Below are 57,671 nucleotides of genomic sequence, written 5' to 3' on the forward strand. Positions count from 1 at the left end.
ACGGGGATCCGCAGCTGGAAATTGATGAAAATGGTAAACCATTTTACATCCGTTCATACGGTGAATTTATTTCTGCCCGTAACGGCTTTGATGTAAAAGGGGTTGTACTTGTCGATGCGGAGACGGGTGCAACAGAAAAAATTGCAATTGCAGATGTACCGGCATTTATCGATGGTGCTGTATCACCGGAAGCGGTAAGTTTGCAAAACAGTTATTACGGTAACTACGTGCATGGTTTCTGGAACAGTCTTGTCGGCAAAAAGGATGTTAAACTGCCAAGTGATGAAGGTACGGAAGCAAATGTAAGCCCGATCTTTATGGAAGACGGAGAAATGTATTATTTCACTGATTTTACAAGTCCAAAAGAGGGCGTTGACTCGATGCTAGGTTATGCATTAACACATGCACGTACTGGTGAAGCAACGTACTATACAGGAAATCTGGAAGAGTCCTATATGGATTCACAAGGGGCTCTTGAAATTATTGAGAAAAAGTTCATCGAAAAAGAATGGGAAGGCGAAATGCCGATCCTTTACAACTTCTACGGTGAAGCAAGCTGGCTGTCAGCTGTACTTGATGCGAACGGATTCCTGCAAAATTATTTCATTGTGTCAGCGGCAAATCCTGAAATATCGGCATTTGGTACCACACCAAATGAAGCGTTAAGACTTTATAAAACAGCGCTAAGCCGTGGCGGAAGTACGGTAGACGGTACTTCGAATGCCGAAGAGGCAAAAGCGACGGTGAAAGTCGTGCGTGTTTATAAAGAACGTGTAGGTGATTTTACAATCGTATCGTTCCTGGCGAACACAGGTGAAAACTTCATCGTTTCTACAGAAGTTGCACCATTTGCAATCTATTTGCAAGAAGGTGACCAGGCAACGATTACGTATGCAAAAACAGGAGAAGATTTCCAACCTGTAAAAGCATTGCAGATTGAAGGGTTGAAATAAATAAAGAAATTTGGGCAGAAGTAGAAGTACCGTTGAAAAAGAAGGAAACCCTTATTAAGAAACGGCTATTTAAAATTGATTGGAATGGAGGGGAGGCGACTCCAGCGGGATTAGCGTGACGCCTGAGACTACAGGCTCAGGCCACGCCCGCGGAAAGCATCCGACCCGGAATGGAAATCAATTTTTAACGCTCAGCAAAAAAATGCTATTTTTCTCTCTCAGAGAGAAAAATAGCATTTTGGTTTTTATTAGCTTACTTCCAAGTAAAGCCTTGTGAAGCGAGGAAGTCTTTAATATGCGGACGGTTTTGTTCAACTAAGTAATCGGCCATTTGTTTCGTCCATGTTGCTGTCTTTTGATTCGAAGATCGGCTACTGTAGTAATCTTCCATAATCCCATCGTACTCATCTAGAAGGGCATCGTATTTAGCAACGTCATAGCCATTTTCATGCAATACTGCAGCTACCGGTAAACGCGGTTTTGTTTCATTGCGTTTTGTCGGTGTACCGATTGTCATCGCAAACAACGGGAAAACGTACTCCGGTAAATTGAACAGTTCACTGATTTCCTTAGGATTTGTACGGGCACCACCGATATAGCAAATGCCGTAACCCATTGATTCAGCTGCAATAACGAAGTTTTGGGCAAATAACGCAACATCTGCTACCCCTACAAGCACGTTTTCAGCCGTGTCAGCAGAAATATCAACCCCGTGCTTTTGACCAGCTACTTGCAAACGCTTAAAATCTACGCAAAACAGGAAAGAAGCACCCGCTGTTTTAAACTGAAATTCATTTTTAGACAGCTCCCCAAGCTTCGTTTTCTTTTCTTCATCCGTTACCCAAATGACACTGTATGCCTGTACGAAATGCGAACTTGCCGCCATTTGCGCTGTTTCGATTAAATCGATGACAGTTTCTTTTGAAATTTCCTCACCTGTATATTTACGAACAGATGTATGACTGCGTAATAATTCTTTTGTATTCACGTGAACATCTCCCTTTTATGTAATAAAACTTGATGGTGTATCCTTCAAGCTTATTTTAGTCAATATTTTACTTGAAGTCGATTATTAGCGTCTGTTCAATTCATAGGGATGGAATTTTTGCATATCGTTAAATACAGATAAGAGCAATCAGAATAGAAATCTGAAAATTTTAATTTTTTTGTGTTGACATATCGGATTAGTGTGTTTTATACTGAGACACAACGATGGAACACAAATCACATAACTCTTATCAAGAGCGGCGGAGGGAATAGGCCCTGAGATGCCCGGCAACCAGTAAGTGATGAACTGACTAAGGTGCTAATTCCTACAAAATGGACAAACATTTTGAAAGATAAGAGGAGGCAAACTTGCTCATGCGCAACCCTCTTCTTAACTGAAGAGGGTTTTTTTCATTTAAAAAATCCTCCTCAAAAACACCGATTTCACCATCGATTAAATTTTTGGGGGTAATAAAATGACAAATTTAAGACCAGAAACTTTATTATTACACGGGGGTCAAAAGCCAGACCCGGAAACAGGGGCGATCGCAGTTCCGGTTTACCGTACAACGGCCTATGCATTTAACGACACAGCTCATGCGCAACGTCTATTTGCATTACAGGAAACAGGCAATATTTATTCACGTATTATGAACCCGACAGTCGGGGCATTTGAAGAACGGGTTGCTTTATTAGAAGGGGGTACAGCTGCAGTAGGGCTTTCATCTGGCGCAGCAGCAGTAGCATTTTCTATTTTAAACGTTGCCGGTGCAGGGGATGAAATTGTTGCGGCAGGTTCACTTTACGGTGGGACTTACAATTTATTTGCAACTACATTGCCTCGCTACGGCATTACAGTGAAATTTGTGGATGAATCAGATCCTGCAAACTTCCAGGCGGCAATCACGGATAAAACGAAGGCAATCTTCGCTGAAATTATCGGAAATCCAAGCTTGAAAGTATTGGATATTGAAGCGGTAGCAAACATCGCCCATGACAACGGCCTTCCTTTATTAATCGACAGTACATTTGCTTCCCCATACGGAAGTAATCCGATTGAATTCGGTGCGGATGTTGTCATCCATTCTGCAACAAAGTGGATTGGCGGTCACGGGACGACGATCGGCGGGATTGTAGTGGATGCAGGCAAGTTCGACTGGACACAAGGAAGACATCCAGGATTTACAGAACCGGATACTTCTTACCATGGTCTACGCTATGGGATTGACACAGCAGGCGCTGCATTTGCGACAAAGCTTCGTGTTCAACTATTGCGTGATTTTGGTCCAACTCTATCTGCTGACGCAGCATTTAACTTCCTGCAAGGACTTGAAACGCTTCATTTGCGTATTGTCCGTCACAATGAAAATACACAGAAAGTTGCCGAGTATTTAAGAAACCACCCATTTGTGGAATACGTAAATTACAACGGCTTCGAAGATTTTGCAACGCATGATTTAGCGAAAAAATATTTGAAAAACGGTTTCGGATCTATCATTACATTCGGTATTAAAGGCGGACGTGAAGCAGGCCGCCAAGTAATCGATAACGTGGAATTGTTCTCTCATGTAGCAAACGTTGGGGATGCCCGTTCATTAATTATCCACCCTGCGAGCACAACGCACCAACAGTTATCTGCGGAAGAATTAAAAACTGCAGGCGTATCGGAAGAGCTCATTCGCTTATCGATCGGATTAGAAGCAGCAGAAGATATTATCGCGGATTTAGATCAGGCATTAGCGAAGGTTGCGGCTGAAGTTGGGATAGAAACAAACGCATAGTACTTTAGGAAAAAGGCTTTGCTTTTCCCATTCGAAAAGCTAAGCAATTTTTAGAAAATTAATTCCCACTATTTATATAAGTTTTATTGACAAAATTAATACCAAGTAATACAATTGGGATAATAAAATTACCGACCGGAAAAATTTAAAGTGATGTTCTAGCATCATTGGAAGAAAAGGAGTTGTTCAACATGGGGAAAGTATACAGTGCGCAAAACGTAGTAGCCTATATTATTTATGAACTTAATGACGTAAAGGAATTTGTGAACGCTTGCGCTATCCAGCGAATTTTGGCGGATGTGAATACGATGTGGCAGCATGTTTTTGGACACAGTGCTTTCTCAGAACAAGCTCATGATCTTGCCACAGTGGGTTATGTTGTAAAAGAAGTTGCCGAGGAATACAAAATTCATGGTACAGCCCATATTTTATCGCCAGCCAGAGAATGGTTTTTAAAATATGGTGAATTTCAGTTAGTAGAGCGCCCATACGCGGTCCCTGACTACTCGGCAAAAGAGGAAATCGTCATGACCAAAATTTTAACTGCCTATCGTTTACGGGCTTATAATGATATAAACGTGGCAGTTTAAAATAATTCCGGAACACTAGCGAGTCCCCTTGCTAGTGTTTTTTTATTTTGTGTACTGTGCAGGGTGTTTATTAGAAGAATGAAGACGGTTATTAGAAGAAGTTTTGGGGATATTAGAAGAAATGGTAATGTTATTGGAAGTTGGGGAATTTGGAGCTTGGGATTGCTATTTTCCGAGCGAAATACGGGTGCAGAAAACTGTGTTTACACTTTTATTAGAACAATGGTAAGGGATATTAGAAGAAATGGGAGCGATATTAGAAAATTGAACGAAGATATTAGCATAATGGTACTTCTGTCAATAAAACGGACAATAAAATAAGAGAGACTTTTTTGCTACCGCCCTTCGGTTGCTCTGCTCTTTCATGGGGGAAGGTTTCTGCGTAACCTTCCCCCATGAAAGACCTTAAGAGGGGGTTTACGAGACAGTTTAAGCAACGATTTGAAGCAGCTGTCTCTCATATTGGTTTGGCGATAGATATCCTAAGCTTGAATGCCTTCTTCGTTCGTTATAAAAGTACATAATATAGTTTTCCACTAATTTCTTTCCTTCTTGAATCGTCTCAATTGTTTGACGGTGAATTAACTCTTTTTTTATTGTTGAGTGAAAAGCTTCAATACACGCATTATCCCCCGGTGTACCTTTGCGACTCATACTAATTTTTGCCGCATGCTTTGTCAGTAGATCAGTATAGTGATCACTTGTATATTGCGCTCCTTGATCCGAATGGTGAATCCAACCTTTTGCTGGTTTACGTACACTTAAGGCGTGCTTCAATGCCTCTTCAATTAATGATGTTTCCATATGATCCGCCATCGCCCAGCCCACAATTCTACGAGAGCCTAAATCCATTAGAGTCGCTAGATATAACCAGCCTTCTTCTGTCCAAATATATGTAATGTCGCCAACCCATGCTTTATTAAGGGTTCCGACTTCAAACTTTCCACCCAGCACATTTTCATATTTCGTGTGGAGGGTAGCCTGTTGTTTCTTCCCGAATTTCGCTTTTGGAGGCGTTGCTTTAAGACCTAAATCACGCATCATATTGGCTATTTTCTTTTGTGAAACACTGTGCTGATCGGTTTTTAATTCTGCGTGAATACGAGGGCTCCCATAAACGCCGAGATTATGAATGAAGACTTGAAAAATTTGCTTGGCTAACGCCTGATCTTGAAGTTGCTTTTCCGTTAATGGCGCAGTCTCCCGCTTCAACCAGGCATAGTAACCACTTTTGGATACCTTTAATACTTTGCACATCTTCGCAATCGGAAATTCTCCTGCGTGTTCTTGAATAAACGCATAAATTACTCTTGGTTTTTCGCGAAGATGTGCATCGCCTTTTTTAGAATTTCATTTTCTTCTTTCAACGCATGCAATTCTTTTTGGAACTGCGCCTGCATTTTCTCATGATCTTTGGTTGTAATAAATTTAGATCCGTTTGAATTTTGCTTCTCTTGATCACGCAATATCTTCAACCATCTATGAATAGTGGATTCGCCGACTTCAAATTTACGTGACATTTCACGAACCTTTACGCCTTCCTCCTGAATCATCTTTATAATGTAATCTTGAGTTTCTTTTGGTAATCTAGTTCTTTTTTGTTTTTCCATTTCGACACGTCCTTTTTCTTAACTTAATCATAAGTCTCTCTTAATTCCGTGTCCATTTTTTATACTAACAGCCTAATGCAGCCCTATTTTAGAACATTAAACGATTATATTAGAATATCTCAGTTATATTAGAACAATTAAAAATATATTAGATGATTTCAGAATATATTAGAAGTTCCCGCAACACTCTTACCACCTGGCCCAAATACACTAAAAGACTGGAAATATTTACACCGTAGCCCCCAAATTAGCTCTTAAAAAATAAAATTTGGATGAATATTGACCGTTTACAGTAAACAAATGTCCTTCCAGGCGAGATTTTCCTTGTTTTCATGTATTATATAGGATAGAATTTTCTTTAAGATAAATTTTTTGAATTATTCGTTAATATATGTGTGTTAAGAATTTGGAGGAGAAAGGCAATGGCAACAATCAAGGCAGCGATCTTAGGATTTGGCACTGTAGGTCAGGGAATTTACCATATTTTAAATGAAAAGAGGCAGGAGCTTCGCGAAAAGCTAGGTGTTGAACTGGAGGTCGCGAAGATTTTAGTAACCGATGCAAGCAGTGAGCGCGTACCGGGCACAATGCATTTAATGACGGAATCAATGGATGACGTATTGGCGGAAAATGATCTGCAAGTAGTATTCGAAGCGATCGTAAATGAAGAGCCGGCATTCACTTACTTAAAGCGCGCTGTTGAGGCAAAATGTCATGTTGTTACAGCGAATAAAGTCATGCTTGCAAAACGGGGCGAAGAGCTTGAAGCATTGGCGAAAGTAAATGGTGTGTTCGTAGGCTACGAGGCAACGGTAGCAGGCGGAGTGCCGATTATTAAAACAATGAAAAATATTCTTCTTGTCAACGAAGTAAGCTGTGTTCAAGGAATTTTAAATGGAACGACAAATTATATTTTAACAAAGATGCGTGCGGAAGGCTGGAGCTTTGAACAGGCATTAAAAGAAGCGCAGCAATTAGGCTATGCAGAAGCCGATCCATTTAACGATGTATCGGGACAGGACGCATTTAAAAAGCTTATGATTTTATCAAGTCTTGCATTTGGGGAACAGCCAAATTGGGCAGATGTTGAAGTAATCGGCATCGATACAATCTCATCAGAGCAAGTAGCGGAAGCAACAGCGCAAGGTCTGCGTTATCGTCATGTGGCGGAAGTAGAAAAACTCGAAGACGGTACAATTCAGGCGAAAGTGGCACCACTACTAGTGAATAAGGAACATCCTCTTTATCCGGTAGATGATGTGTTCAATGCAGTGACGATGGAGACAAACTACATCGGAACATTATCTGTAATTGGGCCAGGAGCGGGGATGTATCCGACAGCAAGTGTAATGGTAGAGGATTATGCTGAAATTATCGGTAAACGTGCGGGGTTTACAGTAACAATATAAATAAGAAAGATTAAAAAAGAAGCGAACTCGATGAACGAATTCGCTTCTTTTCTTTTAATGAATTTAGACAATCTCGCATCGGGGATAACTTTAATGGAAGATGTGGTCTCCGTCCAGGTCAAAGCGCCAACTCCTCGCATCATTGGGCCTCAAGCATAAGTGGTGAAGCGTTTAATTTTGCTTGAGGGCCCTCCAATGACTGACGGAATTAAACGGGCGCTTTAACATTTTTGTTCTTAGTCTTCATCTTTTATATCGACATCTTCGGGAATTGGCGTATTCCTCCAGATCTCGATCTCTTCTTTGATTCGTTCGAGTTGCTGATGGTATGTTTCAAATTGCGCACTATTAATTAAAAAGTGTTCACCATCATGCACTGCTTTAATGCGACCGGCATAAATGTACTGTAAAACCTGATGTTCAGGCATGCCTATATCTGCTGCAGTTTGTTCTACCGTTTTATACATCATGATGCCTCCTTTTTAGTTTTAGTTAACCTTATTATAAAACGATTTTAATAAAACTTCATCTCGAATAGACTTACAACGTATGATAGCATAATTAATATAATTAAATGAGGTGTGGGACGTGAATATTTTACCGTATCTGTTTGTGCTGCTGGCCGCAATGCTATGGGGGACGGTCGGGACAACGCAAACCTTTTTATCGGAAGGGGTTTCTTCCTTTGCGGTAGCGGGTGTAAGGTCTGGTATTGGCGGCGGAGTGTTGCTGCTTGCGGTTTTGGCCATGCGGAGAATTTCTTTTCGTAACTGGTCATGGAAGTGGACCATTTTAGCTGCGATCGCGATTGCTTTATTCCAAAGCCTGTTCTTCACATCTGTCCGATTTACAGGGGTTGCAGTAGGGACGGTTGTGACAATCGGTAGTGCGCCTGTATTTGCGGGGTTCATCGAGTGGATCTTTTGGAAAGTGCGGCCAACCCTTGTATGGGCAATTGCGACAGTACTTGCTATTGTCGGCTGCCTGCTGTTGTTTATGAATCAAGGTGAGACGGCGATCAATCCACTTGGCATTGGGTTAGCACTGGCAGCAGGTTCCATGTTTGCGCTTTATACAAATGTGAGCAAGCAGCTGATGAAACGGGAAGAGACATTGCCTGCTGTTGCAATGACTTTTTCCATTTGTGCCTTATTATTGTTGCCGCTCGCAGCGAAAGACGGTTTTGGCTGGCTGAAAGAAGGCGTGAATATTTGGCCGATTCTTTTTATGGCACTTGCTGCTACAAGTTTGGCATACATACTATTTTTAGGCGGCTTAAAGAAAATCAGTTCTTCAGCTGCAGTCACATTGAGTCTAGCCGAACCTTTGACAGCCGCATTACTCGGAGTGTTTTTAGTAGGGGAACATTTAACATTTGTTGCATGGATCGGTGTTAGTTTATTATTAGGTGGAATAGTTGTGCTAACATTCGGCACAAAGCAAGCTGCTTCATAGGAGGCAGCTTTTTTATTGGCATAATTAAGCGTTGAAAGTAGAACAAATCGCATTTATAGTGAAATCTCTTTTAATTTAGATAAGAAATCTTAAGAATTTCTTCAGATTTACAGTAGTGAGATGTTAAGAAATGGGCTTTATTATAAACTTATAAGAAAAAGTTGGCTCTTCATTAAATAGTGGAAATCAACCGCTTGCTATGATGGAGAACAAGAAAGTTGTGAGGTGAGCAAGTTGAATCAGCTGACGGTGCTTGTAACAGATGACGATCAGGACATCCGGGACGGCATAGAAATTTATTTGAAAAATGAAGGCTACCGGGTATTAAAAGCGGCAGACGGGCTTGAGGCAATCGAACTGCTTGAACAAAATGAAGTACACTGCATTATTTTAGACATTATGATGCCGAATATGGATGGGATTACCGCTACATTCAAAATTCGTGCAGAACGCAATATCCCGATTATTATGCTCAGTGCAAAGGCGGAACAAACCGATAAGATCCACGGGCTTTCGGTAGGGGCGGACGATTATATTACAAAGCCGTTCCACCCGCTTGAACTGATGGCACGCGTGAAGTCGCAGCTAAGACGCTATGTAAATCTCGGCACGGCAGGGGAATCCGTTCCTCTTGTGGAAGGGCTTGAGCTGGATGCTGCGGCGCGGGAAATCCGTGTGGACGGAACTCCTGTAAAGCTGACACCGACCGAATATAAAATAACCGAGCTTCTACTAAAGAATGCGGGGCGTGTCTATTCCATCAGCGATATTTATGAGCTCGTCTGGAATGAACCCGCTTATAATGCCGAAAATATTGTTGCAGTGCATATCCGCAAAATCCGAGAAAAAATTGAAGCCGATCCGAAAAACCCCCGTTATTTAAAAGTAGTGTGGGGATTAGGTTATAAAATTGAAAAGTAAAATTCTCTCTTGGGTTGGAGCACTCGGCGCAGCATTTGGTTTTTACTTTCTCGGGACGTATTTTATCGACTATTTGACTGGGCGTTTTGTGCCTTTAGTAAAGCAATTCCTATATTTTTTATCTTCATTCAGCGGAAAACAACCATTTTTGTAAGTGGGTAAGGAATACTTGTTTTATTTGATGCAGCGGGTACTTCAATAGCCTGCTGGAATGAAGATATGCCCCCGGCGGATGTCACAGATTTTCAAAGGAAAGGATGTCAGCCTAAAAACGTCGCGTCGTGCGACAAAGGCTGACTGACCCACGTCCTGTGGGCCTAACTCAAAAAAATCTGGACAAAATTACGCCGAGGCGTAATTGATCATTAAGTGAGGAGGAAGAAAAATGAAAAACAATAAATTATACCTCCAGCTTTTTCTTATATTTGTAGTAGTAACGGCTGTCAGTTTAATTTTTACTAATGGCGGTCGTTATATAGGTAAAACCTTTTATGAATCGCAAAATTATAACAACGAGGCAGAGAACTTAGTATACGAGTTCTCGCAATATGTGTTTAACACGCCGATGGAAAAGGATTTTGAAGGAGCTTTAACAGTCTCGGGTGAGGAAATTGAGGCTTACCGCACATATTACGGCTCCCTTGCTGAGCAAATTCAAAATATTAAAGAGCAGTACGTAGACGAAATAAATGCAACACAAGATAAGGAAGTGATCGAGGCAATTGAACAAGACCGTGATGCCAAAATTGCCGACATTAAGAAAAACTTTGAAGATGATGAGTATGTAAAAGAAAAAATTCTAGCAATTAAGAAAAAAGCGATTCAGCAGAAGCTTAAAGAAATTGAAAGAGAAAAGAAAGCAGTTTTGAGCAAATACGATCACTTTGCTTATGAATTTAAAGATAAGAAAACCGGTGAAGTTTACCGTAATGGCGATATTAGTGAAAATAGTGTCTTTAAAAAAACGGTCAACAATGTAGGGAAAAACCTCTCAGGTCTCTATCCGCTTAATTATTATGAGTATGATAGCATGGGGGTTCTGCAAGATAGCTACACACTCGAGCAGGATTTATCGGATATTTCGGGTGTTGTAACAGTCCCGGCAAGTTGGATTGAAAACAATCATAGCAATGAAAAAAGTGCATTTATCATTACGAAATATGTTTATTATGGCATTATTCTTGCAGGGATTATCAGTTTTGTTTTATTGATGACGTCTTTAAAACCGACGCTTGAACAATTCAATCGCCAGTTCCAGCTACGTGAACTATTTGAACGTTTACCGATTGATATTCGATTTGTCATATACCTTATTGCAACATACTTCGCGTTTATATGTAGCGGTGCCTTTACAAGATCCATCCAGGGGCTAATCTATTACTTTACGGCTAATCGTTCCGACCTTCTTCTGAATTTCATCGTAACCGGTGTTATCAGTTTTGCGTTTATTGCAGCGGTCGTCTTTATGGTTGTCTCCATATGGGTAAGTTTAAAAGGGCAGCGGGATCTGGAAAAAATCTGGCCGGAAACATTTGCGTCGAAGTTTGTAGATGGTGCGATTTCAATGTTTGAAAATCGTTCGATCGGGTTGCAGTCTTTCATATTGCTTGTTGTTGTTTTCCTTGGCGGTTTTGGATTTGCTGTTGTTGTGGCATCAGCAAGTTTCGGTGTTTTCCTGTTCTATATGTTTTTATTTGTAGTGTTCTTCATTCCGGCGCTCTTCATTTTTATGCGTCGTATGGGCTACCTGAACCGTATTATGCAGCATACTGAAAACATGGCGCATGGCCGACTTACAAAGGATTTGAAAGTGAAAGGGAATTCGCCTTTAGCGAGACATGCCGAAAATTTAAATGGCCTTCGTGAAGGTGTCCGTAACAGTATGAATGAACAGGCAAAAAGTGAGAAGATGAAAACAGAGCTGATTACGAATGTCAGCCATGATTTGCGTACACCGCTCACATCGATTATTACGTATACGGATTTACTGAAAAATCCATCGATCACAGAGGAAGAGCGAAAAAAATATATCGAGATTTTAGATACGAAATCGAATCGTTTAAAAACATTAATTGAAGACTTATTTGAAGTATCGAAAATGGCAAGCGGCAATGTTGAAATTTCGAAACAGCGAATCGACTTAGCACAACTGTTGCAGCAGGCGGTCGGTGAGCATGGAGAAGACTTTGCAGCAGCCAATTTGGAATTACGTATCAATATCGCGGAGCAGCCGATTTATGCACATGTGGATGGGCAAAAGTGGTGGCGTGTAATTGATAACTTAATTATTAACGCAAGAAAATATTCGTTGGAAGGCACACGTGTTTACGTCAATTTGAAGTCGCATGAAGGCAATGCGGAATTGACTGTAAAAAATGTGGCGAAATACGAGCTGAACGAGGAAGCATCCCAATTAATCGAGCGTTTCAAACGCGCCGATACATCGCGTCATACAGAAGGCTCAGGACTAGGGCTGGCGATTGCACAGTCAATAGTTGATTTGCATGACGGACAATTGGACATCGCAGTTGATGGGGATCTGTTTAAAGTGACAGTTAGTATACCAACGGATAAATAATGAATGATGATTGCAGCAAGGATTGTGTGCCTTGCTGCAATTTTTTGTTTTGGTGCTGTGCGCTGCGTAGTTGGCGGGATTTATTAGAAGAAAAATGTTTTTATTAGAAGAAGTGTATCGGATATTTGAAGATTCGGACCGGTTATTTGAAAATTTCGCGCAAATATTAGAAAACTAGGCGAGGATATTAGAAAGTCCCGGTTTTATTAGAATAAGTGACCATCTTATTGGAAGAAAACCGAATTTATTAGAAAACCGACAAACCTCACCGCACACGATAATTTTATTGACTAACGCCATCTGCTCAAAATATAGTAAAATAGCACATTGTAGAGGTCATAATAAGTTAGGAGCAACACGACGATGCGTATACTTTTAGGCATACTGGCATTAGTGATATATAGTGGCTTTACATTTTATCTTGGCTGGAATTTTAGAGCATGGCTGTTGTCGATTCATCAGTTTCGCTGGCCGATTGTTTATTGGACAGTGCTGTTTCTCGTTTCATACGGATATTTTATAGGGAAGCTCCATCCACTGTTAACGCCATTCTCGGTGCTCGGCAGCTATTGGATGTTCTTTTTGCAGTACGGGCTCATCCTATGTATCATTGCAAACGTAATCATCAAGTTTACACCGCTTACAACAAGAATGGTCGGTACAGGGGTTGTCGGTTTACTGATCGTTTTATTGATTGCAGGTACATATTTTGCCTATTCTCCGGTCATTCGAAATGCCACGATTAAAATTGATAAGCCTGGAGACGATATACGTATTGTTATGGCATCGGATTTCCATCTTGGAACACTGTCAGGCAAAAGACATTTGGATAAGTTTGTTGCACTTTCAAACGAACAAAATCCCGATTTAGTGCTTCTCCCGGGTGATATTGTCGATGATAGTCCAAAGCGCTTTGTCGAAAAAGATATGGGCGAAGTGATGAAAAAATTAAAGGCGACATATGGTGTATACGGAGTACTGGGAAACCACGAATATTACGGTAACGAAATTCCGGAATTTAAGAAGGAAATGGCTGAGGCGAATGTTAAAGTTTTAATGGATGAAACAATTCTGGTGGCGAATCGTTTTTATTTAACAGGGCGGGAAGATGCGACAAATGCGAACCGCTTAGCTTTAAAAGAGATGCAGCCTGCAGATGGAAACCTGCCTTGGTTTGTCATGAACCATACACCGCTGGACTTGGATGAGCCAGCCCGTTTAGGTGTGGATTTTCATGTTTCCGGGCATACGCATCGCGGTCAAATGTGGCCAAACCATCTCATAACAGAAAGAGTTTTTGAGTTGGATTACGGTCTTCTTGAAAAAGAGCAGTTACATGCGCTTGTTTCGAGTGGCTTTGGTTTTTGGGGGCCTCCGACACGTATCGGCAGTCGCTCCGAATTATGGGTTATAGATGTAAAATTTAGCGAATAAGATTGCAAAAAGGGGAACGGAAAAATGGAATGGATTGAGCTTTTAAAAGCTTTAATTTTAGGGTTTGTCGAAGGGATGACCGAATTTGCGCCTGTTTCTTCAACAGGACATATGATTATTGTTGATGATATGTGGCTGCAAACAAAGGAATTTTTAGGATCCGGCTCGGCAAATACATTTAAAATCGTAATTCAGCTTGGATCGATATTGGCGGTTGTTTTCGTTATGTGGAAACGATTACTGAGTTTAGTTGGGTTATATAAATTAGAAGGCCAGAAAAAAACGCGTTTTAATCTGGGACATGTAATAGTCGGGATTATTCCTGCTGGTATTTTTGGTGTACTGTTTGAAGATTTTATCGATGAAAATTTATTCAGTATCAAAACCGTAATTATAGGATTGATTATCGGAGCGATCTTTATGATTATTGCCGATAAGTTTGGACCGGAAAAACCGTCAATTACATCGCTTGATGATATTTCGTACGGTAAAGCATTGAAAGTAGGGTTTATCCAATGTCTATCGCTTTGGCCAGGGTTTTCACGCTCAGGCTCAACGATTTCAGGCGGGGTACTGTTAGGGTTGGACCATAAAACAGCTGCGGACTTTACATTCATAATGGCCGTGCCGATTATGGCGGGGGCAAGCGGGTTGTCGCTTGTAAAAAACTGGGATCAAATTAACGCCGATCACTTTTGGTTTTATGTAGTCGGTTTTGTGAGCGCATTCGTATTTGCACTTATTTCGATTAAGTTCTTCCTGAAACTTATTTCTAAAGTAAAATTAACGCCATTCGCGATTTACCGAATTGTGCTGGCACTAATCTTAATTATCGTTTTAGCTGTTTAACAAGGAAAAGGAGCTGTCCGGAATTATCATCCGGGACTGCTCCTTTTTTGTGCTTATTTATTGAACAGATCAAATAATCCGCCGATGCCGCCTTCACCTGCGTCTTTACCGCCACCACCTTGTGAAACTGGTGCTGCAGCAAACACACGGCTTGCCAGACGGCTGAATGGCAATGATTGTACCCAAACCGTACCAGGACCGGAAAGCGTTGCAAAGAATAAACCTTCTCCACCGAATAAAGCCGTTTTAATGCCGCTTACCATTTCGATATCGTAATTTACATCTTGTGTCATCGCGACTAAACAGCCTGTATCAATGCGCAATGTTTCACCCGGCTGAAGTTTGCGTTCATAAATTGTACCGCCTGCATGTACAAAAGCCATACCGTCTCCTTCAAGCTTTTGCATAATGAATCCTTCACCACCAAAGAATCCCGTACCTAATTTTCTCTGGAATTCTACGCCAACCGATACACCTTTCGCCGCAGCTAAGAATGCATCTTTTTGACAGATGATTTTGCCGTCCAATTCGCTTAAGTTCATTGGGATGATTTTACCTGGATATGGAGAAGCGAAATACACTTTACGCTTACCCATGCCATTGTTAGTGAATGTCGTCATGAATAAGCTTTCACCTGTAATTAAACGTTTTCCTGCGCCAAGTAATTTCCCCATCAATCCGGAGCCCTGATTTGCCGAGCCATCACCGAAAACGGTTTCCATCTCAATTTGATCTTCCATCATCATTAAACTTCCTGCTTCCGCCACAACTGTTTCCTGCGGATCAAGCTCTACCTCTACAAACTGCATATCATCGCCGTGTAAGACGTAGTCGATTTCATGATTTTTCATTTTTATGTCTCCTTATTCAATTTAATATTTACAATAATAGATACGCTTGAAGATTCCAAAAGTTTCAAAAAGACGAAAATAATATTTGTCACCGAATAATATTATTCTGTTATTCTTTTTGAGGAAAAAAAGGAATAAAGTAGAGAATGTCGAATTATTAAGAGGTAAATGAGAATTTGTGAGGTGGAGAAATGAAGCTGTTAAATTTTATTGGTGGAGAATGGATAGAAGATGATTCATTGCAAACGATGCCTGTGATTAATCCTGCAAATGGTGAACAGTTAGGAACGATACCACTTTCGACAAAATTCCAAGTCGAACTCGCTGCACAAAAGGCGAAAGCGGCTCAAAAAGAATGGGCGCTGGTCCCTGCACCAAAACGTGCGGAGTATTTATATGAAATTGCTTTTAAATTGAAAGAAAAGAAAGAACATCTTGCGCAAGTATTAACGAAGGAAATGGGCAAGGTCATTGAAGAAGCGCGTGGAGAAGTACAAGAAGGAATTGATATGGCACTTTATATGGCAGCGGAAGGTAGACGTTTATTCGGAGAAACGGTCCCGTCGGAATTGCCGAATAAGTTTGCGATGAGTGTACGCGCACCGATTGGGGTGGCAGGACTTATTACGCCATGGAATTTCCCGATTGCAATTGCGACCTGGAAGTCTTTCCCTGCGCTTGTTGCAGGTAATACGGTTGTATGGAAGCCTTCCAACGAAACACCTTTTATGGCTTACGAGCTTGCAAAAATATTTGAGGAGGTCGGCTTGCCGCCTGGTGTCGTCAATGTTGTATTTGGTTCAGGTCCTACAGTCGGAACAGCGATTGTCGAGCATCCGGACATCCGTGTCATTTCCTTTACGGGGTCAACAACGACAGGCAGCAAAGTAGCCGAGCTTGGCGGAAAACATCTGAAAAAAGTTTCGCTTGAAATGGGCGGGAAAAACGCGGTCATTGTAATGGACGATGCTGATCTCGACTTGGCGCTGGAAGGCATTTTGTGGAGCGCATTTGGAACGGCAGGACAGCGCTGTACCGCATGCAGCCGTGTAATTGTGCATAAAAATGTAAAACAGGAGTTGGAAAACCGTCTTGTGGAAGCAACAAAGCAGCTGACAATCGGAGACGGGTTGGATCCTTCCGTTAAAGTAGGACCTGTCATCAATAAGGCTGCACTGGAGAAAATCAATCATTATGTACAGATCGGTAAGCAGCAAGGTGCAAATTTGCTGATTGGCGGAGAAATTTTATCTGAAGGCGAATTGGCAAAAGGCTATTACTATGCCCCGACCATTTTTACCGATGTGGAAGCATCAAGCATTCTTGCACAAGAGGAAATTTTCGGTCCTGTCATTAGTATGATTGAAGTCAGCAGTTTGGAAGAGGCCATTGAAGTGAATAACGGTGTAAAGTTTGGCTTATCAAGTTCGATTTTCTCACAAGATGTCAATAAAATCTTCAGAGCACAGCAGTTGCTTGATACAGGGATTGTCTATGTAAATGCCGGAACAACAGGCGCGGAAATTCACTTGCCGTTTGGCGGTACGAAAGGTACAGGAAATGGTCATCGCGATTCAGGTCAGGCAGCACTTGATGTGTATACGGAGTGGAAGAGTGTTTATGTAGACTACAGCGGCAAATTGCAACGTGCCCAAATCGATAATAACGCTTGATGATTCTTTATTTCGAATCATCGCATCTCAAAATTCTGGACGCAATCACGCATGATGCGTAATTGACTTAATAAAAAAGGGGATGTTTACATGAAAGTAGTAGTGTTAGGTGCAGGATTGATGGGGAAAGAAGTAGCGCGCGATTTAGTCCAAAGTGAAGATGTGAAAAAGATTTTTTTAGCAGATGTTTCAACAGGTCCTGCAAAGGAATTCGTCAATACATTGAATACAGATAAAGTTGAAGTAGTCCAGCTTGATGCAGAAGATGACAAGGCATTGCGTGATGTCATCAGCCGCGGTGATGTAGTTGTGAATGCGCTGTTCTATAAATTCAATAAACGTGTTGCCCAAGCGGCAATTGAGACAGGGGTACATTCAGTAGATTTAGGTGGCCACATTGGCGGAATTACAGAATCTATTTTTGAGCTGCACGGCCAGGCAGTCGATAATGGCGTGACGATTATTCCGGATTTAGGTGTAGCACCTGGAATGATCAATATTTTGACAGGTTATGGGGCGACAAAGTTTGATTCTGTCGATTCGATCAAACTTTATGTAGGTGGTATTCCAACAACGCCACAACCTCCATTGCATTATATTCGTGTGTTCTCGTTGGATGGGGTATTTGACCACTATACAGAGCCTTCGAAAATGATCCAAAAAGGTGTGCTTACAGAGGTCGAGTCTTTAACAGGATTGGAGCCGATCTACTTTGACGAGTTCGGAGTATTAGAGGCATTCTACACGTCAGGCGGAATATCAACTTTATATAAAACATTCCCTCATGTGAAAACACTCGAATACAAGACGATTCGCTACAAAGGTCATGCGGAGCAGTTTAAATTGCTTGCTGATTTAGGTTTCCTTGATAAAAATAATACTGTTGAAGCTGGCGGTCGTGAAGTAAATGTCCGGGAAGTAACAAGGGAAGTATTACAGAAGAAACTGGATATCGGTGATAATATCGATGCAGTGTTATTACGTGCAATTATTTCAGGAGAAAAGTCGGAAGAGCAAATTACGTATGAATATGAAATGGTCGTACGAAAAGATACAGATCAAAACGTGACGGCGATGGCCCGCGCAACAGCAAATACGATTTCAATCGTGGCTCAAATGGTAGGCAAGGGGCTGATTGGGGAGCGCGGTGTATTTGCACCGGAAACGGTTGTGCCAGGTCGTGAGTTTATTCAGGAAATGGCAAAGCGTGGTGTTGATATTAAAGAAACATCACACCGTTCATCTATGATTGTAAAGTGGTAGGAGTGAAGGAATGAACTTCGATTTTACGGAAGAACAGACACTTTTACGCAAAACTGTAAGGCAATTCGTTGATGCGGAAATTATCCCCTATATTGCGGAATGGGACGCGGGCGGCGGTTTTGATACGAGGTTATGGAAGCGACTTGCCGAACTGGGTTTGATGGGAGTTTGTGTACCGGAGAGCTACGGCGGAGCAGGGATGGATTATAATTCCCTTGCAATTGTGTGCGAGGAGCTGGAGCGCGGGGATACGGCATTTCGTACGGCCGTTTCTGTTCATACTGGCTTAAATAGTATGACTCTCATGCAATGGGGAACAGAAGAGCAGAAGGAAAAATACTTGCTGCCCCAGGCAAAGGGTGAGAAAATCGGCGCATTCGGTCTGACAGAACCTGGTGCCGGATCGGATGTTGCGGCGATGAGTTCATTTGCGAAGCGTGATGGGGACCACTATATTTTAAACGGCCAAAAAACATGGATTTCCTTATGTGATATCGCAGATCATTTCCTTGTATTTGCTTATACAGATAAGGAAAAATCGCATCACGGTATTTCCGCTTTTATCGTCGAGCGTGAATGGGCTGGTTTTAGCTCAAAGGCGATAAAGGAGAAATACGGTATTCGTGCAGGCAATACAGGTGAACTGTTCTTTGAGGATGTCAAAATACCGGCAGAAAACTTGCTTGGTAAAGAAGGAGAAGGGTTTAAAATTGCAATGTCCGCACTGGATAACGGCCGTTTTACTGTTGCTGCAGGCGCGGTCGGCTTAATTCAGGCGTGTATAGAAGCGAGCGTAAAATACTGCAAAAAACGCGAAACTTTCGGCAAGCCGATTGGTGAGCATCAACTAGTCGGTCAGATGCTCGCAAAAATGGAAGCCGGCTACGAAATGAGTCGCCTGCTCGTGTATCGCGCAGGAGAGCTGAAAAATAAAGGCGTGCGCAACACTAGGGAAACATCACTCGCCAAATGGCAAGCGTGCGACTTTGCAAATAAAGCTGCGGATGATGCGGTACAAATCCATGGGGCATACGGTTATTCCGATGAATATCCGGTAGCCCGCTATTTACGGAATTCCAAAGCACCGGTCATTTATGAAGGGACACGCGAAATCCATACTCTAATGCAGGCAGATTATGTGCTTGGCAAACGTGCGGATAAGAAATTACGCTGTATGCTGCCAGGCTGGCCATTTGAATAATTTGATGAGGCGAAAGGTTATAGTCACCTTTCGCTTTTTTGATTTGCGAGCGCGGAACTGGTGGTCAGGCTGTTTTGGATAGGGCCTGGCGAATACCGTTTAGAAATTGGCTAATAAATTTTCAACTACTTATTGTGAATGTGTAGCAATAAGTGTCTGAAAAACCGAAGAAGCAGGCGAATAAATTATTGCACTTCGCCTTTGGAAATTCATGTTAATATTATAATAATTATTTAATTAATCTGATTTTTAAGGAGAATGATAAATGGCAATAATTCGTACAATGCACGCTGAGGACATTCCACAAGTCCAGGATGTGGCAAGAAAATCTTGGAACGCTACATATGAGGGGATCATTCCTATGGAAATCCAGGAAAAGTTCCTAAATACGGCCTACAATGATGAAAGAATGAAACAGCGATTGGAACGTTCTCATCTTTTTGTAGCTGAAATCGACAGCAATATTGTAGGGTTCGCGAATTTCTCTCCTGTTAATGATGAAGGGAAAGCCGAACTAGGGGCAATTTACCTTTATCCTGAATACCAGGGAAATGGGGTTGGCTCGGCTTTATTGCAAAAAGGAATCAATGAACTGGACGGCGTAAAGGGGATTTATGTAAATGTTGAAAAGGACAATAAAATTGGCAAGAGCTTTTATGACGCAAAAGGCTTTCAAATGCTGAAAGAGTTTGATGATGTTTTTGAGGGATATACGTTAAAAACAGTACGAATGGTTTTAAGTGTATAGCTTTGTCAGTAAAATCCAAGAGGAGAAATTTATATGAATACTGAAGTCCAAAAACTTTACAATGCACTGATTGATGCCTGGAATAGAAGAGATGCCAAAGGAATGTCTGATCAATTTGCAGAACAGGGAGTTCAAATTGGATTTGATGGCAGTAAGCTAATTGGCAAAGCGGAAATTTTAGCCCATCTTACACCTATTTTTGAAGAGCATCCAACCGCTCCTTTTATAACGAAAGTAAAAGATGTACGGTCGCTAGGAACAGATGCGGCTATTCTCCATGCGATTGCGGGAATGATTCCTTCTGGAAAATCCGATATTGAGCCTGCCGTGAACGCCCATCAAACAATGGTCGCTGTGAAAAAGAACACCGGCTGGCAGGTGGAGTTATTTCAAAATACCCCTGCACAGTTTCATGGAAGACCGGAACTAGTGGAAAAAATGACGAAAGAATTAAGACAGTTGCTTTAGTTTCAGTGGAGAGTGATAGAAATGGTTAACTGGAAAAATAGTAAGGGAATGCTGGCTACAGTCGTGTTATGTGGGGTAGTTTGGTTTGCCCATCCGGCGCAAGACCGGGTAAACGAATTGGAAGATCAAATTAGCGCGCAATACATGTATGCGAACTTTCTCTTAAGAGATACCGCTATAGATTTTCTTGAATATGACTTCAGTGAACCTTTAACAGATGAAAATATAGAAGATTTCAATAAACTTGTTAAACAATTTATAGATGTAACGGACCTGTTTTTCAGCGCAGGTACTGTACATTCCGAATGGCGGGAAAGGTTAGATGATGCGAAATTCTATTTTATGGATTATGCGAATGGTTCACCAATTTCGGAAGAAGAGGCTGCAGATATGTACCAAGTACTGAAGGCTACCCGGTATATTTGTATGGATTTTAGGGATTATGATAATCGCAGTGACTTCTATGACGCAATGCATTCGGAAAATCACGAAATGGTAGAACAAGTGAAAAAACGATTAGCTTGGAAATATGAAAACCAGGACGAATAACTTTGAAAATAGGCGATCTCGCAGGAGCTGGGCAGGTGCTATAACTTTGTCGTTACAGTGAAAAGCCGAGCGAATTCTATAATAGCGCTTGAGGCAGGCTTTAATAAAATAACAGAGTATCTTTCGACATTTAGAGTAAAAAGAGTAGGCTTAGTATACTGAGCCTACTCTTTTTAATTTATGAAGTAAATTTGCATGCGAAGTTATAAATAAGCTGAAAGAGCGAATGCTAAATAAAGTATAAATGACTAAAAGAAGTGCAAATTATGATTCTATATATGGAGATAGCGATAGGTTATACGAACCGAATTTTGATATTTCAGTATATTTTTTGAGGTATGAATTTAATATATCGGAAAAATTTAGTATTCTAGGAATAATATATGGGAAGAGGAGGCGTATCGAAGATGAAGAAACTCGGCTATCTATTTTTTGCAGTATCTATCAATTTAACGCTTGCTGCATGTGCGGACCAAACAAAGGAAGAAAATGAAGTGAGAACTACAAGTGCGGATGAGAGTGATTGGTCCTATGAGGAATTGACGGGGCCAGAATATTGGGATGAACTAGATCCCGGTAACTTAGCTTGTGCAAATGGAAGCGAACAATCGCCGATTAATGTTGAATTGCCACAAGTAAAAGCAGAGAAAAAATTAAATGAAAATGAGATATACTATGAGCCGACAGAATTTACAGTCGAAAACAATGGCCATACAATTCAGGCAAATGCGACAACAGATAGCAATCTTCTAGTTATTGAAGGAAATGAGTACAAGCTTTTACAATTCCATTTTCATACGCCAAGTGAGCACCAGTTTAATAGCCAAAACTTTGATATGGAGCTGCATTTAGTACATAGTGACAAAAATGGGAATCTAGCTGTGCTTGGCATAATGATTCAAAATGGGAAGAAAAATGAACTTTTAGCCGGTATGTGGAATGAATTACCAAAAGAAGAATCAATTAAAGATATTTCTGAAAAGTATTTAATTGATTTAAAAGCTTTATTGCCTAAAAATCAGACTTCTTATGAATATGAGGGTTCATTAACAACACCGCCTTGTACAGAAGAAGTGAAATGGATGGTTTTTGAACAGCCGATTGAAATGTCAAGAGCGCAAATACAAGCATTCCAGAAAATTATTCCGCACAATCGTCGTCCTGTTCAACCGATAAACGAACGTGAAATTATTAAAAACAAGGAATAAGAATTGATTTAAAAAGTAATGATAAGTTATAACGTTGTTTAAATATCACTTAAAGACATTATTATGAAGTTTGAGAAAAGGAGGATATGAATGAACAAAAAGATTTTCCTGGGTACGGTTATTGTTGTGATTGTCATCGCGGTTTTCGGGGTTCTTGAGTTCATAGGTTTTACTCCTATTACCGCCTCCGAAGAGTCAGCCGCTGATGACCGTATTGTGGTGTCCAAAGTACCTGAATACTATGCAGAAGAATTTGGAACATGGGCTTCAAAAGTAAACACGATGCTATCGGAACCGTTTGATGATCCAAGATTGAAAGAAGCGAAATATGATATAGGTTTCGAATATTACTTGAAGGCACAAGAAGCTCTTAAAGAATTTCCATATCCATTGATTCCATTAGGCGATGACATCCATAATGACTATAATAATCTGGTTCTTCTTTCGGGCTACATCAATCATTATCAGTTTGCACGCACCGGTCATTTGGGACCTAACGGTGAAGCAAAAGAAGCAACTGAACTTGCAGATCAGTGGAAACCGGCTGATGCGAATATGCACCAAGCCTTCAAATTTCTAAAACAGATGGTGAATGATTTGGATATTGCATTCAACCATAAAGGAGAAGGAAAAGTATTTGGGGTGACGTATTTATTGAGTGGCGAAAAGGTTTCCCAAATAGATGAACTTATGAAAGGAAATTATAGTGAAGCCAACTAAAATGCTAAAAGTCACGAATGATGCTGCTCAAATTCGTGACTTTTCTTATGTATAACTTCACATAAATTATAGCGGATTCCTTTTATTTACTGTATAATTATCTCGAATTCAAGATAAGTTATTTCAATGATGGAAGGGTGATTCAGAGTGATTTTACATAATCCTGCTACTAATCGTTTTACAGCAAAAAATGAATGGCAAGAAACACACTTTAGTTTTTCATTTGGTCCGTATTATGATGAAGAAAATATTCGATTTGGTCCATTGCGTGTTTTGAATGATGATATCGTGAAGCCGAACAAGGGGTTTGGAATTCATCCTCACAGGGATGCAGAAATTGTATCGATTGTATTAAAAGGGCAGTTAAAGCATGAAGATAATTTAGGGAATGTAGGAACACTTCAATACGGTAACGTGCAAAGAATGACAGCTGGTACGGGGGTGCTGCATTCTGAGGTAAATCCAACAGAAGATGAGGATACTCACTTTTTACAACTATGGATTTTGCCAAATCAGAAGCAGTTAACACCATCATATGAAGATATTACATTTGACCCTGACAAATTAAAAAATGAACTGTTACCAGTCGTTTCTCATAATGCAGGGGAAAATGTAGCTTTGATTCATCAGGATGTTACGTTATACCTTTCAAAAATTGATGCTGAAAAGGAAATTCGATTCCAGCAAAAAGAAGGACGTAAAATATATGTATTTGCTATCGAAGGAGAAGTTTCTCTTAATGATGGTGTTACACTTCAAAGACGTGATGATGCACGAATCACCGACATCCATTCGTTAACAATACACGCAAAAAAAGACGCATTTATACTTTTAATCGATCTACCTGGAGGTGAAGGGTAGATGTTATATGTACGTCATACTGTCGGCAGCAGACTATTTTGCGAAACTACAGAATATGAGATTAAACCAGTTGAAAACAGCTGGGAAATTTCATTTAAAGTTGATCAAGAAACCGCCAATACGTTATTGAAATTCCGAGACGAACTCAATATTTTTTATGTAGAAGAAAACAACCAAAATCAAAAAACATGGTTCTATTCATCAGAAGGGGATGTACGTTTCGTAGAGGATGAAGGTAAGTATATAATCTTGGCTGATCGTAAGACTGTTTACCCGGTGTAATCGTAAAACGGGGGCCCTGCCTACTATTTAGACAGAACCCCCGATAATTTATTTAAGCATTGTTGTCTTTAGAAATTCTTTTGTTCGCTCTTCTTGCGGATTGTTGAAAAATTGATCAGCGTCACCGCGCTCGATAATTTCCCCATCATGCATATACACAATCCAATCAGCGACTTCTCTTGCAAAGCCCATCTCATGGGTAACAACAACCATTGTCATTCCCTCATGAGCCAGTTCTTTCATTGTTGTTAAAACCTCACCGACAAGCTCTGGATCAAGTGCTGATGTCGGTTCATCGAAAAGCATAATGTCCGGTTCCATTGCAAGTGCTCTAGCAATTGCTACCCGTTGCTTTTGCCCGCCGGATAGTTTATTCGGGTAGACATCGGCCTTATCTTCCAGACCGACTTTTTCAAGGAGTTGTTTTGCTTTCGCAGCAGCTTCCTTTTTGTCAGTACCCTTAACCATTACCGGTGCTTCAATAATATTTTCCAAAACAGTTTTGTGGGGGAATAAATTGAAATGTTGAAATACCATTCCTACTCTTTCCCTTATGTTATTAAGGTTATCGTTTTTAGGGTCGACTTCCTTGCCTCCGATAGTAATACTGCCGCTATCTTTTCTTTCCAAAAAGTTAAGACATCGGAGAAGAGTACTTTTTCCGGAACCACTCGATCCTATTAAACAAACAACATCACTTTCAAAAACGGTCATATCGATATTTTTTAATACATGTAAGTCTCCAAATGACTTATTTAATTGATTAACTTTAATCATTTCTCTTGCTTCCATTACTTACGCCTCCTACCTGTCGCTAATTGCTAATTTCTTTTCGAAACGGTTTACTAAGAATGTTAATAATGCCACCAGCACTAAGTAGTAAATCGCTACGATAAGTAAATAGGTCATTTCGTCAAAGTTATTAGATCCAAGCGTTGTTGCTACATTAAAGAGTTCATTCATCGAGATAAATGCGGCTAACGAAGAATCTTTCAAACCGATAATAAATTGGTTGCCCAATGGCGGGAGCGCACGGCGGAATGCCTGCGGAAGAATAATTCTTCTTAATGTCAGAACTTTTGTCATCCCTAAAGAACGTCCTGCCTCCATCTGCCCTTTATCGACTCCTTGGATAGTACCCCGAAGAATTTCAGAAATGTATGCACCATTATGAAGCGCCAAGGCAAGTGAAGCAGCCCAGAAATCGGGAAGAAGGAAAATACCGCTTAGTCCGAAGTAGAGGATAAAGATTTGAACAATCAGCGGTGTTCCGCGAACTAAAAAGACATATATATCTGATATGATTTCTAATACTTTAAATTTGGAAATTTTCATTAACGCAAAGAAAAGCCCGATGACGATACCGATCAAGATGGAGACAAGGGTCAGTTCCAATGTTAAGAGCATGGCTTTAAGGAAAACATCTTTAGTATCTACTAATACTTCTAGAAAATGTGAAAAACTTGGCACTGTAACTACTTCCTTTCTTATTTAGAGGATTGAATTATTCAGGTTTTTTTGTAATGTCCTCACCAAAATACTTCATGCTTATCCGAGTAAGTGTTCCATCTTCCCGGAGTTTTTCCAGCGCCTCGTTTACTCGCTTTAATAGGTTAGGGTTATCTTGAGGCAGTACAATCGCTTGCTCACTGCGTTCGATTAACTGTTGTCCTTCAACTTTAAACCCTTCTTTTGCAGCATTTTTACCGGTAACAAAATCGGTGATGACCGCATCATGACGACCGCTGTTTAACGCCTGCAAAGCAGTGATATCACTGTCATAGGTCTTAACATTATCGGTATATCTGGAAGCTGTATCGGCATAGGTTGATCCTTTCGCTACAGCAACTTCCTTTCCTGCTAAATCATCAACAGTTTTAATTTCACTATCTGGTCGGGTAAAAATCTGCGGTCCAGAATAATAATAGGGGGTAGAGAAAGCAACATGTTTGCTTCGCTGTGGATTAATCGTGTGGCTGGCAACAGCTACATCAGCACGGCCAGTCTTGACTCCTTCTACAATTCCTTTAAACTTGATCCGCTTTTGAACCGGTTCAAGGCCGAGTTCTTTTGCGATCGCTTCGCCAACTTCGATATCAAAGCCAGACATCGTAAGGTCCTCATTATTTACATAACTAAATGGTTTAAACTCGCCAGATGCAGCAAAAACAAACTGATCTTTATGTATCAGTTCAGATCCGTCGGCAAGCTTTTCCTTCTCCGCACAAGCAGATAAGAAGCAGGCCGCGATTAAACTGAAAATCAATATTAACTTTTTTTCCAACCGCATATTACGTATCAACTCCTCTCATGTATTTCTGTAATCTATTTTGCTAAGTATCTTACTAATAAGTGTGAATACCCTTTTAGTTTCGCTAATAAACAATGAGTGTCATAATTTGGACATATTTAATGCGATTTTTTTCAGCTGGAAATGTCGAGTATTTTTATATTTGCTTTGCTAATATGTATCCATGAAGGAGGGATATGTTGCTAAAAGAATTAAATCAGGTGATTGAATATATTGAAGAACATTTAACCGAGGACTTGTCTCTTGAAAGTATTTCACAGTATGCCGGGGTTTCCGATTACCACTTTAGAACAGTATTTTTTCATCTTTCCGGGATGACGTTGAATGAGTATGTAAAAAACAGAAAACTATCGGAAGCGAATAAGGATTTATTAAATGGAGAAAAGGTAACAGATGTTGCGTTTAAATATGGTTACCAGTCAGTCGACGGTTTTACAAGGGCATTTAAAAAATGGAGTGATTGCTTACCTTCGGATGTCGTTAAAAAGAAAATAAGCAAGTCATTTCCTAAACTCACATTCGTGATTTCAGTAAAAGGAGGAATATCGATGGAATGGAGAATTGAAGATAAACAAGCGTTTAATTTAGCAGGGGTAAGTAAACGTGTGCCCATGCAGTTTGAAGGTGTCAATCAGGAAATCGTTAAGCTGGCGCAAAGCATAACGGAAGAACAAAGAAAAGAAATGCGTGCACTGCAAAATATAGCGCCTTTTGAAATTGTGAATGCCTCTTATCATGCTGATGCGAATTTCCTGAAAGAAGAAGGGGAGTTAACCCACTTGATCGGTGTCTTAACAACTGAAACAGAAGTTAGTGAACAATTAGACAAAGTACGAGTTGAAGCATGTACATGGGCGGTATTTCCAAATGAAGGACCGTTTCCTTCCACGCTACAGGAAACAATGGCCAAAACATACTCGGAATGGCTCCCTACTTCCGATTACGAAATTATCCAAGCACCAACTTTTTCATTTACTAAAATGGATGAAAATAAAAAAGGTTATGCTTACAGTGAAATTTGGCTTCCTGTTCGGAAAAAATAACAGGCAGGATATTCTTGTATTATAGTAGAATATTTGTAACTGAAATATAAATAGCGGGAGGGGATAGAGTGGCCCTAATCATTCCAACATGTATGAAATGTAATAATGAAATTAAAGACGATGAAAAAGTATTTGTTCAGATGCGTTACCCGAAGCGAAAAGGGTTTACGGAAATCAAAGCTTATCTGAATCTGGAAGGCAAATTTATTTGTGAAAAGTGCTCTGCTGAAATTAATAGTTAAACATAAAAAGTTGCTCCATTGGTAAATGAACCTGGAGCAACTTTTTATATGTTCAGGCAACTTGTTTACATGCTTCTGCACATTTAAAGCACGCTTCCGCACATTTCTGACAATGGTCATGGTCGTGCTTTTTACATTCATTTCCGCATGCTTCACAAATTTTGGCACAAACGGCCGCCAACTCGGAAATAAACGGTGTACCTCTGGAAATCGCCTGTTCCAGGTAGTTGCATATATCCGCGCATTCTCTGTCCAAACGGATACATTCCGTCATCATCTGAACATGATCCTCTTTTAAGCAGGCGTCAAAACAGTGGTTGCATGCTGCCATACATTCATGTAAAGTTTGCAGCAATTGCTGATGTTGCTCATGTGACATAGCCTATTCCTCCTCTTTCAGTTTATCCACTTTAATTTTCCCGTAATTTTCTCCAGTAAACTAATTTGAATAATTCACAAAAAATGTAAGGCTATCTACAATCGATTCGGCTGAGCAAACAACCGTATATATGGTGAGCTATAAAGATACAGAAACTGGTGAAGAAGTAACGCATCATAAATGGGTAACGGAAAGTGAACTTTCCCCTGTGGAATAAATTGCGAAAAATAATTAACCCTTAGTTAATAAATAGGAAAGGTCCTTCACATAATGGTGTAAGGGGCTTTTTACATATTGGACAAAGCGGCACATTACAGGAACCAGCGATTTTAATGTTAAACTCATTAAATGAACATATAGTTAATATAAAAAAACGAATTTAATTATGAGCGTATAGAATCCCTTTAAAAGTAATTGGATTATGTAGTTTTCTTTAACGCTGATGAAGGGAGAAATATTATGGTAAAAGACTTCGAAAAATTAATGGATTCCCTTTCAAAAATAAATGTTGTATCCAACCCGAATAATGAGCCGGTCACGATTATTGGGGAAGTAGAAGATATGAAATGTGTGGGCATCGGGACCGATGCGGCAGTTTTCCGGTCCGAAAATACTCCGGCATATGCATTTAAACTGTTTGCGAAAGACAAAACAGCTAAAGTAATGTTGGAAGAAGGTGTTTACCGAAAGTTGGGCAATTCACCTTTCTTTTCAACATGCTATGGTTCGAACGGCAATTGCCTCGTATTAAGTTACGAGGAAGGTAAAACGCTCTTTGACTGCATTCTTGAAGGCATCCATATTCCGGAACAGGTAATACAGGATGTTGAAGAAGCAAGAGAATATGCGCGCAGCAAAGGGCTGAACCCGCGTGATATTCATTTGAAAAATATACTGCTGCAAAACGGCAGAGCCAAAATCATCGATGTTTCCGAATATACGACGTCCGGTAATGATTTTCGATGGGAACATTTAAAAAAGGGCTATGAGCAATACTATCATTTAATTGATGGGAAATCCGTACCGGTTGGGGTAGTTGAAACTGTTCGCAAATGGTATAACAGGCGAGGGAAGAATTCCTTGTCATTTGAAGAAATTACAACACCTATTTTAAAACTTTTCTTTAAATAATGAGCTTTATATGTCAGTCTGCAAAAAAGCCTCGCATTTCGATGATCTATTCATCCAAATGCGAGGCTTATTTAAATAGAACCGCTCTTTATTTTTTCGATCAATGAATCAATCCATTCACTTTCATTACTTAGGCGACTTGTAAAATAGCCGGTTAAAAAATCTCCACCTTCTTTTTTAGGACCTTCCAGTTTAACCTGCATATTCAAGCTTTTAATATGATCTCTTTTCTTTTCAAGCTTCCTTAGTTTCTCTTCAAGAATCTTAATGATTTTTGCGCGATCTGCAAAGTCCAGATTCATTAAACCTACAATAGTTTCAGATAAGGAATCGGCTTTTTCAAAGAGCTGATAAATTTTGTTTGGAAGCAATGCGAGGCCCTTTTCTGTAATGGCGAAAACTTGCTTGTCGGGCCGGTTCTCTTCTTTAATAATCTCTGTTGGTTCGATAAGTTCTTGTTTTGTCAAAGATTCAAAATGATAATAGAGCTTGCTTTCCGTCAGGTTGGCCAATTTATCAAATGGAATCGGTTCTGACAGCTCCTTTTTTAGTTTATATGGATAACTGCTTTCTTTCGCTAACTTGCTCAATATATAAATTTGGATGGACATAGTATTCTCCTATACTTTATACATGTTAATTTCCGCTTATATAAATACAACTCGTGCATTAAAATAGCACGAGTTGTATTTTTCCTTAGTTTAACAAAGTTATGCGATAACTTCATCCGCTTTTTTTATAGTAGCTGGTTGTTCAGCCGGTGCATCAACCGGCAGCGGCTTATGGAAAATCCAAACAATAAGGACATTGATAAGCATTGCTCCGGCACCTACTGCAGCCAATCCCCAAAGGTACGGGGCAGGGGTGATCGAACCGAACATGATCGCCAAATAAGATTGAACTGAATGGTACATCGGTGTAATGTAGCTGAACCATTCATATGGTGCGTACATCATATCACGTGGAATTGTCGCACCGTTTGCCAATGTTTGCATAAGCAGAATCGGTATGTTAAGAATCATACCGCCTTCACCAAGGATAAAGATTGGAATCGCACATACATTAAATGCAGCCATATAAAGTAAAATCTGCTGACCGGCTACAGGCAACAATACTGCCATGTCGACATCTGCAATTGAAAAGGCAACACTTAATGAAGCGATAGTTGAAAGTACTGCGATCATTAATGCAGTCAATTGTACATACATGAACAATCTTGTTTTGCTCGCTTTACCACGGCTCGCTTTAAATGAACCGACCAACTGCATTCCTGCAATCATCGCACCTACATAACAAGCCATTGTTAAAAACATCGGGAGCATACTGTTATGCATCCCCGGTGGCACATCATTCATAATGACATAGTTTCCAGTATAGCTGTTTTCGATTTGTGCAGCCATTTCAGCAGCCTGTTCTTCCGGAAGATTAAAGTTCATTAAAATACCTTGAGCTGTTTGCTGTGAGAAGTTTGCACTTAATTCATTATTAATTTGAGTGACTACAGATGACATAGAAGATGAAACCATTGTTGATGAAGCTTCATTTACCGTGAAGTCAATATTAGTTCCTTTACCGCTTTGTGCATCCGCCGAAAAGTTTTCAGGGATATGAATTACTAATGCAAGTTCATTATGCTCTAAATCTTTCAGAGCCTGTTTATTTGTTAAGTCTGTTTCAATTATTTTAAATGGTAAACTTTCGCCTAACTGACCGGCAATCTGACTGCCAGCTTCGCCTTTGTCTTCATTTACGATGGCAATTTTTAATTCATCCATATTGCCGGGTATTGCTGTATATCCAGGTAAAAAGATTCCGAGCATTGCTACCGCATAAAATATTCCCATAAAAATAGAAGCAATTGCTCCTTTTGATTTTAAAAACTGTTTAAATTTCACGTATTGTTTCCTCTCTTATGTAAACTTTAATTTAAGTACTCTAATTAAAGTACTCTACTTTTAGTATTCTATAATATTAATGATTTACCTGTAAAGTAATATATAGGACATAAATATTACGATACTGTGAATGGTCAGAAAAATTTATGATTTAGTTGGTTGTAAAAAAATTGAGAAATTCTGTAACTTTTACACACTTCCTCAGTCTAATTCAATACAAAGTATGGAAAAGGAGGGGTTTACATGAATAAGGGCAAACTTTTAGGGATAGGGCTTGTCGCAACACTTGCAGCGGTTATTGCGCTCGGTTATTTTCTGTTCGCTAAAAATACGGAAGTGCAGGCAACAGGTATTTTATTCGAAGGGGAAACGTATTCGATTACATTGAAACAGCCAGTTATGGAAAAAAGTTTAACGGATGGATCCATTTCGGTATTAGATGAAAATGGTGAAAATGCCGACGCTGAATTTTCGGTTGATAAAGCCGGGACCGCTTTATCTGTCGATGGTCTTAGAGTAGGGAAATATGCGCTCGTGATTAAGGCAACAGCGTACGCGAAAAATGCAAAGTCGCAGCCGGAACAGTCGGTAGCGCTTGAAGTTGTAAGGAAAGTGGAAAAACTTACTACAACGGAAGACTTAAAAGATTACTTTAGAGCGTTGATAGCGCAGGATAATGCAGTATCAAGCCGCTCTAATGATATGGCAAAAGAGGAATCGGCGATGTCGATGGAAAACAAAGATTCAGGCAGTGGCGGACCGAGTTACTCTACTACAAACAACCAGGTTGAAGGCATTGAAGAAGGCGACATTACAATAACGGACGGCCAATCGATTTATACGATTGCCGACAATAAAGTAGTCATTGTTGATGCAAAAACTTTGCAGGTAGTAAAGCGTTTAAAGATCGGTAAAGATATTTATCCATCGCATTTAATGCTGCATGATCAAACATTAATCGTCGGATATACACAATATGTGGAAACACAAAGAGAGCCGCATTATGACGGAAAATCAGTAACAAAAATTGGCTTTTACGATGTGAAAGATGCAAAAAAACCTACATTAGTGCGCGAAGTGGGGCATGACGGGGATATTACGAGTATTCGTAAAGCAGGGAACTACTTGTACGTTGTCTCAAGCCGCATGCCGAACTACTGGCTGCTGCAGGAGACACCGGATGTAGAGCTGCGACCATCTACTTATGACGGAGAAAAGGAAACTATTATGCCGGTCGATAAAATTCGTATGCTGCCTGAAAGCAATGAACCGAATTACTTGATCGTATCAGCAATCGATGTGAGCAATGTAAAGTCGAACGCATGGAAAACAGAGAGCTTCCTAGGTAACAGCGGGCAACTGTACATGTCTGAAAATGCGATCTATATTGCATCTATGAATCATTATCGATTCTGGCCATTAATGGAGAGTACATCTCTAGAAGACGCGATATCCAGTACAATGCCGGTAATTCAAAACAATGAAACGACAATTTACAAAATCTCAATTGATAAAACAGCTGTAAAAATGACAGCACAAGGTAAAGTCCCTGGTTCTGTATTGAATCAGTTTTCAATGGATGAATATGATGGGCACGTCCGGATCGCTACTACAGAAGGCAGCGCATGGGGAACAACAGCCAATTCGAAAAACCATCTCTTCATTTTGGATGAAAATTTAAAACAAGTCGGTGCGGTCAATGATCTGGCGAAAGGGGAACGCATTTACTCCGCGCGCTTTATGGGTGAAAAAGCGTATTTAGTAACATTTAAAGAAACAGATCCGCTCTTTGTCATTGATACGAAAAATCCGGCAGCGCCGAAAGTGTTAGGGGAGCTGAAAATTCCTGGCTTCAGTAATTACTTGCATCCGATTGGCGAAAATCACTTGCTAGGCATTGGTTATGATACGGAAGTGCGGATGGAGGAAGGGTCAAAAGAGCCGGTTGTCTATACAAAAGGCATGAAACTGAGCCTGTTTGATGTGACGGATTTCAATAACCCGAAAGAACAGCAGGCGGTTATAATCGGTGGTCGCGGTACTTATTCACCTGTGCAATATGACCATAAAGCATTATTCAGTGATTCACGTCAAAGTTATTATGGCTTCCCTGTAACGATTTACTCGCCTACAGATGAGGAAGATCAGATGAAATACGAAGGAACAGGTGCACATATTTACAAAGTAACACCAAAAGGAATCGAGCTGGCAGCTGATATGATTGAAAAGGCGCGTCCTGGTGAACAATATGAAGATTGGTATAATGTTGTGCAGCGTCTTCTTTACATTAATGATGAACTGTTTACAGTATCCCGTTCCAAAGTGACGAGCTACAACGGAAAAACATTTGAAAAAGAGCAGATGGCAGGTTTCTAATATCGACTCAACCCCAAGCGCAGGTGGAATTGTGCTTGGGGTTTTTTATGCCCTTAAAAAGTAAATGGGAGTATTCAGCATTTCTTAAGAATTTCTTCATATTTAGCCTTTCTAAATATTAAGATTTGCCCGTTACACTGAAGTTAAGTGAAAAGGAGTGAACGATGATGATTAAAGTAACGAACTTACAACATACATTTTCCATCGGTAAACGCGGAAAGGAAAGACAGGTTCCGGTACTGAGAGATGTATCTTTTGATGTTAAGAAGGGGGAAATCGTGGCAGTCGTCGGGAAAAGCGGATCGGGTAAATCGACACTGCTTCAGATTCTGGCGGGTTTTATGAAGCCGGAACACGGTTCAATTGTAGTAAATGCACAGGAAATAGCCGCATTTAATGAAGTTCAGAGTGCAAAGTTCCGTCTTGAAAACTTCGGCTTTATTTTTCAAAACTTTCAGCTCATGCCAAGTTTGACGGCATTTGAAAATATTGAATTACCGTTAAAACTGCAAGGGATGAGTGTATCGGAGCGTAGAAAACGGGTTGAAGTAATCATGAAAAAGGTCGGGTTAACAGAAGTGACGGACCATTATCCGAATGAATTATCAGGCGGACAACAGCAGCGGGTTAGTATTGCGCGTGCCCTTGTGACGAATGCACCGATTTTGTTGGCGGATGAACCGACAGGAAGCCTCGATTCAGAGACAGAACAGGATATATTAATGCTGATCCAGCAGCTGAACCGCGAATTGGATCTGACATTTATTATTATTACGCACGATGAAGAAGTAGCGATGATTGCGGACAAGCGCTTCCGCATGCATGACGGTCAATTGGTGAAAGAAGGTGAACACAATGCTATTTAATGATCAAGTAAATTTTGTGATGCAGCATATTAAGAAAAATAAGCTGCGTGTATTTATGACGGTACTTGCCGCGACGATGGGCTGTGCGTTTTTAATCGTGCTTGCTTCAATCGGCTTTGGGTTACAGGATTCGATTGAAGATGAGATTTTATCGAGTGAAACAGTGACGCAAATTGAAGTGATGGGCAGTCAAGCGCTGTTTACTGCAGAAGAAGTAGCGGATATCGAAGCGGTGGAAAATGTGCAGACGGTGTTAAAAACGACAAGTGTGGATGCTAATGTAGAAGGCTATATGGGAGACCGTGATACATCTACATCACTACGTTTAGTGGACTTTACTGATTATGCATCGGTAGCGAAACCGTTATCGGAAGGGAAATATCCTGAAACCGAAAAAGAAATTATTGTCGGCTATCATTTCGGTCAAACATTATTAAATGAAGCGGACCGCAAATTAATTGATGAAAAATCAAAAGCAGCAGAAGCGGAAGGTAGTTATTACGATGGTGCTGAAGAAGGGTACAAGGAATCGCTTATCGGCAAGGAAGTGGAGATTGCCCTAAGTACGCATGAACAGCCGGATGTGCAGTCAGAGCGTATGACGTATACGATTGTGGGTGTTATGCCAAAACCGGCATATGAATGGGCAGTAGAAAACAGAATATATATGATGGACGGGCAACGTGAAGTGGTTGAAAATATGTATAGCCAAGTAGTTAAAGAAGAGGGAGCAAGCGATTATCAGCTGTTTTCTGAGCGTTTCGATATTTATGCGGAAAGCCTTGAATATGTGAAGCCTATTTTAGAAGAGTTACGTGAAAAAGGCTACGGTGTGTATTCCGTTACAGAACAGCTGGATGAGTTAAATGTCTTTTTCCTAGTTTTGAAAGCAGGACTTGTTTTCGTTGGAACAATCGCAGTATTAATCGCATCCATCGGAATTTTCAACACGATGACAATGGCGGTGACAGAACGTACGCGTGAGATCGGTGTATTAAAAGCAATTGGTGCCAGCCCGAAACTGATTCAACGACTGTTTTTAATGGAAAGTACGTTTATCGGAGTCATTGGAACAGTTCTTGCAATTGCAATTTCGTATATTGTAAGCTTTGCATCGAATGCACTATTGCCGCTTATTTTAAAGGCAGCAACAGGCGAAGAAGGATTCAACAATGTACAATTTTCAGCAATTCCATGGCAGCTTGTAGTAATTGCTGCAGCGATCAGCATCGGCGTGGCAATGATTTCAGGATTGCGCCCGGCACGCAAAGCAACGAAAATTGAAGTAATGCAGGCGTTAAGACAGGAATTATAGAATTGCAAAATGAAAATAGCTAAATGAATTTAAGGACCAAACATAATCTTGTTTGGTCCTAATTCTGCTGTTTTCAATTACGATGACAGGTTTATTTGTAACACTTGCTGAAAGTAACCCACAAGATTTCTATAAATTCCTGATTTGGAATCTAGGTGAAAAGAAAATTTTTATCGAAGAACAAAATGAACTAAATGAAGTTGCAGCTTCATTTAGTTCATTAAGTACGGTATCTAGCGGATCTTGTTTTAATTAGGAATTCCGGTTCTAGATCGCAATCAACCGTGCCACCAGCCGGTTTTACAATTGATGTAGACTAAATATTGGTAATCTCCTTTGCCATCCTTTTGAATAAACATTTCATAATAAGAATCTTTGTCGTACACTAAACGAATTTTATCATTTTTAGAGACAAATTGTTCTTTGATTTCGGCAATCGCTTTCGCTTTTACTCCAGGCGCCCATGCAGATGGATTTTCGAACTTTAGATCATGTGTCGGGACATATGCATATTTGCCTTTATACATAATTTTTGACCAGCCATATTGATCAGCCGCGGATAAATTTTCTTGATCCTTGCCGATTGGAACACCGCCGTATACTTTCACAGAAGTTTTTGCTTTAAGTTTACCGAGCGTTTTATAGGATTCACCAGGCGCAGATTTTACGAGTATTGTTTTCTTTGCAAAAGCTTTTTCAAAATCCGCGGCTTGAGCATTTTCATTACTAATTACGAAAATACTTCCTATACCTATAAAAACAAGGGCAATAAGTAATATTGATAATTTTTTCATAATAAATCATCCATTCTCCGCTATTTTTATTAGAGTGGCAATGCTTATTTTTACCATTTCTAATAATGCCTCTTAATAATAGGATATGGTTCTGGAGAAAGGGTTACAAAAAAGTTACAGTTAATGGGGGATAATGAAGTTAGAGAATCATGAATGCAAAACAGACATAAGTAGAATGACCGTTAAATAACAGGAAAACCTTTATTAAGAAACGGATATTTTGCAAAATTGATTGGAATGCAGGGCGAGTGTTCGTGCTGACGGTTTCACCTTTCGCACTGTTAAAACACTAGCTGTCGGCTACGCCTTTCGCTACAAGATTTTCTCTGTGAGGAAAGCGTAGCGACAGTCACAAGCAAAGCTTCCTGCAGGAATAGCGAAATTTATTTTGCGACGAAAGCGAAGCGACAGGAGCACTGACGCCTAATACGAGGAACGAAAGCTAAGAACGCCACGTCCTGTGGCAACGCTTTTGTAACCAACTTCGTGTTGGCCCCACGCCGTGCCCGCGGAAAGCGTCCCGGAATGGAAATCAATTTTAACGCTCAGCAAAAAAACACTATTTTCCTCTCAGAGGAAAATAGTGTTTTTGAGTTATGTCTCGGCCTGTTTTAAGTACTTATTTGAAAAATCAATTTTGCGGTTGGAAAAGAGAAATCTTCAGTACTTAGGGCGGTGCTGACGACTGGAGTTCTAATAAATTTTGAAATGTTCTAATATACTTTTATTTGTTCTAATAAACTTTCGATTTTCTAATATATCTCGGAATTTATCTAATAAGTGTTCACGATTTTCTAATATCGCTTTCTGATCTTCTAATACCGATACGAGATTTTCTAATAAACCAAATTTTGTTCTAATATAAGTTCCTGCTCTCCTTCTGAAAACTATATAGGGATATGTAATTTAATATATACAGGAAACCACTAAGCAAATTAGGGGGAATTCTTGAAAGGAATAGGGGCTCTCACTAGTAGCACAAACCAAGGCCATGGTTTGTGCTATTAATGTTAGTATTTTTTAAATTTCATAGTTACCCTTAATATTCAGAAAAAATAGAAAACAAACTTGAGTTTTTAAAATGTAAGATATATGATAAAGCCAAGTCATTTAATTTGTTTACCAAACAAACAAATTAGATATTTGAAAGGGGTAATAAGATGAAAACTAGCATTACGAAAGATTTTTTATTATATAACGAAACGGCCAAGAATATCTATCACCAAATAGCCAGACATCTTCCTATCATTGATTACCATAATCATTTGGACCCGCAGGAAATTTTAGAAGATAAAAATTACAGTAATTTAACAGAAATTTGGCTTACCGGCGATCATTATAAATGGCGTGCAATGCGTGCGAACGGCGTTAACGAGGCGTATATTACAGGCGACAAGAGCGATTACGAAAAGTTTATGGTCTGGGCCAAGACGGTTCCGAATTTAATCGGCAATCCACTTTACCACTGGACACATTTGGAACTGCTGAATTATTTCGGGATTGACGAAGTGCTGAACGAAAAAACAGCGCCTGCAATCTGGGAAGAAGCGAACCGTAAACTTGCGACCAAGGAACTTTCCGTGCGATCGATCTTAAGAAAAGATAAAGTGAATTTTGTCGGTACGACAGACGATCCGACAGATGATTTAGCCGCACACGAAAAGCTGGCTGCAGAAGGATATGACATCACGGTATCTCCCTCATTCCGACCGGACAAAGGGCTCGGAATTGAAAAAGATGAGTTCATGGTATGGTTGGAAAAACTGGAAGTAATGGTCGGGTTCCGTATTGAAAATTACACGGACTTTTTGAAAGCGCTATCAGACAGGGTGGATTACTTCGATGCGCACGGTTGCAGAAGTTCCGACCATGGTATCTCTGTGCTGTTCTTTGAAAATACAGATCAGGAAGAGGCAGGAGTGGCTTTCCGGAAGCGTTTGAACGGGGAAGAGCTGTCTGCTAAAGAAATCGACCAATTTAAGACTTACACATTGCTGGAACTGGCAAGGCTATATACGGAAAAAGGCTGGGTGATGCAGCTACACATCGGTGCGATGCGCAATACGAATACGAAAATGTTTAACCGGATTGGCGCGGATGCTGGCTTTGATTCCATTGGGGATCTTTTACTGGCAGATAAATTAGCAGGTTTGCTTGATTCAATGGACGTAAAAGACCAACTGCCGAGAACGGTGCTGTACAGCCTGAATTCACGTGACAATAATATCTTGGCTGCAATGGCCGGCAATTACCAAAATGATGAAATTCCAGGGAAAATCCAGATGGGTACTGCCTGGTGGTTCAATGACCATATAGACGGCATGGAAGCGCAGATGAAGACCTTGGCGAATATTGGACTCATCAGTAATTTCATCGGCATGCTGACTGATTCAAGAAGCTTTTTGTCTTTCTCACGGCACGAATACTTTAGAAGAATCCTTTGTAACTTGTTGGGCACATGGGTGGAAGAAGGAAAAATGCCGAACGACCCTGAGCTTTTGGAGAATTATGTGAAGAATATCTGCTATTACAACGCTCGGCAGTTCTTCCGTATAAAAGAGCAAGTTACGGCCTCGTAAATAGGAAAGAGTTCAATAAACCAACGAGAATCCCCTTCCTAGTTCGGAAGGGGATTCTTTTAGATAATCGTTCCCGCATAATCATCTGCAGGTAGATGATTTTTTGATAAATCTAAGCGCAGCTCGGGAACTTTCAGAAAGCTCTTGATGGCAAGAGCACATGCTCCCATCGCACATGCATCTTTGCCAAGATCCGAAAGCTTCAATTCACGGTACTGGCTGACCGAAGACTTCAACAGGTTATTAATGCGATCGATTGCGCCTGGATACATTTTCAGCACCTGGCTATTGAGTACAATTGTTTCCGGGTTATAAAGATTGATAATATTATTCAATCCAATTGCCAGAAATTCAAAGAATTCATCGATTTTTCGGATTATAACTGGATCTTTAGCTGCAAGCCAGCTTTCCACATCTTCGTAACTGAGATTGCTCTTGTTTTTGAGAGTGGCGAGGCCCTGTAGGAACCTTGCTTCTGATGCATACATTTCCCAGCATCCTTTATTACCGCAAGTGCAGAGCTTACCGTCTGGAACGACAATCATATGGCCCATTTCGCCAGCAAATCCGTTATAGCCTTTCAATAGCTCGCCTTCCATGATGATACCAAGTCCCATGCCAGAATACATAGAAATGGACAACAGGTTTTCGCTGTCCCGGGATTTAAAGACTTTTTCAGCAAAAGCCGATGCGTTGGCATTGTTTTCGATTAGCACGGCCACACCGGTTTCTTTTTCAAGATCGACTTTCAGGTCCTTATCACGCCACTGGTGTTGTGGGACAAAAAAAACTTTCTCGTTTTTACCCACAGTGCCATGAATGCCGATGACTGCGCCGATCAAACCGTAGCGGCTGTCCGAACATTGAGCCTGAAATTTAATAATTTGCGTAGCCAATAGTTCCACAACGGTTTCGTAATTTGAAGTCTCCAACGGAATAACCTCAGTATGCACAGGATAGCCGAGTAAATCGGAAAGAATATATGTGATATTCTTATGATCCAGATCGATGCCCAGTGCAAAACCGTTTTGACGGTTTAATGACAGCATGACGGGACGTCTCCCCACATTACGGTGCTCCTGATGCATTTCATAAATCAGCTCTTCATCTAGCAGATCGGCTACCTGCACGGATATTGTAGCTTTGTTCAAACCAACTTTTTTTGACAGATCGGCTCTGGAAATCATGCCATGTTCGATGATTTGCTGCACAATCAAACTTCTGTTTATTTGTTTTATATAAGATCCGTCTACCGTAACCATGTCGTTTTCCTCCATTGCTTAATCATTTTGCCGAAGCCATTTTGGCCTTGACTGCAGTCGAAGTTATCTATAACTAAAGGATACCACAAAGGCTTGCTAAGGTTAGGGCATCACCTTTAATAATTACATTTACGAGCAAAATCAGGGAGTTTCGGATACCAATACGGTTTTTAAAAGGAAGCACTGTACAAAATGTAGAAGCTTTGAAATAATTATCTGAATAATCTTTTAATAAAGCACTCTCAGATAATTTAATGAATAATGTAAGCACTTTCAGCTAATGAAATTATCTGAGAATCATATAAAATGGGGGTAGATTCATATGAAAGGCAAATTAGTAATAGAACAGCCGCTTATGGTGCATTACAAGATGGAACAGTACTGGGATCATATCGATTACCATTCCCATCAAGAATATGAGATTTATTTTTTCCATGCCGGTTCCTGCCGTTATTTAATTCACGATCAGATTTATGATCTTGAGCCAGGAGATATTCTGTTGATGGATGGCATGGCTCTACACAAACCGAATATATCGCCGGACAGCGAATATGTCCGCAGCACAATCCATTTTTCACCACAATGGATCGAGAAGGCTTTAGAGGCAGTGGACGGGTTGCATTTGCTGGACGTTTTCGAAAAATTGCATTACTGCCTAATCCGTACGCAAGAGAACGAAGAATCAAAAGAATTGGAGAAGCTGGTACAGCGCCTTGAAGAAGCGCAACAGAATAATGACTTTACAGGTGTCGGAAAAGAAGCGAACACGAAAATCCTGCTTCTGCAGATACTGGTTGCCGTCAATCAGCTTGGCCAAGTCCATTCCTTGAAAATTCCAAGCAAAAAAGCTGAAAAAGAAATGCATGCTGAGAATATCGCTTCATTCATACAAGGAAATTTCCAGATGAAATTGTCGATTGAGTCGATTGCGGATGCATTGAACTTAAGCAAATCATATACTTCACATGTCTTCAAAGAGATGACCGGCTTCACAATCATGGAATATGTGATGGGTTGCCGTTTGAACCGGGTCAAACAATTGTTGGAAAACGAACCTGAGAAGACCTTAAAAAATATTGCGCATGAAAGCGGTTTCGAAAGTATTTCTCATTTTAGCCGTTATTTCCGTGAAAAAGTCGGGATGACAGCAAAAGCTTACCGAAATCGCGAATAAAATACGTGGGAGGAGAATGAATATGAAAAAAGTGAGATTAGGAATTATCGGTTTAGGAGCTCAAGGAGGCGCTTACGCAGGCTTTATCGCTGAGGGCAAAGTACCGAATATGGAAATCGGGGCAATCTGTGATATTGATTCGGCGAAAAAAGACCTGGCTGCTGAAAAATACCCGTCTGTACCATTCTATGAAGACTACATTGACATGATGGAAAGCGGCAATGTCGATGCTATCATTACTTGCGTCCCGCACTACCTGCATCCTGAAATGGGAATCCAGGCGCTGAAGAGAGACATTCATGCCTTATTGGAAAAACCAGCTGGAGTCTACACGAAACAAGTGAAGGAATTAAATGACTTTGCCGCAACTAAACCAGAGCTGACATTCGGTATCATGTTCAATCAGCGCGCCAATGAACTTTATCAGAAAGTCAAAGAAATCATCGATAACGATGAGATTGGAAGCATTCGCCGGACAAATTGGATTATCACGACTTGGTGGCGTCCGCAGGGCTATTATGATCAAAGCGCTTGGAGAGCAACTTGGGAAGGTGAAGGCGGCGGTGTGCTTGTAAATCAGGCTCCGCATCAGCTGGATCTGATGCAATGGATCGCCGGCATGCCGAAAAAAGTCTATTCCAATGTCAAATACGGCTATCAACGTAACATCGCGGTGGAAGACGAAGTGACAGCAATGTTCGATTACGGCAATGGCGCAACAGGTGTCTTCATTACAGCAACTCACGATATCATGGGAACGGACCGTTTTGAAATCCACGGCGATAAAGGAAAAATCATTGTTGATGACAGCAAAAAAGTGACCATCAAACGTTTGAAACGTCCGGAAGCTGAAATGAGTGCGAGCATGGATATGCAGGACGTTATGAAAATTTTCATGGGGGGTGGCGCAGACGACATCTATGATGAAGAAGTGCTGGAATTCAAAGACGAATGGGGTGTACAGCACACAAGCGTACTCAAAAATTTCGCAGACAATGTCCTGGATGGTACACCACTTCTCGCACCAGGAAGCGACGGAATCCATGGAGTGGCATTAGCCAACGCAATTCATCTATCAAGCTGGCTCGGCAAAGAAGTTGAATTACCAGTAGATGAAAATCTGTACTTCGCTGAATTATCGAAAAAAATAGAAGAAGAAAAGAGTTTGCTAATTCAAAAATAATATTAAAAACAATTCATCACCATTGCCGGTGTTGATTTGTTTTTTAAAAGAGGGGGATCCATATGCTGAAAATAGGAGTCATCGGCCTGGGAGATATTTCAAAAATACATATTCCAGCCATTCAGAGCAACCCCTATGTCGAGCTTGCCGCAGTTTGTGATATCGACCCGGAGATGGAAGGTACAGTCGAGGGGCCAGTATTTTACACCGATTACCATGAGATGCTAGAAAAAGAATCTCTAGACTGCGTCCATATTTGCCTGCCACATCATCTTCATTACACGGCAACAAAAGCATGTGTTGAAAAAGGTATCCATGTCTTTCAGGAAAAGCCGTTGGCGCTGGATGCGAATGAAGGCAAATCGTTGGTTGAATTGGAAGCGTTGAATCCCAATATCAAAATCGGGATTTCACTTCAAAACCGGAGGAATGAGACAGTTGTAAAGCTGCTGGAGATTTCAGCAAGCGGGGAATATGGAAAGATTATAGGTATAAAAGGAATTGTCGCCTGGTTCCGTCCGAAAGAGTATTACGATATCAAGCCTTGGCGCGGCCAAATGAAGTATGCGGGTGGCGGTGTGATGATCAATCAGGCGCTTCACACGATAGATCTGATGCAATTGTTCGGTGGAGAAATTAAGACAATCAAAGGTTCCATCGATGAATTGCTGGATTATGGTTTGGATGTAGAAGATACGGCAACAGCCCGCATCGAATTTATAAATGGCGCGACAGGTCTATTATTTGCGACGAATGCCAATGCGGAGAATTCATCTGTGGAACTCGAATTGCTATTTGAAAAAGGTAAATTCACGATCAAAGATAGTATTTTGACCGAGACACTAGTGGACGGAACGAAACTGAAGTTAGAAGAAGATCGGAAATTGCCAGGCATGAAATTTTATTACGGCGCAAGCCATGTGAAATTGATCAATGAGTTCTATGAATGCATCCGGCATAATACCGATGATTATATTAGCGCGAAAGATGCGCAAGCATCGATGGAAATGATTGATGCCATCCGTCAGTCAAGCATAAGCAGAAAACAGATTGCAATGGGGGTATATCAATGAAAAAAGGGAAAATCGGCGTACAAATGATGATGCTGAAAGATAAAGTAGAGGAAATCGGCATTTACGAAACGATGAGAAAAATTAACGAACTGGGATATCACGCAGTGGAAGTCTCGCAAATCCCAATGACTGAAAATAATGTCTCTGAGCTGAAAAGAGCCAGCCAGGATTTCGATATCGAAATAGCAGCTTTATCAGCTTCACTGGACCCGATAATGCCAGGAATGCCGGGTGAAACATTAACAGATGACTTTGATAAAATTGTCCAGGACTGCAAAACACTGGACTGTAATTTCCTCCGCATCGGCATGCTGCCGCTGACAATTATGGGCGACAAAGAAAAAATCATGCAGTTTATCTCAAAAGCGGAAGACATGGCGCATAGCCTAGCAGAACAGGGAATCGAGCTATACTACCATACGCATCATATCGAATTCCAAAAATTTGATGGTGAGTATCTTCTTGATATGATCAAAAACAATACATCCAAGCTTGGTTTCGAGTTGGATATCCATTGGATTCAGCGAGCTGGTGAAAATCCGGTTGATATTATCAGTCAGTATAAGGACCGGATTTCTTTATTACATCTGAAGGATTACCGTATTGGCCAATTAGATTTGAATGAGGAAGATTTCAAGGACATGCCAAAGTTCTTCAATAAATTCACAAATTTAATTGAATTTGCGGAAGTCGGCGAAGGGAATATGAATATCCCGGCTGTTATTGATGCAGGGCTTGCAAGCGGCGTAAAGTATTTCCTGGTGGAACAGGACGATACGTACGGTCGCGACCCGTTCGATTGTCTGGAAATTTCAGCGCAGAATTTACGTAAACTCGGATATGCCGATTGGTTCGGGGTAACGGTTAAATGACAGGAGGCCGAAATAAATGAGTAAAGACGGAATGACATATGCGCCGAAAGGAAAACCGAATCCTGTAGTGAAGGAAGGTGAGTTTTCGATTGCGGCTGCCGCTCTTGATCATGGCCATATCTATGGAATGGTAAACGGCCTACTGGAAGCAGGCGCGACATTGAAATGGGTTTATGATCCGGACTCAAAAAAAGTGGAGGAATTCGTCGAGAAATTTCCACAAGTTGCAATAGCAGAATCGCTCGATCAGATTCTGGATGACCATGAAGTGAAACTGGTTGCCGCAGCTGCGATTCCTTCGCAGCGCAGTGCACTTGGAAATCGGGTGATGGAATCCGGAAAAGATTATTTTACGGATAAAACACCATTCACCACGATGGCCCAATTGGAGGAGACGAAGCGTGTCGTTAAAAAGACCGGAAAGAAGTATATGGTTTATTTCAGCGAACGTCTTCATGTTGAAGGTGCGGTATTTGCAGGACAGCTCATTAAGGACGGTGCAATTGGCCGAGTCATTCAAGTGACCGGTTTCGGACCGCACCGTTTGAATGCAGAAAGCCGCCCGGACTGGTTTTTTGATAAAGAGCAGTACGGCGGAATCATTTGTGATATCGGCAGCCATCAGATTGAACAGTTTTTATATTATGCCGGCTGTAAAGATGCAGAGGTTCTGCACAGTAAAGTCGGAAATTACAATAATCCGGACTATCCTGGACTTGAGGATTACGGTGATGCCACGCTGCGCGGAGATAACGGTGCCACTCAAATTTTCAAAGTCGATTGGTTTACGCCGGACGGATTGCGGACATGGGGTGATGGCCGCACTTTCATCACCGGAACAGAAGGTACCATTGAAATCCGCAAATATCTGGATGTGGCGCGTGAAGAAACGGGCGATCACTTATATCTTGTTAACAAGGATGGTGAAAAGCATTACAGTCTTTCAGGGACTGTCGGCTACCCGTTTTTCGGGGAATTTATCAAAGACTGTATCAATCGCACTGAGAATGCTATGACGCAAGAGCATGCATTCAAAGCAGCCGAGCTGTGCCTGATTGCACAGGAACGGGCTGTCGTCGTCACGCGGTAAGTAGCAAAACATAAGGAAGCCGTTTCCGCTGGCTGTTTTATGTATTGGAAAGTGAAGCGGCTTTTAAAATGAGAGTTTTCTGAGTATTGGAAAACTTGATTGATTAAGTGCTTACTTTTAGTTTGTTGACTAAACAAACAGTGTTTTCTACATCACTTATAGTAAGTACAAAAATTTTAAAGAATATTGAAAGCGCCTTCATCAAATGTTTGATTTAAAAGAGAAGCAACAAAAAAATATATCTTATGGTAGAAAAGAGGAGATTCAATGAAAGCTGCAGCACTCAACGAAGACCATACGTACCATAAAGCAAAAATTTGGCAGATTGGATTTTTCACACTAAATAACACGGCAACCAATTTGTATATGTTCATTTTGGCGTTTGTCACTTATTACGCTACAGGCATTGTTGGATTGACAGTTGTGGCTGTCAGCACCATTTTGACATTGATGCGCGTATTTGATGGAATAACAGATCCGATTATCGGCTTTATCATCGATAAGACAGAATCGAAATTCGGTAAATTCCGTCCGATGATGGTTATAGGGAATATCATTTTAGCGGGATCCATTTTGATTATGTACAATGTCACGCATCTTTTGCCGGAGTCGCTCCAATTGATATTTTTTATCTTAGTCTATGCAATTTATGTCATCGGGTATACGATGCAGACAGCTTGTACAAAAGCGGCTCAGACAGTGCTGACGAACGACCCGAAACAGCGTCCGCTCTTTGCAGTATTTGACGGCATTAACAACACGATATTGTTCACTGGGGGACAAGTATTTATAGCTTCCTACTTAGTGGTTAAGCACGGTGGATTTACAATGGATTTATTTCATGAATTGAATACTTATGCCATACTCGCCGGTTTTTTATTTACAGTGCTGGCTGTCATGGGCATCGGGAGCAAAGACCAGAAAGAATTTTATGGCCTCGCAGATTTAACAGTACAGACGAAGTTTCGGGATTATTGGCCGATTTTAAAAGGAAATCGACCGTTGCAGATGCTTATCATTGCAGCTTCCAGCGATAAATTAACGTTAAGCGTCCTCCGTCATGCAGTTGTTATAGTTATGCTTTTTGGAATTTTACTGGGAGATTACAGTTTGAGCGGAGCGATTTCAATGATTATCATTGTACCGACTCTATTAATCACTTTTGTGGGCGTATGGTATGCACGCAAAACGGATTTGAAAAGAGCTTTTGTCATATCAACTTGGATCGGGCTCATAGCGTTTGGGCTACTGGCAGCTTTCCTCTTTACAATCGATCCAACAACAATTTCACTTAGCAATATGGGTCTTGCCACAATCGGTTTTATTGTCTTGTACGCAATGGGAATGGGCTTCGGAGCTCTGCCATCCGCCCTGGTCAATCCGATGATTGCCGATGTATCCGACTATGAAACATTTAAATCCGGCCGCTATGTGCCGGGGATGATCGGAACACTGTTTTCCTTCGTCGATAAATTGATATCGTCGCTGGCTCCCGCTCTTGTTGGTTTTGCGGTAGCATTGATTGGCTATAAAGACACTTTCCCTGAAATTGGGGATACGTTAACAACTTCATTATACGGAATGACTATCTTCCTTGCATTTGGAATTCCGGTACTTGGGTGGATTGCTTCTTTAATCGCAATGAAGTTCTATCATTTGGACAGCAAGAAAATGGCTGAAATCCAGACTTCAATTGCTGAAGCTAAAGAAAAAGCTGATGAAAAAAGAATGAGTGAACCTTCTGCAGAACTAGTAGGTGAAAGTGAAGATATGCTGAACACTATTCTGAATCCGAAGTGAAAAACTACTCTGTTCCGTTCTATACTGGGAATGTAAATTAATAGAAAATTAAAATAATTTATCGTGAAAAAATGAATATAAAGTAAGAAAAATGCAAAAGCGGTTCTCCCCAATATAAATTGGAAAGAACCGCTTTTAGTTGCTTACATCTAATACGCTTAATCGTATAGTAGTTAACTTACGAAGCTCTACGCATCGATTTCATAATAAAGCTTACAATGAATACAAGTATAATCGCACCTAGTAGAGCAGGGAAAATATAGAAATCAGAAACTTTAGGTCCCCAACTTCCTAGAAGCATACCACCAATCCAAGCACCGATAATACCCGCAATAATGTTACCGATAATTCCACCTGGGACATCTTTACCTAAAATTGCTCCTGCAAGCCAACCGATTACCCCGCCAATGATTAAAAACCAAATAAAACTCATAATTTCCATCTCCTATTTTTTTTAATTATTTCGCGATAGTGGTTTATAACCTTTATTCACTTTTTTCAAACATTTCAGAGGGAAAATTTGCGGACTTCTTTTAGGAGACAGCTGATATACTCATAATTTTTTTCGAAATTAGAAATGCCTAGTTTCTCAAAAGGGTTTCCAATAAGCGTAGCCGTTGCTCCAGCTGAAAGTACGCTTGCTCCGCCTGTTCAATTGTGACCAGTTCAAAGTGGAGGGGCTGTTTCGGACCGAGCTGTGCAACTTTGTGCAAATCGGCTGTAATGATTTGTGCGATTTTCGGATAGCCGCCTGTTGTTTGCCGGTCCGCCATCAGCAAAATTGGCTGCCCGCTTGGAGGTAACTGAACAGTCCCGAATGTAACAGCTTCAGAAAGCAGGTTAAACGGTTTTTCCAATGAAATGACGGTTTGTCCTTCCAGCCGGTAACCCATGCGGTCGGCTTCAAGTGAAATCATGTAGTGCTGTTCGATGAAGCGTTGCTGCATTAGATGGCTGAAATGCTCCCACTCGGTCCCTTTTAATAGGCGGATTGGCTTTTGTTCGTAAAAACGGTCTGATATTACTTGATATGTATGATACGGACTGGCTGTTCCTGTATAAGGTATTGAATCATTTGCTTGAAGCGTACGCCCGTGAAAACCACCAAAAGCTGCTTTTATATAGGTGCTTCGGCTGCCAAGTATTTCCTCAACCGAAAAGCCGCCCGCAATACATAAATAGCTTCTTGCACCATTATGAATTGTCCCGCATTTTAAAATGTCTCCTTGTTCGATAGAAATCACTTTATACATCGGGACCGGGACTTCATTAACTGTTGCTTGCATTTGTCCGCCAGCTAATACGATCGCAGTCGGTATCTGAAACTCAAATATACCGCCGACTAACGTCATTTCAATGGCTGCTCTATTGTGCTGTTTCAGAAGGGCATTGCCGATGCGAAAAGCGACAGAATCCATGGCGCCGCTTACAATAACACCGTATTGCTGGTAGCCGGTACGCCCTGCATCTTGAATGGTGCTGAACAATCCAGGTTTGATTACTTTTAGCATGTAGTATCCTCCTTAACAGCGACAAAGCGTATGTGGTCACCTGCCCGCAGTAGTGTCGGCGGATTTTGGTCCGGTAAAAATAATGGTATCATCGTCCGACCGATAATTTGCCAGCCTCCTGGGGTAGAGAGCGGATAAATGCCGGTTTGCTCACCCGCAATACCTACAGAACCGGCTGAAATTTCAAGTCTTGGTGCAGCACGGCGCGGCGTTGCGATTCTTTTGTCCATTCCGCCTAAAAACGGAAAACCCGGCGCAAAGCCGAGCATGTGGACGAGGTATTCCTTCGATGTGTGGATTGCAATGACTTCTTCAGGTGTTAAGCCATTGATGTTGGCAACCTCATTTAAATCGGGTCCGTATTCACCTCCGTAAAGTACGGGAATCTCAATTAACCGGCTTTCGTGAGGAGCTTCCTGCAATTGGTGTTCAAGCAGAATTTTAATATAGTGCTGAACTATTTCGGCGCTCGTTGTTGTATGCTTCTGCTGCAAAGATTTTCGCACTGTAAAAGGATCGTAATACACACAGAAGTTCGTATAGCTCGGCACAATTTCGATTAGTCCCGGGAATGGATGCTCCTGTAAGATCGCAATGGCCTGCTGGATTTGCTGGTGGGTTTGTTCATTGATTGTCGTACCGAACTGAACGAGCAGTGCCTGGTCGCTAAGTTGTTTAAATTGCAATGCCGGCATGAAATATCACCTCATTATTGGAATGAATCATTATATATGGCATGATGATAGCATAACATTCAGATAATTCCAAAGTTGGGGGAGACATTATGTTTCGAGTAGATATTAACTGTGATTTAGGTGAAAGCTTTGGGCGCTATAAGCTGGGGGAGCAAGAAGAAATTCTTTGTTATGTTACGTCCGCCAATATCGCGTGCGGATTTCATGCAGGGGATCCGTCTGTCATGCGCAAAACGGTGGAGCTTGCGATTAAAAACAATGTACAAATCGGTGCGCATCCAGGACTGCCGGATTTAAACGGTTTCGGACGGCGGGAAATGAACATCTCATGGCAGGAAGCCTATGATCTTGTTGTTTATCAAATTGGGGCACTGCAAGGGTTTTTGACAGCAAAAGGCGTGAAAATGCAGCATGTGAAGCCGCATGGTGCTCTTTACAATATGGCAGCGGTAAATGATGAGCTCGCCGATGCCATTGCAAAGGCAGTTCATGATGTGTCGCCGGACCTACTTTTATATGGTTTGGCATCAAGTAAATTAACAGCTGCGGGTGAAAACCGGGGCTTACAGACAGTCCATGAAGTGTTTGCAGACCGGACATATCAGGCGGATGGTACATTAACATCCCGCACTTTTCCAAATGCGCTCATTACAGACGAAGAAAAGGCGATTGCACAAATTATTGAAATGGTGAAAGAGGGGGCAGTAACCTCTGTTCAGCAAACGAAAGTAGCATTGCAGGCACATAGTATTTGTGTGCATGGGGACGGGGAGCATGCCGTGCAATTCGCAAAGCGTGCACGTCAGGAACTGGATCAGCAAGGGGTATCGGTTCGGGCATTTCATACTTTTGTGTGAGATGGTGTTTATTCAAAAGTTGAATTGAGAATTATGGTTGGAAGTTAAAAATAATCGTCCTCAAGTGACGACTAAGTGCAGCCTTCGAAGGATTATGCCGAAAAAAGGGGGGGATTAAAACAGGTCCGGTTGGTGGGGAGAAAAATTTTAAAACAATATAAATGAAACTCTAATTGGGGTTACTTCGTAAAATGCAGATTTACAACGCTAAGAATATACAAGAATTTATGCAAGAAAACCAATGACCCAGCATTCTCCAAAACACGCTTAAACCGTTGTCAGTATTAGCTTTTAGTAAAATGTATAAAACAGCGCATAAACAATGTACCAATCAAAAAGGCAGAAACGCTGTTAAATCAACGTTTCTGCCTTTTATGTTCATTCCCAAACTTTGATTTGGGAACCTTTTTTGTATTTGAATTGTATAAAACTAAATTCTTTAAAAAGGATTTCTAATTCACTAGCATCATACATATCTTTATCACTTTAATTTTTTATAAAATAAGGACCCGAATTATCGCTGTGTGTCATTATAAACGTCCAGTTTAAATCCCAATCCATTATGTATATGTCTCCATAAAACATATGAGATTGATCATAGGGGAGTTCGTCTACATTCAGCGTTTGAGCATTTTGCACAAGATAAGCTTCATCTATAAATTGATAAAAGACAGTACATTTAATCTTGGATTGTTTCTTAAAAGCTTCTATTGCTGCATCTTTCTCTAAGCAAGTAACCTTTTCCCAGCCACATAAATGCCATAGAAATCCGTCCATTCCAATCGATTTTTGTTCTTCATTTGAAAGGTGACTTGCAAAATTTATACGCCATTGCTCACGTAAAAAGGTTCCCCATTTTGGGATATCAACTACTTTTAATTCTTTATACCTCAATTTATTACCCCTTTAAATTTTAATTATTAGTATATCTGATTTGCGTAAGAACAAAAAACGCTCCCAACGATGCATTTGGGAATATTTTTTAGAATTATACTAATACGGTGGGCTTACGCTATTTCACATATCGAATCAAAGTTTTTCTCAATAAACTTGCTCATTATTTTCATTATAAAGTATCGGATTCTCAAGCATTTTTTCAGTAATACTTCTCGGAATAGTTTCGAGTGTAATATATAAATTGCCGAATTCCCCAGCAATATTTTCGACTTTAAATAAATATTCACTATCCCCTTCTTTTACTAAAAAACTGTCTACTTTTTCATTATAATTACCACTTAAAATGATATAATTCCCCTTATTTGTATAGATAATACCTATATATTCATCTAAAAGATTTTTATTTAAAGATACAAGCTTTAACTTATTGTTAAAATAATTCTTTTTAAAAAGTGCATACCCATTTTTTTTACTATACTCAAAGAAAATAATTTGTGTATTTGAATTTGAAATAATATATTTTTCAATCAATGAAATGTCTAGCTCTTCCCCTAGTCCATTTTGAATGCTATTTGTAATTTCATTTTCATTTAATTCGATATTATAATTTTTCTCTATAATATAAAATATAAGGGTTATAAATAAAATAATGAATATTAATATAATTAGATATTTTTTCAAACTATTATAACTCTCCCCTCTATAATACGCTTACTCTTGATTATAAAACATTTTGCCTAATTCAGATAAAATGAAAACCCCTCTCGTTTTCTATTAATTAACGAAGAGGAGTTTTTATTTTAAATATATGCTAAAAAAATGTAATTGTACCGCATAATTTAACTATTAATGCATCTTCAATCTATAGGGCTTTTTATATGTCATACTTTGAACAAAAAATACAGATTCATGATTCAATACATTATTAACTAGTATTCTCACAGTCCATTTTCCTTGTGTAATCACACCATAGCCTGCAAGAACTAACGTAATAATTGAAAATAGAATGTATAAAATTTTTAACAATTCTACTCCCCCCTTCAAATCATTATTTGAACATCGTGGTAATACATCTCCTTTAAACCTTCCCAAAGCGGTGTTTGGGAACATCTATCCCTCATTTTGAACTTCAAGAAGGCTACTTTTTATTTTTTGAAAAAAATCTAATGCAGCAATTTTCATTGTCATGCAGGAATCGTAAATCTTCAGGTGTTATTTGTTGTGGATTAAGTCGATACATATTATTCGAAGGTACTTTTTCACTATGCCATATCGACCAAAATTCTACTCGATCTTGTTCTCTAACATTTTCTCTAATATAGTCAACAAGTTGATGTAGAGCCTTTCCATTCCCTCTCACCTTGTAAACAAAAGGCTTTTGGATTTGTCCTGCTGCTGCAATCGGAGGATTTTTTCGACAAGGGACAATCTCAAATTGTGTTTCTAAAGCATCCTCTTCTAAAGTTGCGAAAGAGTTTTCTATAATTGGTAAAGGATTTTTTGAAGCAAAATATCGATAAAGGCTCATTATACCGCCACTTTCTCTATGGTTTTAATTAAATATTAAAATTCCCTCTTCATTTAATGATACGGTAAAATTTCAGAAACCGTTAAAAATTCATAGCCTTCCTTTTGTAAGTAGGCAAGGACAGGCTCCAGTCCATCAGCTGTAGATTGGTGGATGTCATGCATTAACACAATTGCGTTATTATGCAATGCTTTTTTCACCATTGGTAACAGCTTTTCCGGGTCGCGATATTTCCAGTCAAGTGTATCAATCGTCCAGTTGACCGATTTACATGGAATGGCATTGCGAATATCATCATTAATTGCCCCATATGGAGGGCGGAATGTTGTAGAGTGTTCACCGATCGCATGGATAATTGCTTCTTCTGTTGAATTGTATTCCTTATTAATATCTGCAGGGGACATTTTCGTTAAAACTGGATGTGTCCACGTATGATTGCCGATTTCATGACCGCTATCATGCACTTCCTGTACTAAGCCAGGGTAATATTGTACTCGGCTTCCAAGCATAAAGAACGTTGCTTTTGCATTGTACTTTTCCAGAAGCGCTAAAATCTGCTTCGTTACTTCCGGGTGTGGACCGTCGTCAAATGTAAGGGCGATCCGTTTTTTAGATGTATCTTTATCAACTTTAGGAATAATCGTATTCTCAGATTGCATTGCTATTTGGAAATCAGATGCCAAAAGCGGGTTGATAAATGATAAAGGAATTTCAACTACTGGCATACCTGCTTCAGGTTTTGTTACTTCTCCTTCATTGAAATAAATGAAAAGATAGTCATCCTTTAGTGCTATACGGTTAAATAATTCCCATTTTGGCTCGGTAGCGAATGCGAATTCTTTTTCTAAAACATACTCTTTATACGCTGGGTTTTTCAACAATTCCGACTGGATATGTGCTGCAAATGTTTTCAGGCTTTCTGAATCCCCGTTTAAAAGGGCGTGAATATCAATGAGCACGCCAGTTTCAGAATCAATTAAAAATGTTTGAATCGTTGTTTGCTTGTCGTCGGCATTTAAAATCATTTTATTCGTTAAAACAAAGGAGTAATAATGGTCATGCTCGAATGTTTCAACAGATATCGTTAGATTGCCTGCCAACTTTTCTGAATTTTGCTGCAGGCGCATCATGTTTATGTAATATTGTTTGGACTCTTCTATATAAGTCGTAATTACTTTATTGATATCTTCATATTCTGTCGCTGGGTATTGAACGGTAAACGGTAAATTTTTGTCATCAGAGCGATCTGTAACTATTTTTATGCCGGGGAAATTTGATGCTTCCTCCGTGATCGTATGTTCTTTAGCAGATGTTTTGTCACTGTGCGGGAAAAGCGGATTATCGCTTAGAAAAGTTAAAAACACGATAACGGCACCTAAAAAACCGATAGCGCCAATAAGAAGTAAGTCAATCCAAGGACCACGCCGTTTTCTGTAAGGGTTTGTCATGATGTATCGGGTTCCTTTCTATGTGGGTTAATCTATTGTCTGTGTCCAGAATAAAAGTCATAGTAAATATTAAGGGAATACGTTGCTAGTCAGCATATTTTGCATGAAAAAAGACTGTTATTTTCCGAGTGCTTCAAGTAATATGAGCTAAGAAGTGGAAGGGGGTCCCTTTAATGAATACTGAGAATACTGAACTAGCGCTCGACTGTTTTTTGCTTGCTGGTCGTATTATGATTGAAAGCGGTGCTGAAACGTATCGAGTAGAAGACACGATGCTGCGAATGGCCCGTTCTCAAAATATGATGAATGCACAAAGCTATGTTACGCCAACAGGTATTATTTTCTCTCTAGGGAAAACACAGCCTACACAAATTACATCGATTCCAACTCGAATTACAGATTTACATCGCATTGTGCTTGTAAACAATGTTTCACGTAAGCTTACATCTCAAATGATAACATTGGAGCAGGCGTATGACGAGTTAAAGAAGATAGAAAAAACAAATTATTTTCTCCCGATTTCAGTACAAGTTTTGGCAGCATGTTTAGCAAGCAGTGCCTTTTTATTGCTGTTTAAAGGGACAATATCGGATATTCCAGCTGCCTTTGTTGCAGGGGGAGTAGGTTTGTATATTGTTACGATTCTTCATAATATGACCCGCGTCAAGTTCTTCTCCGAGTTTTTGGCATCGGTCGGAGTAGGTGCTGTTGCATATATAGCAGTGCATTTTAATATTGGTACGGAAATCGATAAAATTATTATTGGCTCGGTCATGCCGCTTGTGCCGGGTCTGCTCATTACGAATGCGGTCCGTGATTTAATGGCAGGCCATTTCACAGCAGGGATGGCAAAAGGTGCCGAAGCCTTTTTAACAGCGTTTGCGATTGGTTCAGGTGTTGCCCTTGTGCTTTCACTGTAGTTTTGGAATCAATTCGGAATGAAATCAATCATTCCAAGGTATGATTGATTGGAGGGGAGCGTTCGTTGGTGGAGCATGTTTTAGTTCAAATCGTTATCAGTTTTATTGCGACCGCCTGTTTTGGTGTCATTTTTAATGCCCCGATCAAAACAATCCCGGCATGTGGTTTCGTCGGTGCTGTAGGTTGGGCAGTATATTATGTTCTGTTCGAAGGCGGGCTGGATGATGTTCGTGCATCTTTTCTTGGGGCGTTTGTCGTTTCGTTAGTAGCATATTTTTTTGCGCGCAAGTTCAGGATGCCGATGATTATATTTAGTGTTTCTGGAATCATACCGCTTGTTCCTGGGGGCATTGCCTACAGTACGATGCGCAATGTGATGGAACTCGATTATATTGCAGGTCTGGAAAATGGAATGCGGGCATTTATGATATCCGGAGCGATTGCGATGGGACTTGTATTTGCGGAAGTAATGATGCAGATCATCCTGCGTATAATGAGAAAAGGAAGAACTTCGATTCAGTCCTTTACAAAAGTAAAAAAAAGAAGCTCGTAAAGCACTGATCACCAGTTGCCTTACGAGCTTTTATTTATCCTAATAATGAAGAAATTTCTTCTGTAGAGCTCGGTTTGCTTACGAAGTATCCTTGGATGACCTCACAGCCGATGCTTGTGAGGAACTGCATTTGCTCTTCTGTTTCCACACCTTCAGCAACGACGGTAAGATTCATTGATTTTCCTAGCTGTACCATACCGTTTACAAGCTGCTGGTTTTTTTCTGATTTCAGCGAGCGGATAAATGTCTGGTCGATTTTCAAAATTGAAATCGGCAGAAGCTGCATGTAACGGAACGAGCCGTAACCTGTACCGAAGTCGTCAAGTGCAAAGACAATGCCTTCGTTTTCAAGTGTACGCATTTGCTTAATAATTCCTGTTTCAGCTTCAGCTTCTAATGCAAACTTTTCGGTAATTTCGATTTGCAGTAAATTCGCCGGGCATCCAGTACGTTCAAGTGTTTCCAAAATGGACTTGGCCATATTTTTATCACGGAACTCGCGTACAGAAGAGTTGATACTCACTTTGATCGGATGGCCCGCATTTTTCCATAGGACCGCTTGTTCACATGCTTTATCAAGCATAAACGAACCGATATTATTAATGAGACCTGTCTCTTCCGCGATAGGGATCAGTTCATCAGGCGAAACAGTGCCGATTTCTTCATCATCCCAACGGACTAATGCCTCGACAGCAGTAATTTTACCGCTTCTTAAATCAAGTTGAGGCTGGTAGAGAACATGCAGGTTTTTTTGATCTAATGCAAGCAGTAATCGTTTTTCGACAATCGATCTGCGGTTTAATGCAGCATGCGAAGATTTTGATAAGGAAACGATGCTGTCACCGCCCGCGCTCCGTACAGAAGCGATCGTAGCCAAAGATGCCTTCATCAATTGGGAGAATGTCATTTGATCTTCCGGGAAGCGTGTAATCCCGCCGCTTAATGAAAGTGGTACTGCTACGTTACCGTTGTATATTGGATTTTGCTGTAAATAATTAAGAAAACCTTGTGTAAACCATTCTGGTAATGGTGTAATCACGACAAATTCACTTTCATTAATACGAGCCATCGTACTATCCTGGAAATACATTTTCATGCGCTTCGTAAATTCTAAGATAAGGGACTTTTCGGCTACGCCATCATGTAAATCCTTAATTGTATAAAACTTATCGATACTTAAGTAAACGAATGAAAAATGGCGCTCTTCTTCAATCATTTCCCCGATAATTTGTTCGAGACGGTGGACATTCATCATTCCGGTTTCTGTATCGATATAGGCGATTTTTTCCAGTTGGAACTGGATATTTTTTTCGTTTGTAATATTACGCTCAATTAGCAAATACTCGTTTTTTTCAGATGTTTGACCCAACATTGGTATGGCTGTTAAATGTACCCAGTAAAGCTGCTCATCCTTTGTCAATTTCTCAACTTCACCTTGCCATATTTGTCCGTTTTGCAACGTTTTCCAAATCTCCAGCACAAGCT

57 protein-coding genes, 1 pseudogene and 1 riboswitch (2 of these 59 running past the window's edge) are annotated in these 57,671 nt (G+C 40.4%); of the genes and pseudogenes, 37 read left to right on the top strand and 21 right to left on the bottom strand.

Going from position 1 to position 57,671, the window contains the following annotated elements; all coding sequences use genetic code 11:
• Positions 1–953 carry the 3' portion of a hypothetical protein gene (locus tag MKZ25_RS01665; RefSeq protein WP_340799854.1) on the top strand. 727 nt of this gene lie to the left of the window's left edge, so only the last 953 of its 1,680 coding nucleotides appear in the window; its start codon lies beyond the left edge, outside the window; the stop codon is at positions 951–953.
• Between the two features lie 253 nt (positions 954–1,206).
• On the opposite strand, the gene nfsA is transcribed toward MKZ25_RS01665, so the two are convergent.
• Positions 1,207–1,941: an oxygen-insensitive NADPH nitroreductase gene (nfsA, locus tag MKZ25_RS01670; RefSeq protein WP_340799855.1), complete on the bottom strand. Its 735-nt coding sequence runs from the start codon at positions 1,939–1,941 to the stop codon at positions 1,207–1,209.
• A 244-nt stretch (positions 1,942–2,185) separates the two neighbouring features.
• Positions 2,186–2,300, top strand: a riboswitch (SAM riboswitch).
• 116 nt (positions 2,301–2,416) lie between these two features.
• On the opposite strand from nfsA, the gene MKZ25_RS01675 reads away from it, so the two are divergent.
• Together MKZ25_RS01675 and MKZ25_RS01680 are read left to right on the top strand one after the other, a co-directional pair.
• Complete coding sequence (locus MKZ25_RS01675; RefSeq protein ID WP_340799856.1) at positions 2,417–3,721, top strand: O-acetylhomoserine aminocarboxypropyltransferase/cysteine synthase family protein; 1,305 nt, start codon at positions 2,417–2,419, stop codon at positions 3,719–3,721.
• Positions 3,722–3,912: 191 nt separating this feature from the next.
• The gene (locus MKZ25_RS01680; RefSeq protein ID WP_340799857.1) at positions 3,913–4,311 is read left to right on the top strand and encodes a hypothetical protein; all 399 of its coding nucleotides are present in this window, start codon (positions 3,913–3,915) and stop codon (positions 4,309–4,311) included.
• Positions 4,312–4,740: 429 nt separating this feature from the next.
• Here MKZ25_RS01680 and MKZ25_RS01685 read toward each other — a convergent pair whose 3' ends face one another.
• The gene (locus tag MKZ25_RS01685) at positions 4,741–5,616 is read right to left on the bottom strand and encodes an IS3 family transposase (protein WP_340802950.1); all 876 of its coding nucleotides are present in this window, start codon (positions 5,614–5,616) and stop codon (positions 4,741–4,743) included.
• Positions 5,616–5,921: a transposase gene (locus tag MKZ25_RS01690; RefSeq protein ID WP_340799858.1), complete on the bottom strand. Its 306-nt coding sequence runs from the start codon at positions 5,919–5,921 to the stop codon at positions 5,616–5,618. The genes MKZ25_RS01685 and MKZ25_RS01690 overlap by 1 nt, the downstream gene beginning before the upstream one ends.
• A gap of 422 nt (positions 5,922–6,343) precedes the next feature.
• On the opposite strand from MKZ25_RS01690, the gene MKZ25_RS01695 reads away from it, so the two are divergent.
• Positions 6,344–7,330: a homoserine dehydrogenase gene (locus tag MKZ25_RS01695; RefSeq protein WP_340799859.1), complete on the top strand. Its 987-nt coding sequence runs from the start codon at positions 6,344–6,346 to the stop codon at positions 7,328–7,330.
• A gap of 236 nt (positions 7,331–7,566) precedes the next feature.
• Here the strand turns inward: MKZ25_RS01695 and MKZ25_RS01700 are convergent, their stop codons facing one another.
• Positions 7,567–7,797, bottom strand: coding sequence for a DNA-binding protein (locus MKZ25_RS01700; protein WP_339197188.1), 231 nt, complete (start codon positions 7,795–7,797; stop codon positions 7,567–7,569).
• Between the two features lie 121 nt (positions 7,798–7,918).
• Here MKZ25_RS01700 and MKZ25_RS01705 point away from each other — a divergent pair, with 121 nt between their 5' ends.
• From MKZ25_RS01705 to MKZ25_RS01725, 5 genes are all read left to right on the top strand, one after another.
• Complete coding sequence (locus MKZ25_RS01705; protein ID WP_340799860.1) at positions 7,919–8,785, top strand: DMT family transporter; 867 nt, start codon at positions 7,919–7,921, stop codon at positions 8,783–8,785.
• A 234-nt stretch (positions 8,786–9,019) separates the two neighbouring features.
• On the top strand, positions 9,020–9,706 hold the full coding sequence (locus tag MKZ25_RS01710; protein WP_340802951.1) for a response regulator transcription factor: 687 nt from the start codon (positions 9,020–9,022) through the stop codon (positions 9,704–9,706).
• Between the two features lie 385 nt (positions 9,707–10,091).
• Positions 10,092–12,284 (top strand): histidine kinase dimerization/phospho-acceptor domain-containing protein, encoded by a 2,193-nt coding sequence (locus tag MKZ25_RS01715; RefSeq protein WP_340799861.1) that lies wholly within the window; start codon positions 10,092–10,094, stop codon positions 12,282–12,284.
• Between the two features lie 363 nt (positions 12,285–12,647).
• Positions 12,648–13,718 carry a metallophosphoesterase gene (locus MKZ25_RS01720; protein WP_340799862.1) on the top strand — a complete coding sequence of 357 codons (1,071 nt, stop codon included), beginning with the start codon at positions 12,648–12,650 and terminating at the stop codon, positions 13,716–13,718.
• Positions 13,719–13,742: 24 nt separating this feature from the next.
• Entirely contained in the window at positions 13,743–14,567 is an 825-nt protein-coding gene (locus MKZ25_RS01725; protein ID WP_340799863.1) for an undecaprenyl-diphosphate phosphatase, read from the top strand.
• A 53-nt stretch (positions 14,568–14,620) separates the two neighbouring features.
• Here MKZ25_RS01725 and MKZ25_RS01730 read toward each other — a convergent pair whose 3' ends face one another.
• Positions 14,621–15,418 carry a TIGR00266 family protein gene (locus tag MKZ25_RS01730; RefSeq protein WP_340799864.1) on the bottom strand — a complete coding sequence of 266 codons (798 nt, stop codon included), beginning with the start codon at positions 15,416–15,418 and terminating at the stop codon, positions 14,621–14,623.
• Positions 15,419–15,609: 191 nt separating this feature from the next.
• Here MKZ25_RS01730 and MKZ25_RS01735 point away from each other — a divergent pair, with 191 nt between their 5' ends.
• The 10 genes from MKZ25_RS01735 (at position 15,610) to MKZ25_RS01780 (ending at position 24,391) form a co-directional block, all read left to right on the top strand.
• Positions 15,610–17,091, top strand: coding sequence for an aldehyde dehydrogenase family protein (locus tag MKZ25_RS01735; protein WP_340799865.1), 1,482 nt, complete (start codon positions 15,610–15,612; stop codon positions 17,089–17,091).
• 90 nt (positions 17,092–17,181) lie between these two features.
• A complete protein-coding gene (locus MKZ25_RS01740; RefSeq protein ID WP_340799866.1) occupies positions 17,182–18,354 on the top strand; it encodes a saccharopine dehydrogenase family protein in 1,173 nt (390 codons plus the stop codon).
• 10 nt (positions 18,355–18,364) lie between these two features.
• Complete coding sequence (locus tag MKZ25_RS01745; RefSeq protein ID WP_340799867.1) at positions 18,365–19,555, top strand: acyl-CoA dehydrogenase family protein; 1,191 nt, start codon at positions 18,365–18,367, stop codon at positions 19,553–19,555.
• Positions 19,556–19,820: 265 nt separating this feature from the next.
• Positions 19,821–20,303: a GNAT family N-acetyltransferase gene (locus MKZ25_RS01750; protein ID WP_340799868.1), complete on the top strand. Its 483-nt coding sequence runs from the start codon at positions 19,821–19,823 to the stop codon at positions 20,301–20,303.
• Positions 20,304–20,336: 33 nt separating this feature from the next.
• Positions 20,337–20,771 (top strand): SgcJ/EcaC family oxidoreductase, encoded by a 435-nt coding sequence (locus MKZ25_RS01755; RefSeq protein WP_340799869.1) that lies wholly within the window; start codon positions 20,337–20,339, stop codon positions 20,769–20,771.
• A gap of 21 nt (positions 20,772–20,792) precedes the next feature.
• Entirely contained in the window at positions 20,793–21,320 is a 528-nt protein-coding gene (locus tag MKZ25_RS01760; protein WP_340799870.1) for a hypothetical protein, read from the top strand.
• Positions 21,321–21,727: 407 nt separating this feature from the next.
• Entirely contained in the window at positions 21,728–22,528 is an 801-nt protein-coding gene (locus MKZ25_RS01765; protein WP_340799871.1) for a carbonic anhydrase, read from the top strand.
• Positions 22,529–22,618: 90 nt separating this feature from the next.
• Complete coding sequence (locus MKZ25_RS01770) at positions 22,619–23,248, top strand: hypothetical protein (RefSeq protein ID WP_340799872.1); 630 nt, start codon at positions 22,619–22,621, stop codon at positions 23,246–23,248.
• A 147-nt stretch (positions 23,249–23,395) separates the two neighbouring features.
• The gene (locus MKZ25_RS01775) at positions 23,396–24,109 is read left to right on the top strand and encodes a pirin family protein (protein WP_340799873.1); all 714 of its coding nucleotides are present in this window, start codon (positions 23,396–23,398) and stop codon (positions 24,107–24,109) included.
• A complete protein-coding gene (locus MKZ25_RS01780; protein ID WP_340799874.1) occupies positions 24,110–24,391 on the top strand; it encodes a hypothetical protein in 282 nt (93 codons plus the stop codon). It abuts the gene before it with no gap.
• 48 nt (positions 24,392–24,439) lie between these two features.
• Here the strand turns inward: MKZ25_RS01780 and MKZ25_RS01785 are convergent, their stop codons facing one another.
• Genes MKZ25_RS01785 through MKZ25_RS01795 form a run of 3 tightly spaced genes read right to left on the bottom strand, consistent with a single transcriptional unit; the run spans position 24,440 to position 26,681 of the window.
• Positions 24,440–25,183 (bottom strand): amino acid ABC transporter ATP-binding protein, encoded by a 744-nt coding sequence (locus tag MKZ25_RS01785; RefSeq protein ID WP_340799875.1) that lies wholly within the window; start codon positions 25,181–25,183, stop codon positions 24,440–24,442.
• 12 nt (positions 25,184–25,195) lie between these two features.
• Complete coding sequence (locus MKZ25_RS01790) at positions 25,196–25,861, bottom strand: amino acid ABC transporter permease (RefSeq protein WP_340731389.1); 666 nt, start codon at positions 25,859–25,861, stop codon at positions 25,196–25,198.
• A gap of 34 nt (positions 25,862–25,895) precedes the next feature.
• The gene (locus MKZ25_RS01795) at positions 25,896–26,681 is read right to left on the bottom strand and encodes a transporter substrate-binding domain-containing protein (protein ID WP_340731390.1); all 786 of its coding nucleotides are present in this window, start codon (positions 26,679–26,681) and stop codon (positions 25,896–25,898) included.
• Positions 26,682–26,881: 200 nt separating this feature from the next.
• On the opposite strand from MKZ25_RS01795, the gene MKZ25_RS01800 reads away from it, so the two are divergent.
• Positions 26,882–27,745 carry an AraC family transcriptional regulator gene (locus MKZ25_RS01800; RefSeq protein WP_340799876.1) on the top strand — a complete coding sequence of 288 codons (864 nt, stop codon included), beginning with the start codon at positions 26,882–26,884 and terminating at the stop codon, positions 27,743–27,745.
• 68 nt (positions 27,746–27,813) lie between these two features.
• Complete coding sequence (locus MKZ25_RS01805) at positions 27,814–27,987, top strand: Fe3+ hydroxamate ABC transporter substrate-binding protein (RefSeq protein WP_340799877.1); 174 nt, start codon at positions 27,814–27,816, stop codon at positions 27,985–27,987.
• Between the two features lie 52 nt (positions 27,988–28,039).
• Here MKZ25_RS01805 and MKZ25_RS01810 read toward each other — a convergent pair whose 3' ends face one another.
• The gene (locus MKZ25_RS01810) at positions 28,040–28,366 is read right to left on the bottom strand and encodes a four-helix bundle copper-binding protein (RefSeq protein ID WP_340799878.1); all 327 of its coding nucleotides are present in this window, start codon (positions 28,364–28,366) and stop codon (positions 28,040–28,042) included.
• A 94-nt stretch (positions 28,367–28,460) separates the two neighbouring features.
• Between MKZ25_RS01810 and MKZ25_RS01815 the strand changes: the two are divergent.
• Both MKZ25_RS01815 and MKZ25_RS01820 read left to right on the top strand, forming a co-directional pair.
• Positions 28,461–28,583: pseudogene (locus MKZ25_RS01815) on the top strand (DUF1541 domain-containing protein); the annotation flags it as partial.
• A 242-nt stretch (positions 28,584–28,825) separates the two neighbouring features.
• Positions 28,826–29,497, top strand: coding sequence for a serine/threonine protein kinase (locus MKZ25_RS01820; protein WP_340799879.1), 672 nt, complete (start codon positions 28,826–28,828; stop codon positions 29,495–29,497).
• 71 nt (positions 29,498–29,568) lie between these two features.
• Here MKZ25_RS01820 and MKZ25_RS01825 read toward each other — a convergent pair whose 3' ends face one another.
• Both MKZ25_RS01825 and MKZ25_RS01830 read right to left on the bottom strand, forming a co-directional pair.
• Positions 29,569–30,108 (bottom strand): PadR family transcriptional regulator, encoded by a 540-nt coding sequence (locus tag MKZ25_RS01825; protein WP_340799880.1) that lies wholly within the window; start codon positions 30,106–30,108, stop codon positions 29,569–29,571.
• A gap of 99 nt (positions 30,109–30,207) precedes the next feature.
• Complete coding sequence (locus tag MKZ25_RS01830; protein WP_340799881.1) at positions 30,208–31,392, bottom strand: YhgE/Pip domain-containing protein; 1,185 nt, start codon at positions 31,390–31,392, stop codon at positions 30,208–30,210.
• A 243-nt stretch (positions 31,393–31,635) separates the two neighbouring features.
• Between MKZ25_RS01830 and MKZ25_RS01835 the strand changes: the two genes are divergently transcribed.
• From MKZ25_RS01835 to MKZ25_RS01850, 4 genes are all read left to right on the top strand, one after another.
• Complete coding sequence (locus tag MKZ25_RS01835; protein ID WP_340799882.1) at positions 31,636–33,768, top strand: beta-propeller domain-containing protein; 2,133 nt, start codon at positions 31,636–31,638, stop codon at positions 33,766–33,768.
• A 167-nt stretch (positions 33,769–33,935) separates the two neighbouring features.
• Entirely contained in the window at positions 33,936–34,634 is a 699-nt protein-coding gene (locus tag MKZ25_RS01840) for an ABC transporter ATP-binding protein (protein ID WP_340802952.1), read from the top strand.
• Complete coding sequence (locus MKZ25_RS01845; RefSeq protein ID WP_340799883.1) at positions 34,624–35,949, top strand: ABC transporter permease; 1,326 nt, start codon at positions 34,624–34,626, stop codon at positions 35,947–35,949. Before MKZ25_RS01840 ends, MKZ25_RS01845 begins: the two co-directional genes overlap by 11 nt.
• A gap of 82 nt (positions 35,950–36,031) precedes the next feature.
• Positions 36,032–36,205: a thiocillin family RiPP gene (locus MKZ25_RS01850; RefSeq protein ID WP_340799884.1), complete on the top strand. Its 174-nt coding sequence runs from the start codon at positions 36,032–36,034 to the stop codon at positions 36,203–36,205.
• Positions 36,206–36,227: 22 nt separating this feature from the next.
• On the opposite strand, the gene MKZ25_RS01855 is transcribed toward MKZ25_RS01850, so the two are convergent.
• A complete protein-coding gene (locus MKZ25_RS01855) occupies positions 36,228–36,743 on the bottom strand; it encodes an SH3 domain-containing protein (protein ID WP_340799885.1) in 516 nt (171 codons plus the stop codon).
• Positions 36,744–37,903: 1,160 nt separating this feature from the next.
• Here MKZ25_RS01855 and uxaC point away from each other — a divergent pair.
• A complete protein-coding gene (uxaC, locus tag MKZ25_RS01860) occupies positions 37,904–39,322 on the top strand; it encodes a glucuronate isomerase (RefSeq protein WP_340799886.1) in 1,419 nt (472 codons plus the stop codon).
• 59 nt (positions 39,323–39,381) lie between these two features.
• On the opposite strand, the gene MKZ25_RS01865 is transcribed toward uxaC, so the two are convergent.
• Entirely contained in the window at positions 39,382–40,584 is a 1,203-nt protein-coding gene (locus MKZ25_RS01865) for an ROK family transcriptional regulator (RefSeq protein ID WP_340799887.1), read from the bottom strand.
• A gap of 322 nt (positions 40,585–40,906) precedes the next feature.
• Between MKZ25_RS01865 and MKZ25_RS01870 the strand changes: the two genes are divergently transcribed.
• From MKZ25_RS01870 to MKZ25_RS01895, 6 genes are all read left to right on the top strand, one after another.
• Complete coding sequence (locus MKZ25_RS01870) at positions 40,907–41,758, top strand: AraC family transcriptional regulator (protein WP_340799888.1); 852 nt, start codon at positions 40,907–40,909, stop codon at positions 41,756–41,758.
• 22 nt (positions 41,759–41,780) lie between these two features.
• Positions 41,781–42,941: a Gfo/Idh/MocA family protein gene (locus MKZ25_RS01875; protein ID WP_340799889.1), complete on the top strand. Its 1,161-nt coding sequence runs from the start codon at positions 41,781–41,783 to the stop codon at positions 42,939–42,941.
• 62 nt (positions 42,942–43,003) lie between these two features.
• Complete coding sequence (locus MKZ25_RS01880; RefSeq protein ID WP_340799890.1) at positions 43,004–44,014, top strand: Gfo/Idh/MocA family protein; 1,011 nt, start codon at positions 43,004–43,006, stop codon at positions 44,012–44,014.
• Positions 44,011–44,886 (top strand): sugar phosphate isomerase/epimerase family protein, encoded by an 876-nt coding sequence (locus MKZ25_RS01885; protein ID WP_340799891.1) that lies wholly within the window; start codon positions 44,011–44,013, stop codon positions 44,884–44,886. The genes MKZ25_RS01880 and MKZ25_RS01885 overlap by 4 nt, the downstream gene beginning before the upstream one ends.
• Positions 44,887–44,902: 16 nt before the next feature.
• On the top strand, positions 44,903–45,976 hold the full coding sequence (locus tag MKZ25_RS01890) for a Gfo/Idh/MocA family protein (RefSeq protein ID WP_340799892.1): 1,074 nt from the start codon (positions 44,903–44,905) through the stop codon (positions 45,974–45,976).
• Positions 45,977–46,243: 267 nt separating this feature from the next.
• The gene (locus tag MKZ25_RS01895; protein WP_340799893.1) at positions 46,244–47,776 is read left to right on the top strand and encodes an MFS transporter; all 1,533 of its coding nucleotides are present in this window, start codon (positions 46,244–46,246) and stop codon (positions 47,774–47,776) included.
• A gap of 178 nt (positions 47,777–47,954) precedes the next feature.
• Here MKZ25_RS01895 and MKZ25_RS01900 read toward each other — a convergent pair whose 3' ends face one another.
• The 3 genes from MKZ25_RS01900 to pxpB all read right to left on the bottom strand — a co-directional run bounded on the left by MKZ25_RS01900 (position 47,955) and on the right by pxpB (position 49,982).
• A complete protein-coding gene (locus tag MKZ25_RS01900; protein WP_340799894.1) occupies positions 47,955–48,209 on the bottom strand; it encodes a GlsB/YeaQ/YmgE family stress response membrane protein in 255 nt (84 codons plus the stop codon).
• Positions 48,210–48,357: 148 nt separating this feature from the next.
• On the bottom strand, positions 48,358–49,287 hold the full coding sequence (locus MKZ25_RS01905) for a 5-oxoprolinase subunit C family protein (protein ID WP_340799895.1): 930 nt from the start codon (positions 49,285–49,287) through the stop codon (positions 48,358–48,360).
• Complete coding sequence (pxpB, locus tag MKZ25_RS01910; RefSeq protein WP_340799896.1) at positions 49,281–49,982, bottom strand: 5-oxoprolinase subunit PxpB; 702 nt, start codon at positions 49,980–49,982, stop codon at positions 49,281–49,283. Before pxpB ends, MKZ25_RS01905 begins: the two co-directional genes overlap by 7 nt.
• 89 nt (positions 49,983–50,071) lie before the next feature.
• On the opposite strand from pxpB, the gene pxpA reads away from it, so the two are divergent.
• A complete protein-coding gene (gene pxpA / locus MKZ25_RS01915; protein ID WP_340799897.1) occupies positions 50,072–50,839 on the top strand; it encodes a 5-oxoprolinase subunit PxpA in 768 nt (255 codons plus the stop codon).
• 486 nt (positions 50,840–51,325) lie between these two features.
• On the opposite strand, the gene MKZ25_RS01920 is transcribed toward pxpA, so the two are convergent.
• The 4 genes from MKZ25_RS01920 to MKZ25_RS01935 all read right to left on the bottom strand — a co-directional run bounded on the left by MKZ25_RS01920 (position 51,326) and on the right by MKZ25_RS01935 (position 54,712).
• On the bottom strand, positions 51,326–51,733 hold the full coding sequence (locus MKZ25_RS01920) for a DUF4275 family protein (RefSeq protein ID WP_340799898.1): 408 nt from the start codon (positions 51,731–51,733) through the stop codon (positions 51,326–51,328).
• Positions 51,734–51,880: 147 nt separating this feature from the next.
• Positions 51,881–52,417: a hypothetical protein gene (locus MKZ25_RS01925; RefSeq protein ID WP_340799899.1), complete on the bottom strand. Its 537-nt coding sequence runs from the start codon at positions 52,415–52,417 to the stop codon at positions 51,881–51,883.
• Between the two features lie 457 nt (positions 52,418–52,874).
• Positions 52,875–53,264: a hypothetical protein gene (locus tag MKZ25_RS01930; protein ID WP_340799900.1), complete on the bottom strand. Its 390-nt coding sequence runs from the start codon at positions 53,262–53,264 to the stop codon at positions 52,875–52,877.
• A gap of 53 nt (positions 53,265–53,317) precedes the next feature.
• Positions 53,318–54,712 carry a polysaccharide deacetylase family protein gene (locus MKZ25_RS01935; protein ID WP_340799901.1) on the bottom strand — a complete coding sequence of 465 codons (1,395 nt, stop codon included), beginning with the start codon at positions 54,710–54,712 and terminating at the stop codon, positions 53,318–53,320.
• Positions 54,713–54,885: 173 nt separating this feature from the next.
• Between MKZ25_RS01935 and MKZ25_RS01940 the strand changes: the two genes are divergently transcribed.
• Both MKZ25_RS01940 and MKZ25_RS01945 read left to right on the top strand, forming a co-directional pair.
• Positions 54,886–55,632 carry a threonine/serine exporter family protein gene (locus tag MKZ25_RS01940; protein WP_340799902.1) on the top strand — a complete coding sequence of 249 codons (747 nt, stop codon included), beginning with the start codon at positions 54,886–54,888 and terminating at the stop codon, positions 55,630–55,632.
• A 68-nt stretch (positions 55,633–55,700) separates the two neighbouring features.
• The gene (locus MKZ25_RS01945; RefSeq protein WP_340799903.1) at positions 55,701–56,186 is read left to right on the top strand and encodes a threonine/serine exporter family protein; all 486 of its coding nucleotides are present in this window, start codon (positions 55,701–55,703) and stop codon (positions 56,184–56,186) included.
• A gap of 34 nt (positions 56,187–56,220) precedes the next feature.
• On the opposite strand, the gene MKZ25_RS01950 is transcribed toward MKZ25_RS01945, so the two are convergent.
• Positions 56,221–57,671 carry the 3' portion of a sensor domain-containing protein gene (locus tag MKZ25_RS01950; RefSeq protein WP_340799904.1) on the bottom strand. It continues 553 nt past the right edge of the window, so the window shows 1,451 of its 2,004 coding nt (coding positions 554–2,004); its start codon lies beyond the right edge, outside the window — the gene reads right to left on this strand; its stop codon occupies positions 56,221–56,223.

The organism is Solibacillus sp. FSL W7-1464 (genome assembly GCF_038004425.1).
In the GTDB taxonomy this organism is placed as follows: Bacteria; Bacillota; Bacilli; order Bacillales_A; family Planococcaceae; genus Solibacillus.

Coding starts and splice junctions, on each gene's coding strand:
- MKZ25_RS01825 (WP_340799880.1), bottom strand. CDS start 30,108: ATGTCCATCCAAATTTATATATTGAGCAAGTTAGCGAAAGAAAGCAGT.
- MKZ25_RS01750 (WP_340799868.1), top strand. CDS start 19,821: ATGGCAATAATTCGTACAATGCACGCTGAGGACATTCCACAAGTCCAG.
- MKZ25_RS01875 (WP_340799889.1), top strand. CDS start 41,781: ATGAAAAAAGTGAGATTAGGAATTATCGGTTTAGGAGCTCAAGGAGGC.
- MKZ25_RS01735 (WP_340799865.1), top strand. CDS start 15,610: ATGAAGCTGTTAAATTTTATTGGTGGAGAATGGATAGAAGATGATTCA.
- MKZ25_RS01760 (WP_340799870.1), top strand. CDS start 20,793: ATGGTTAACTGGAAAAATAGTAAGGGAATGCTGGCTACAGTCGTGTTA.
- uxaC (WP_340799886.1), top strand. CDS start 37,904: ATGAAAACTAGCATTACGAAAGATTTTTTATTATATAACGAAACGGCC.
- MKZ25_RS01755 (WP_340799869.1), top strand. CDS start 20,337: ATGAATACTGAAGTCCAAAAACTTTACAATGCACTGATTGATGCCTGG.
- MKZ25_RS01680 (WP_340799857.1), top strand. CDS start 3,913: ATGGGGAAAGTATACAGTGCGCAAAACGTAGTAGCCTATATTATTTAT.
- MKZ25_RS01765 (WP_340799871.1), top strand. CDS start 21,728: ATGAAGAAACTCGGCTATCTATTTTTTGCAGTATCTATCAATTTAACG.
- MKZ25_RS01770 (WP_340799872.1), top strand. CDS start 22,619: ATGAACAAAAAGATTTTCCTGGGTACGGTTATTGTTGTGATTGTCATC.
- MKZ25_RS01880 (WP_340799890.1), top strand. CDS start 43,004: ATGCTGAAAATAGGAGTCATCGGCCTGGGAGATATTTCAAAAATACAT.
- pxpA (WP_340799897.1), top strand. CDS start 50,072: ATGTTTCGAGTAGATATTAACTGTGATTTAGGTGAAAGCTTTGGGCGC.
- MKZ25_RS01865 (WP_340799887.1), bottom strand. CDS start 40,584: ATGGTTACGGTAGACGGATCTTATATAAAACAAATAAACAGAAGTTTG.
- MKZ25_RS01935 (WP_340799901.1), bottom strand. CDS start 54,712: ATGACAAACCCTTACAGAAAACGGCGTGGTCCTTGGATTGACTTACTT.
- MKZ25_RS01700 (WP_339197188.1), bottom strand. CDS start 7,797: ATGTATAAAACGGTAGAACAAACTGCAGCAGATATAGGCATGCCTGAA.
- MKZ25_RS01740 (WP_340799866.1), top strand. CDS start 17,182: ATGAAAGTAGTAGTGTTAGGTGCAGGATTGATGGGGAAAGAAGTAGCG.
- MKZ25_RS01845 (WP_340799883.1), top strand. CDS start 34,624: ATGCTATTTAATGATCAAGTAAATTTTGTGATGCAGCATATTAAGAAA.
- MKZ25_RS01885 (WP_340799891.1), top strand. CDS start 44,011: ATGAAAAAAGGGAAAATCGGCGTACAAATGATGATGCTGAAAGATAAA.
- MKZ25_RS01730 (WP_340799864.1), bottom strand. CDS start 15,418: ATGAAAAATCATGAAATCGACTACGTCTTACACGGCGATGATATGCAG.
- MKZ25_RS01810 (WP_340799878.1), bottom strand. CDS start 28,366: ATGTCACATGAGCAACATCAGCAATTGCTGCAAACTTTACATGAATGT.
- MKZ25_RS01820 (WP_340799879.1), top strand. CDS start 28,826: ATGGTAAAAGACTTCGAAAAATTAATGGATTCCCTTTCAAAAATAAAT.
- MKZ25_RS01785 (WP_340799875.1), bottom strand. CDS start 25,183: ATGGAAGCAAGAGAAATGATTAAAGTTAATCAATTAAATAAGTCATTT.
- MKZ25_RS01780 (WP_340799874.1), top strand. CDS start 24,110: ATGTTATATGTACGTCATACTGTCGGCAGCAGACTATTTTGCGAAACT.
- MKZ25_RS01715 (WP_340799861.1), top strand. CDS start 10,092: ATGAAAAACAATAAATTATACCTCCAGCTTTTTCTTATATTTGTAGTA.
- MKZ25_RS01695 (WP_340799859.1), top strand. CDS start 6,344: ATGGCAACAATCAAGGCAGCGATCTTAGGATTTGGCACTGTAGGTCAG.
- MKZ25_RS01850 (WP_340799884.1), top strand. CDS start 36,032: ATGACAGGTTTATTTGTAACACTTGCTGAAAGTAACCCACAAGATTTC.
- MKZ25_RS01720 (WP_340799862.1), top strand. CDS start 12,648: ATGCGTATACTTTTAGGCATACTGGCATTAGTGATATATAGTGGCTTT.
- MKZ25_RS01795 (WP_340731390.1), bottom strand. CDS start 26,681: ATGCGGTTGGAAAAAAAGTTAATATTGATTTTCAGTTTAATCGCGGCC.
- MKZ25_RS01890 (WP_340799892.1), top strand. CDS start 44,903: ATGAGTAAAGACGGAATGACATATGCGCCGAAAGGAAAACCGAATCCT.
- MKZ25_RS01725 (WP_340799863.1), top strand. CDS start 13,743: ATGGAATGGATTGAGCTTTTAAAAGCTTTAATTTTAGGGTTTGTCGAA.
- MKZ25_RS01900 (WP_340799894.1), bottom strand. CDS start 48,209: ATGAGTTTTATTTGGTTTTTAATCATTGGCGGGGTAATCGGTTGGCTT.
- MKZ25_RS01840 (WP_340802952.1), top strand. CDS start 33,936: ATGATTAAAGTAACGAACTTACAACATACATTTTCCATCGGTAAACGC.
- MKZ25_RS01745 (WP_340799867.1), top strand. CDS start 18,365: ATGAACTTCGATTTTACGGAAGAACAGACACTTTTACGCAAAACTGTA.
- MKZ25_RS01855 (WP_340799885.1), bottom strand. CDS start 36,743: ATGAAAAAATTATCAATATTACTTATTGCCCTTGTTTTTATAGGTATA.
- MKZ25_RS01940 (WP_340799902.1), top strand. CDS start 54,886: ATGAATACTGAGAATACTGAACTAGCGCTCGACTGTTTTTTGCTTGCT.
- pxpB (WP_340799896.1), bottom strand. CDS start 49,982: ATGCCGGCATTGCAATTTAAACAACTTAGCGACCAGGCACTGCTCGTT.
- MKZ25_RS01835 (WP_340799882.1), top strand. CDS start 31,636: ATGAATAAGGGCAAACTTTTAGGGATAGGGCTTGTCGCAACACTTGCA.
- MKZ25_RS01895 (WP_340799893.1), top strand. CDS start 46,244: ATGAAAGCTGCAGCACTCAACGAAGACCATACGTACCATAAAGCAAAA.
- MKZ25_RS01905 (WP_340799895.1), bottom strand. CDS start 49,287: ATGCTAAAAGTAATCAAACCTGGATTGTTCAGCACCATTCAAGATGCA.
- MKZ25_RS01690 (WP_340799858.1), bottom strand. CDS start 5,921: ATGGAAAAACAAAAAAGAACTAGATTACCAAAAGAAACTCAAGATTAC.
- MKZ25_RS01675 (WP_340799856.1), top strand. CDS start 2,417: ATGACAAATTTAAGACCAGAAACTTTATTATTACACGGGGGTCAAAAG.
- MKZ25_RS01870 (WP_340799888.1), top strand. CDS start 40,907: ATGAAAGGCAAATTAGTAATAGAACAGCCGCTTATGGTGCATTACAAG.
- MKZ25_RS01930 (WP_340799900.1), bottom strand. CDS start 53,264: ATGAGCCTTTATCGATATTTTGCTTCAAAAAATCCTTTACCAATTATA.